Source organism: Actinacidiphila paucisporea (genome assembly GCF_900142575.1).
Classification (GTDB): domain Bacteria; phylum Actinomycetota; class Actinomycetes; order Streptomycetales; family Streptomycetaceae; genus Actinacidiphila; species Actinacidiphila paucisporea.
The window spans coordinates 155,899-196,776 of the sequence record NZ_FRBI01000011.1 but is presented as its reverse complement, the minus strand read 5'-3'; the positions used below and the strand labels follow the sequence as shown (position 1 = coordinate 196,776).

Sequence of the window (40,878 nt, the reverse complement as noted above, 5' to 3'; positions counted from 1 at the left end):
CGATTAGCTCAGCGGGAGAGCGCTTCCCTGACACGGAAGAGGTCACTGGTTCAATCCCAGTATCGTCCACCAGCACGTGACGGCCGGGGGCCGGAAGCTTCGCGCTTCCGGCCCCCGGCCGGTTTTCGTAGCCCGGCCGTTTCATGGTCCGGCCGCCCCCGGAGTCTCAACGTCGCCGGAATTCGGCGTCCCCCGGTTCCGGCCCCGGGTCAGGACGAGAAGAGCATGTGGGCGAAGCCGTGCCCGTGGTGCTTGTTGTGCCCGTGGCCGTGCCCGTGCCCGTACTGCGGGGCGCCCCAGGCCGGGGCGGGGGGCTGCGGGTAGCCGGGCTGGTGCTGCACGTGCGGCGCGGGGTAGGCCGGCGGCGGGGCCGGCTGGTTCCAGTTGCCTTCGAGCTGGGTCAGCGCCTCAAGCTCGCCGTAGTCCAGAAAGATGCCGCGGCAGTTGCCGCACTGCTCGATCTGGACACCACTGCGGTTGTACGTCTGCATGTGGCCGTGACACTTGGGGCAGACCATCTGTCGCCTCATCTCCTCGCGTTGGCAGTGGAGTTCACTTTAGGCCCTGCCAGGAGCGCTCCCGCCGGCCGGCGAGGTCCCGGCACCCGCTGCCCCCGTGCTTCCCGGGCCGGACGCCGCCGTCTCTCAGGAGGGGCCCAGTTGCGCGATGCGGGCGCAGGTGGCGACGAGTTCGGACTCCGCCTCGTCGAGTTCCCGGCCGTCCCTGGCCGCCTTCGCCACGCCGATCGCCGCGGTCTGTACGGCCAGCGCGCGGGCCGGGACGTCGAGTTGCCCCCACGGGTCGCCGCTCTCCGGTACGGCCGGCCCGCCGGCGGCGCGGTAGGCCGCCAGGAAGACGGCCCAGGCGTCCGGGGCGAGCAGGCCGGCCGCGAACCACATGGCGGGCCTGGCCAGGTCCCAGGCAGCCGGGCCGGTGCCCAGGTCGTCCACGTCGATGAGCAGCCAGTCGCCGTCCGGCGCGGGGTGGCGGACCAGCTGGCCCAGGTGCAGGTCGCCGTGGCAGAGCGCGGCGGGCCCCGGGTGCGGCGCCTCGTCCCTGGCCCACGCGGGCAGCCGCCGCCACGCCCGGCGCACGGTACGGCCCGCCGCCGAGTCGGCGACGCCGCGCAGCCGGGCGACGGCGAGCGCGGCCTTGGCCGGGCCGCGCATCGGCGGCAGCGGGCCCAGCGCGGCCGCGGGCACGGTGTGCAGCCGGGCGAGCAGCACGGCCGCCTCGGCCCAGGGCGCGGCGCCCGGGTCGTGCCGGTCGACGGGCACGCCGTACGGCCACGCGGTGACCTGCCGCCCGCGCACCGCTCCGCCGTCCGGGGCGGGCGGAACGAGCGGGGCCGTGGCGAGTACGCGGGGGTCGCCGTCCTGGACGAGCAGGCCGGGCGGGCCCTGCCGGCCGGGTGCGCCGGGCGCACCCGTTCCGCCGGCCGGGGGGTCCTGGGCCGCGCCCGGGAGCGGGGGGCCCGGGGCCGGGGGGCCCGGGGCCGGGGGGCCCGGGAGCGGGGGGAGCAGGATGCCGCGCAGGAGCGGGTGCGCGGCGACCGCGATGCGGATCGCGAGGGCCGCGGCGTCCGTGCCGGGGGCGTGCGCCTTGGCGACGACCGCGCCGACCCGGACGACCGTGCCGTCGGGGCGGTCCGCCAGCACGGTGGTGGCCGCGGGCACGGTGGGCGGCGCGGGGGCGGCGGCCGCGTCGGCGGTGCCCTCGGGCCGGTCACCGCGCAGGGCGCGGCGGGCTGCCGCGGCCGCGGTGGCGGCCAGCGCGGTGACCAGGGCGTCGTCGGCCGGCGGCCGGACCGTGCGGCGGACGGTCTGCGGGTCGATACGGACCGCGCCGCTCGTGTGAGTGCCGGACTGCTCCCCCGTGGTCGTCATCGGGCCAGTCAAGCATCCCGGCGGCGATGCGGCCCTCCGGGCGGCCGGACGGGGTCCGGACAGCGCAATGCCCGGGCGTCGGATGACACCCGGGCAAACGCAGTCGTCCGTCATACCCCCGTCCCCACGGGGTTCTACCGGTGAGTCCCTGGCCCGGACCGCTCTTCCGGGCCTGGAGCGCCTCTCAGCGCCCCATCAGGCCGGCCACGGACGACGCTTGTGTGACCACCGCGTCCACACCTCCGAAGAAGTAGGCGAGCAGTGCGGCCAGCGGCAGCACCATGGCCGCCGCCACCAGCGGATGCCTGGTCCCGCTCCGCCGCCCGCCGCGCATGGCCCGTGCGGTGCGGGTCACCGTGTCGGCCATGCTCGCCATGCCTCTCCCTGAGGTCGTGGGGTCTGCTGTGTGGTCGGTCGCAATGTGCAGTTCTGGCAGCGGCGGGCGCTTGACCTCGGGGGACGAGTGCTCCGCCCGCCGCTTGACTTCAACACTAGGTGCGCCGCCGCCCCCGGTCGTCAGGCCCTGGTACCCCTTTGCAGGCCTCCCGGAGGATGACTGCGGCGGCCCCGGATACTCCCGTGGGTGGACGCCGCCGCCCGGGGACCCCAGGGTCATCCCTGAGACGCCGGGAGCCGCCCGGCCTGCTCGTCGTCCCGCGGGACGGGCTGTTCGACCAGGGCGAGCACCCGGGTGGCCATGAACCGGGCCGTCCGCACGACGGTGCCGCTGCGGGTGACTTCACTCACTTCCACCACCCCGCGGCGGACGGCCGTCTCCACCCGGCGGCCGGCCCGGGTGGCGATCACCTCATAGGTGCGGGTGGTGTCCCCCGCGTCGACGACTATTTCCACTCGATCACCTTTCACGGCGTCATTCCCCTTTGGCAGACGGACCGTTGGCAGATCGGGGCGCGGTAGTGACGGCCCGTCGGACGGACCCCTCGCCACCACTCCAGGATCCCACCGGGCACTGACAATTCACGGCCCACCGCCTGCGGGCCTTCACCGCGCGACGGGACGGGAGTCCGTAAGCTGTGGGCGGCCGACCCGGCCGTCGGTGCAGGCACCGGAAGCAGCAGTGGGGTACTCGCCCACCGGAGGTAGGGGAACGGACATGGCGATGATGCGGCTCCGGCGCGAGGATCCGCGGGTCGTCGGCGCGTTCCGGCTGCACCGGCGGCTGGGCGCGGGCGGCATGGGCGTGGTGTACCTGGGCGCGGACAAGCGCGGCCAGCGGGTGGCGCTCAAGGTGATCAGACCCGAGCTGGCCGAGGACCAGGAGTTCAGGTCGCGGTTCGCCCGGGAGGTCTCCGCGGCCCGCCGGATCCGCGGCGGCTGCACCGCCCGGCTCGTCGCGGCCGACCTGGAGGCCGACCGCCCCTGGTTCGCCACGCAGTACGTACCCGGCCCCTCGCTGCACGACAAGGTCGCCGAGGGCGGCATCCTCGCCGCCGCGGAGGTCGCCTCCATCGGGGCGGCGCTCGCCGAGGGCCTGGTCGCGGTGCACGAGGCCGGGGTCGTCCACCGCGACCTCAAGCCGTCGAACATCCTGCTGTCGCCGAAGGGCCCGCGGATCATCGACTTCGGCATCGCCTGGGCCACCGGGGCCAGCACGCTCACGCACGTGGGCACGGCTGTCGGTTCGCCCGGCTTCCTCGCGCCCGAGCAGGTACGGGGCGCCGCCGTCACGCCCGCCACGGACGTCTTCGCCTTCGGCGCCACGCTGGCGTACGCGGCTACCGCGGACTCGCCCTTCGGACAGGGCAGCTCCGAGGTCATGCTCTACCGGGTGGTGCACGAGGAGCCCGACCTGGCCGGGGTGCCGGACGCGCTGGCACCCCTGGTCCACGCGTGCCTCGCCAAGGATCCGGAGGAGCGGCCGAGCACCGTGCAGCTGTCCGAGCGGCTCGCCGAGATCGCCGCGCGCGAGGCGCGCGGGATCGGCATGCCGCGGCGAGAGGCGCCGCTGCCCAAGGCGGCCGGGCCGCGGCCGGTGCGGCCCGTCGGGCGACGGGCCGAGGAGTATGCCCAGCAGCGGACCCGTCGGAGCCCGGGTCCCGACGGGTCAGGCGGCACGGGCGGGCGGGTCGGCCCCCGCACCCCCGCCGTACCGTCCCCGGCGCGGACACCGGTCCGCACGGGTGCCTCCGGGCGGCGGCCCTCCTCGGCTGCCCCGGGGAGGCGGTTGCTGCGGCAGCGGCTGGTCGTCTTCGTGATCGTCACGCTGCTGGCGGCGATCTGTATCGCCGCGGTCCAGGGCTGCCACCGCTTCTCCCATGGCGCCGACGCCCCGGCCGCCCCCTCGGTGGCCCCCCTCCTCCCGGGTCCCGCGGGCTCCTGAGGTCCTGCCCCCTGCGGCCGCCGTCGTGGCTGGTCGCACGGTTTGCCGTGCCCGCGATCGCCCTTACGAGGGACGTCGTCCCTGTCCCTTTCGCCGACGGGCGCGGGACAGCCCTGCGGGGGTAGCGCGACCGCACCTTGGGTCGGTAGGTTAACAAGCGCTTGCTTAGGTCTCGTCGGAGAGGTGTGCGGCTATGGGAAGCGTGAGCGCGGCGGATGTGCGGGGGCGGGTGAGGGCGCTCCTCGCGGCGTGGGATCAGAAGGCGGACCCGGCGGAATTCCTGCGGGCCCGGTTCGACGCGGGGCTCGCGTGGGTGCACTTCCCCGTGGGGCTCGGCGGGCTGGACGCACCGCGGGCGCTGCAGGCGGTGGTGAACGCGGAACTGGACGCGGCCGGGGCGCCGGACAACGACCCGCGGCGTATCGGCATCGGCCTCGGGATGGCCGCGCCGACCATCCTGGCCTACGGCACCGACGAGCAGAAGGCGCGCTTCCTGCGGCCGCTGTGGACCGGGGAGGAGGTCTGGTGCCAGCTGTTCAGCGAGCCGGGCGCCGGCTCGGACCTGGCGGGACTGGGCACCCGGGCGGTGCGCGACGGGGACGACTGGGTCGTGGACGGCCAGAAGGTGTGGACGTCGAGCGCCCACACCGCGCGCTGGGCGATCCTGATCGCCCGTACCGACCTGGACGTGCCCAAGCACCGGGGCATCACCTACTTCGTGTGCGACATGACCGACCCCGGCGTGGAGGTCAGGCCGCTGCGGCAGATCACCGGCGAGGCCGAGTTCAACGAGGTCTTCCTGACCGGGGTGCGGATCCCGGACGCGCACCGGCTCGGCGCGGTCGGTGACGGCTGGCGGGTGGCGCAGGCCACGCTGATGAACGAGCGGGTCGCGATCGGCGGCGGCGCGTCCGTGCCGCGCGAGAGCGGCATGATCGGCCCGGTGGCCGCGACCTGGCGGGAGCGGCCCGAGCTGCGCACCCCCGAACTGCACGACCGGCTGCTGCGGCTGTGGGTGGACTCCGAGGTGGCCCGGCTGACCGCCGAGCGGGTGCGGCAGCAGATGGCGGCGGGCACCCCCGGGCCGGAGGGCTCGGGGCTGAAGCTCTCGCTGGCCCGGCTGAACCAGCAGCTCAGCGGCCTGGAGGTGGAGCTGCTCGGCGAGCAGGGGCTGCGGTACGGCGACTGGGCGATGGTCCGCCCGCGGAGCGTGGACTTCTACGGGCGCGACGCGGGCTACCGCTATCTGCGGGCGAAGGGCAACTCGATCGAGGGCGGTACGTCCGAGATCCTGCGCAACATCGTGGCCGAGCGGGTGCTCGGGCTGCCCGCAGAACCGCGCAACGACAAGGACGCCGCCTGGAAGGACCTGCCCCGATGACCTCCCCCGCCATTCCCGACCTGCTCTACTCCGACGTCGAGGACGACCTGCGGGCCGCGGTCCGCGCGGTGCTCGCCGACCGCTGCGGCCACGCGGCCGTGCTGGGCCGGATCGAGACCGCGGAGCCGTACGACCCCGCGCTGTGGCGGGTGCTGGCCGCGGAGTTGGGCCTCGCCGGGCTGCTGGTGCCGGAAGAGCTGGGCGGCCAGGGCGCCTCGGCCCGGGAGGCGGCCGTGGTGTGCGAGGAGCTGGGCGGCGCGGTCGCGCCGGTCCCGTTCCTGGGCAGCGCGGTGCTCGCGACCACCGCGCTGCTGGGCTGCGACACCGCGGACCCGGCGACAGCCGCGCTGCTCGGCCGCCTCGCGGCGGGCGAGGCGACGGCCGCGCTCGCGGTGCCGCTGTCGGCCGCACCCGGTGACGGCTTCCCCGCGACCGTGCACGCGGACGGCGGCGGGCGGCTGACGGGCACGGTGACCAGCGTCGCCGACGCGCTCGCCGCCGAGGTGCTGGTCGTGCCCGCGCTCGGCCCCGAGGGTCCCGGGCTGTACGAAGTGGCCGCGGACCAGGTGGCGTCGGAGCGGCCGGTGTCGCTGGACCTGACGCGGCCGCTCGCCGACCTGCGCTTCGACGGTGCGGCGGGACGGCTGCTCGCCGGCGGGGACGCGGCGGTTGCGGCGCTGGAGCGGGCGCTGCTGACCGGCGCCGGGCTGCTGGCGTCCGAGCAACTGGGCCTGGCCCAGTGGTGCCTGGACGAGACGGTCCGCTATCTGGGGCAGCGGCGGCAGTTCGGCCGGGTCGTCGGGTCCTTCCAGGCGCTCAAGCACCGGCTGGCCGACCTGTGGCTCGACGTGGTCTCGGCGCGGGCCGCGGCGCGCAACGCGGCGGGCGTACTGGCGGATCGGCTCTCCGACCCGGCGGAGGCCTCCCTCGCGGTGGCCGTCGCGCAGGCATACGTCTCCCCCGTCGCGGTGCACGCGGCCGAGGAGGCGGTGCAGTTGCACGGGGGCATCGGCATGACGTGGGAGCACCCGGTGCACCTGTATCTCAAGCGCGCGAAGGCCGACGAGATCGCGCTGGGCACTCCGGGACGGCACCGGCGCGCGCTGGCGGTCCCGGTGGGACTGCCACCGGCCGCGTGAGCGACGCGCCCGCGGGTCGTCGCCCGCGGACCCCGGCCGTGTCCCGCGCCGCATCCGGCTGGTGAGCCGCGGTGCGGGGCGCTTTCGGGGGTGGGGCTAGGGCGCCGGCGGTCGGCCGGCCACCGCGTAGAAGGCGACCGCTGCCGCCGCGCCCACGTTCAGCGAGTCGATGTCGTGCGACATCGGGATGCGGACCAGGGTGTCGGCGGCGGCGAGCGCCTTCGGGCTCAGGCCCGGCCCTTCCGCACCCAGCAGCAGCGCCAGCCGCGGGAGTTCGTGCGTGGCGAGGTCGGGCAGCGCGGCCGCCTCCGCTGCCGGGGTGAGCGCGAGCAGCCGGAAGCCGGCCTCCTTCACCGTCCCGTAGAGGTCGCGCGGCCAGGCGTCGAGCCGGGCGTAGGGCACGGAGAAGACCGCGCCCATCGAGACCTTCACCGAGCGGCGGTAGAGCGGGTCGGCGCAGTCCGGCGACAGCAGCACGGCGTCCATGCCGAGCGCGGCGGCGCTGCGGAAGATCGCCCCGATGTTGGTGTGGTCGTTGACCGCCTCCATGATCACCACCCGGCGGGCGCCGGCCAGCACGCCGGCCGCGTCCGGCAGCGCCTTGCGCTGCATCGCGGCGAGCGCGCCCCGGTGCACGTGGTAACCGGTGACGCGCTCCGCCAGCTCGTCGCTGACGACGTAGACCGGTGCGGGCACCTCGTCGATCACGTCCCGCAGCGCGTCCACCCACTTGTCGGTGAGCAGCATCGAGCGCATCGCGTAACCGGCCCGCAGCGCGCGCCTGACGACCTTCTGGCCCTCGGCGATGAAGAGGCCTTCGGCCGGTTCGCGGCGGCGGCGCAATTCCACGTCGGTCAGCGCGGTGTAGTCGTACAGCCGCGGGTCGTCCGGGTCGCCGACCGCGACCGGCTCAGCCACGGCCGGCGCCCGACCGCCCGACGGTGACCACGTCGCCGATGACGATGACGGCCGGGGGGCGTACGCCCTCCTCGGCGACCGTGTGCGCCACCGACGACAGCGTGGCGTCCACCCTGCGCTGGGCGGCCGTGGTGCCCTCCTGGACCACCGCGACCGGGGTGCCGGCCGGGCGGCCGCCCGCGATCAGCGTGTCCGCGATGGCGCCGATCCGCTCCACGGCCATCAGCAGCACGAGGGTGCCGCGCATCCTGGCCAGCGCGGACCAGTCGACCAGCGAACGGGCGTCGTCGGGCGCGACATGCCCGCTGACCACGGTGAACTCATGGGCGACGCCCCGGTGCGTGACGGGGATGCCCGCGGCGCCCGGCACGCTGATGGCACTGGAGATGCCCGGCACCACGGTCACCGCGATGCCCGCGGCCGCCAGCGCCTCCGCCTCCTCCATACCGCGCCCGAAGACGTACGGGTCGCCGCCCTTGAGCCGGACGACGGCCTTGCCGGCCTTGGCGTGCTCGATCAGCGCGGCATTGATGGCCTCCTGCGCCATCGCCCGGCCGTACGGGATCTTCGCCGCGTCGATCACCTCGACGTGCGGCGGGAGTTCGCCCAGCAGGTCGCGCGGGCCGAGCCGGTCGGCGATCACCACGTCCGCCTCGGCCAGCAGGCGGCGCCCCCGCACGGTGATCAGGTCGGGGTCGCCGGGGCCGCCGCCCACGAGCGCGACGCCGGCCGTACGCGCCCGGTGCTGCGGCGCCACCAGGCTGCCGTCCCGCAGCCCCTCGACGACCGCGTCCCGCACCGCGGCGGAGCGGCGCGGGTCGCGCCCGGTCAGTACGGCCACGGTCACGCCCTCGGTACGCCCGGTGGCCGGCGTCCACGCGGTCGCCGCGTCGGCGTCGTCGCTGCGGACGCACCACACGCGGCGCTCCTCCGCCTCCGCGGAGGCGGCGGCGTTGGCCGCCGGGTCGGTGGACGCGACCAGGGCGTACCACGCCTCGGCCAGGTCGCCCGGGCGGTACGCCCGGCGCTCCCACCGCAGTTCGCCGGCGTCCGCCATCGCCTCGACCGACGCGGTCGCCCGCGGCGCCACCACGACGATGTCCGCGCCGGCCGCGACCAGCGCGGGGAGCCGGCGCTGGGCGACCTGGCCGCCGCCGATCACCACGACGCGGCGACCGCGCAGCCGCAACCCGACCGGGTACGCCGGGGCGTCGTCCATCCGATCCATGCGGCTCGGCTCCCTTCCGACATTCACGATTGCCTCGCGCCGATCTTATGTTCCGCGTTCCCCGCGAATTCCGCGCCTCGGGAGTGAGGATGCCCCTTGCGGTGCGGTGCGTGCGTACGCAGTTCTCCCCCAGAGCTTCGCCTGGGGGTACCCCCACGCGCCCCTTTGGGCCTGCGTCCTCCTACGCCCGGCGTTGGCTTCTGCCGGGAGGCTGGACCTTTGCGCAGGAGGGCACGCGTTTTTCAGGGGCGCGGGGACTGCGCGACCAGCCACCACGGGGCCTCGGGTGGGGACCCGTAGGGCTGGCGGGCGCCGCCGGGTTGTGGGCGGCGGCGCCCCGCAGGGGGTTGGCTAGGACTTTTCGGTGACGCCCGCCGCGTCGAAGGTGGCGACCTCGTGCATGACGCGGGCGGCGCTCTGGACCAGGGGGAGGGCGAGAAGCGCGCCCGTGCCTTCGCCGAGGCGGAGGTCGAGGTCGACCAGGGGGCGCAGGCCGAGGGTGGTGAGGGCCGCGACGTGGCCCGGTTCGGCACTGCGGTGCCCGGCGATGCAGGCGGCCAGCACCTCAGGGGCGATGGCCCGGGCGACGAGCGCGGCGGCACCGGCGCTGACGCCGTCGAGGATCACCGGCGTGCGGAGCGCGGCCGCGCCGAGCAGCAGGCCGACCATCGCGGCGTGTTCGAGGCCGCCGATCGCGGTGAGGACCGCGATCGGGTCGGCCGGGTCGGGCCGGTGCAGGTCCAGCGCGCGCCGGACCACGTCCACCTTGCGCGCGTGCATCTCGTCGTTGATGCCGGTGCCGCGGCCGGTGACCTCGGCGGGGTCGACCCCGGTGTAGACGGCGATCAGCGCGGCCGACGTCGTGGTGTTGGCGATGCCCATCTCACCGGTGAGCAGCGCCTTGTTGCCGGCGGCGACCAGGTCGCGGGCGGTCTCGATGCCGACCTCGATGGCGCGCAGCGCCTCCTCGCGGGTCATCGCGGGGCCCACGGTGAAGTCCGCGGTGCCGTGCCGCACCTTGCGCGGCAGCAGCCCCGGCGTGCCGGGCAGTTCGGAGGCGACGCCGACGTCGATGACGCAGACCTCCGCCCCGACCTGGTTGGCGAAGGCGTTGCACACCGCGCCGCCGCCGAGGAAGTTGGCGACCATCTGCGCGGTGACCTCCTGCGGCCACGCGGTGACGCCCTGGGCATGGACCCCGTGGTCGCCGGCGAAGATTGCCACAGCCGCGGGCTCGGGGATGGGCGGCGGGCACTGCCGTGACAGCCCGCTGAGCTGCGCGGAGATGATCTCCAGCATGCCCAGCGCCCCGGCCGGCTTGGTCATCCGCTTCTGCCGCTCCCACGCCTCGCCGAGCGCCTTGGCGTCCAGCGGGCGGATGCCGCGCAGCGTCTCCTCCAGCAGGTCGTGGGGCTCCTCGCCGGGCAGCGCGCGGTTGCCGTACTCCTCGTCGTGCACGACCCAGGACAGCGGGCGGCGCTGCGACCAGCCGGCCTGCATCAGCTCGGGCTCTTCGGGGAATTCGTCGACGTACCCGACGCACAGGTAGGCGACGACCTCCAGATGCTCGGGCAGGCCCAGCTCCGCGACCATCTGGCGCTCGTCGAAGAAGCTGACCCAGCCCACGCCGAGTCCTTCCGCGCGGGCGGCGAGCCACAGGTTCTCGACGGCCAGCGCCGACGAATACGGCGCCATCTGCGGCTGGGTGTGCCGGCCCAGGGTGTGCCGGCCGCCGCGGGTGGGGTCGGCGGTCACCACGATGTTCACGGGGGTGTCGAGGATCGCCTCGATCTTCAGCTCGCGGAACTGCCGGGCACGGCCCTTGGGCAGCGACTTCGCATACGCCTCGCGCTGGGCCATGGCCAGCTCGTGCATCTTCTCGCGGGTCTTCTCGGAGCGGATGACGACGAAGTCCCACGGCTGCGAGTGCCCGACGCTGGGCGCGGTGTGCGCCGCCTCCAGGACGCGCAGCAGCACGTCGTGCGGGATCGGGTCGGAGCGGAAGCCGTTGCGGATGTCGCGGCGCTCCCGGATGACCCGGTGGACCGCGTCCCGCACGGCGGGTTCGTACGCCTCCGCGGGCTCGGACGCCTCGGCCTCCGCGGCCCTGGCCTCGGCCCGCCGGGCGGCCCTGCGCCCCTTCGGGGCGGCGTCAGTTCCGGCCGCAGCCGCCTCCGGCTCCGCGTCTCCGGTCACCGGGGCGGCGCCGTCCTCGACCTGCGGCGGTGCCGCTGCGGCGTGCGCGCGCTTGACCGTACGGCCCTTGGGCACGGCGAGGGCGTTGTCGGCCGCGACCGGTTCGGCGGCGAGGGCGTCGGCCGTGGGCTGCACCGGGGCTTCCGCCGTGGCGGGGGCTTCGGGCGCGGCCGGTGAAACGGCTTCCTGGGCGGGGGTGTTGCTCGCGGCCGCCACGAGGGAGGCGAGGTCGGCGGTGCCGGTCGTGGACACGAAGGTGTCGCCACCGGTCGCGGGCGGGCCGCTGAAGGCCGGGTCCGGCGGCGGGGTGGCCAGGTCGAGGCCGATCGGCGGCGCCGGGGCGGCCGCCTGCGGGGTGCCGGACACCGCGGCCACGGGTCCGGAGAGCGCCGGGGCCTCCTCGGCGGGCCGGCCGGACTCCCCCGCGTCCACGACGGGAGCGGGCGCGGCCTCGGGTTCGGGCACGACGGGTGCGGCCACGGAAACGGGCTCGGATTCGGGCACGACGGGTGCGGCCACAGCGACGGGCTCGGGTTCGGGCACGACGGGTGCGGCCACGGAAACGGGCTCGGCCGCGTAGTCGACCGGCGCGGGCTCGGGCGCGACCGGCTCGACGGCGTCCGACGGCGCCGTTACAGCCACGGGCCCGGCAGGCTGCTCACCGGCGGCCGACGGCACAGTGGCCCCTGCGAGTTCGCCGCCCGGAACGGGCGTCGGCGCACCGCCGACCGCGGGCTCGGTCCCGGCCAGGGCCGACGCACCGCCGATCGTGGGTGCCGGAGCAGCCACCGCCGGGGCACCGTCGGCCGCAGCCGACGTACCGCCACTCGTGGCAGCGCCCTCGGCCACCGCCGGGGCACCCCCGACCGCCACCGCACCGTCAACCGCACCCGGCGCACCGCCGGCCGCGGGCACCGGCTCGGCAACGGGCCCGGCAACCGGCTCGGCCTCGACCGGCGCCGCCGCCACGGGAGCCGCGGGCTCCGCAGGCGTGAAGGCCAGGATCGGCTCGGCGGCCTGCTGGGACGGGATGACGCTGTCGGCGTGCGGGATCAGGGACTGCTGGGACGGCGTCTGGGCGGCGGGCCAGGCGATGCCGGCGGGCGGGGTCGACGGGTCGGCGGGCTCGCCGGTCTGCTGGGCCGGGATGCCGTGGGCGTCGTCCTGGGGGACGTCGAGGTATTCGGGGCCCGAGGTGGGCGGGCCGCCCTGGAGCCGGGTCGGGGGCGGGACGGGGCCGCCGCCCAGGGCGGGGCCGCGGTCGGCCAGGGAGCGTACGGACACACCGCCGCTGGGGGTGTCGTGGACGGGCGGGCCGAGGTGCAGCGGGCGGCGCGGGGCGGCGGGCGCGGGCGACGGGGTGTCAACTCCCTGCGGGATGCCGTAGTCCACCACGGGGGACGGCTGCGGCGGCACCGGCTGCGGGTCGCTCCAGGTGCCCTGCGGGCCCGGCATGAGCAGGACGTCGTCATCGTCGTCCAGCCCGGCGCCGGGGGCGGCGGGCTGGTCGAGGTAGGTGTAGGCGGGAGCGCCGTGCTCGGCAGGCGGTTCCGTACCCCAGCCGGGGGCGGCGGTCTGCGGTGCGCCGAGTGCGTCGGTGTGCGGCTGCGGAGCCGCGTCACCGAGCGCGTTCTCCGGCAGCCCCTCGCCGGGGATCTGACCGGTGTCCGTCATGCGTGCCCCTCGCCCATCGGTTTCGCTCCTTCCAGCCGCTGCACCGCGCGCATCCCACCCCCACCGACTCCAACGAGCGTGTGTGGGATGCGGCACGTCGGCCGCCGGTACGCCGGTGGTGTCGACGTCCCGTCAACGTGCGACGACGGCACAACGATCCGTCAGCCTACCCCCCGGGGCACCGCCGCCCGTGCCGAAGTCCGCACCTCGGGACGTATCTCACAGTGCCGGTGCCGGCAGCGCTCCGACCGGCGCAAACGCCACCGGGAGCGGCCCGTCGATCATGAACAGGTCAGGTCCGGCTGCCGCACAGCACGAAGTCCGTGGAGCGGTCCCGCTCGTCCCATCCGGCGTCGAGGCCGACGGACTGCAGCAACATCCGTTCGACGGAGTAACCGCCTTCGGACAGTGCCCTGTCGATCGCCTCGGCGGCGTCCCTGGTGACCGCCGACGCGACGATGCGCTCCGGGCGGCGGGCGGCGCAGGCGGCGACCACGGCGGCGTCGGCGCAGCCGATCCTGACCACGTCGGGCTCCGGCAGGTCTTCGAGCGCCTGGGGCGCGGTGCCGTGCACGACCTGGAGTTGGACGCCGCTGCGGCGGGCCGTGGCGCTGATCCAGTCGCAGGCGTCGGCGTCCCGGTCGACGGCGATGACGGCCGCGCCGAAGCGGGCGGCCTCCACCGCGACCGCGCCGTCGGCGGCGCCGATGTCCCAGACCAGGTCGCCGGTTCGGGGGCCCAGCCTGGCGAGTTGGACGGCACGGACGCCCGCGTGGACGTGGCCGCCGTATTCCGCGGCGGGAAGTGCCCAGCCCCGTACGGGTCCGGGGAAGCCGGGGTCGCGGCCGGCGATCCAGCCGCCGGCGCCCGGTTTGGCCGCGGGCGGGCCGACGGACGGCAGCGTGGCGGCGCCCAGGGAGGCTATCCGCGGGAGGGCGGTGGTGTTGCCGCCGACGACGAGGACGACGTTGGGGTCGCGCCAGATGTGGTCGGCGACCTTGTCGGAGGTCAGGACGGTGATCTGCTCCCGCTCGGTGCCGAGCGCCTCGCAGATGACGAACGTGCGGTGCACCCCGGTGAGCAGCAGCGCGACTTCCGCGGGGCCGGCGCCGGGTGCGGTGAGCACCGCGACCTTGGGGTAGGAGCGGCAGACGTTCACCGCGCGGCGCAGGGTGCGGCTGGTGGCGACGACGACCCGGGCGTCGTCCCAGGGCATGCCGGCGCGGGCGAAGGCCCGGGCGACGGCGGAGACGCCGGGGATGACCTCGACCTCCAGGCCGTGTTCGGGGTCGCGCAGGGCGCGGACCACTCCGAAGAAGCCGGGGTCGCCGTCGGCGAGCACGACGGCGGTGCCGCGGTGTCCGGCGATCCGGCGGGCGGCGATGTCGATGCTGCCGAGCACGATGTGCTCGGCCTGCGCGGGGACGTGGGGCAGCGCCAGGTGCTGGCGGGTGCCGGCCACGAGGGTGGCGGCGTCGAGCGCGGCACGGGCGGCTTCGGACGGGGGTGAGCCGTCCCATCCGATCACGGTGACCCGGTCGGCCATCGTCGTCTGCCTCCATGCCGTGGGGTCGCTGGGGTGCCGGTGGGGCCCTCTGCGGGGTCGGAGGGCGGGCCCGGGTGAGAACCCTAACCCGGCAGCGTGTGCGACGGTGCGCCGAGTGCGGTACGTGTGGACGCACGCGGCTGCCGGCGGCGGCGGACGGGGGTCAGCGGCGGTGGGCGGCGGCGCTGTAGTCGGCGTGGCCGCGGTAGGCGGCGTAGGCGGAGTCGTATCCGGGGTCGTATCCGTCACCGCCGGTGCGGCCCGCGAATTCGCCGGTGCCGTCGGCGTCGTCGAGGTCCTCGGGGAGCAGGCTCCACACCAGCAGGTCGGTGCGGGTCTCGGCCCAGCGGCCGTGCGGGTCGTCATCGGGGCGGCTGCGGATGACGCCGGCATTGCGCAGGACGCCCTCGCTGATGCAGCCGATCTTCTGCGCGACCTGCTGCGAGGCGGTGTTGTCGGCCGCGGTGCGCAGTTCGACGCGCTCGAAGCCCTGGCTCGCGAACAGCCAGCGGACGACCGCGAGCACCGACTCGCCGGCGTATCCCTCGCCGCGGGCCCAGGACGCGGTCAGGTAGCCGATCTCGGTGCCGCGGATGCGCCAGTCGGTGTTCTGCAGTTGGACGGTGCCGACCAGCCGCTGGGTGAGCATCTCGGTGACGGCGAGCACCAGGCCGCGGCCGCTGCGCCTTTCCGCGGGCCCAGCCGTGCTGACGAACGCGCGGGCGGCCGCCTCGGTGTACGGCCACGGCACGCCCGTCCACGCCGTCACCAGGTCGTCGTTCATCATCTCCACGAGCTCGGGGATGTCGGCCTCGTCATACGGGCGCAGCACCAGCCGCTCCGTACTGAGTGAGATGTCCGGAAAGGTGGAGGTCATTCACTGCTCCGTAACCAGGGCATGGGTGGATTGCACAGCATGCAGCATCGGGCGCGGCCCCCGCCGGGCAGGGTCGCCGCGAGGCGCCCGGCGGCGGACGGAGCGGCGAACGCCCTTCCAGAGTAGGGCGGATGCCGGTCAGGGCGGGTATCCGTGGCCGCCATCCGATCCTGCTACCGTCTGCCCGCGTGACGGTGCACCACGCAGCAGGAGTCGGTTACCAGCGGGCCGCGGGGGTCTACGAGCGCTCCCGGCCCTCCTATCCGCTCGCCGCGCTCGCCGCGCTCGCCGACGCGCTGCCGCTGGAGGCGGGCCGTACGGTGGTCGATCTCGGCGCGGGGACCGGCAAGTTCACCCGGCTGCTGGCGCTGACCGGCGCCGAGGTGCTGGCGGTGGAACCGGTCAGGGAGATGCGCGAGACGCTGGCCGAGCTGCTGCCCGGCGTGTCGGTGAGCGCGGGCACGGCGGAGGCGACCGGGTTGCCCGACGGGTGCGCGGACGCGGTGGTGGCCGCGCAGTCCTGGCACTGGTTCGAGGAGCGGGCGGCGCTGGCCGAGGTCGAGCGGCTGCTGCGGCCGGCCGGGGCGCTGGCGCTGGTGTGGAACACGTACGACACGTCGGTGCCGTGGGTGCGGGACTTCCAGGACATCTACTTCCGGCTGGCGCCGCGGGACCTGCCCAGTCCGCCGCTGACGCCGGCGCTGGGCGACGCGGGTCCGGGCGGCGGCTGGCGCAAGGCCTTCCAGGCGCCGGAGGCGGGCTGGGGCGAGATGTCGGAGCGGCACTGGCCGAACCCGTACGTCACGACGGTGGCCGACGTGGTGGAGCGGATGATGTCGTCCAGCCATATCGCGGTGCTGGACGCCGGCGCCCAGGCGCGGGTGCGCGCGGAGGTGGAGGCGGTGCTCGGGGCGCATGACGCGACCCGGGCCGGCGGCGAGATCGAGATGCCGTACACCACGGACGTCTACTGGGTGCGGCGCGGCTGAGCGGCGCGCGACGGCGGGGTCCGCGGCCATTGGTGGCCGCGGACCCGTGGCGTGTCAGGCGGCGGGGGTGCCGGAGGCGGGGATCACCGCGCCCTTGAAGGTGTCCTTGATGTACTGCCCGACCTGGGGCGAGTCGAGCAGCTTGACCAGCTTCTGGACGCGCGGGTCGTTCTCCTGGCCCTGCTTGACGACCAGGATGTTGGCGTAGGGGTTGCCCTGCGCCTTCTCGATGACAAGAGCGTCCTTGGCGGGGTTGAGGCCGCCTTCGATGGCGTAGTTGCCGTTGATCACAGCGGCGTCGACGTCGTCCAGCGAGCGGGGCAGCTGGGCGGCCTCCAGCTCCTTGAAGTGCAGGTGCCGGGAGTTGGACGTGATGTCGGCGGGCGTCGCGGTCTGCTCGGTGTGGGCCTTGAGCGTGATGAGCCCGTTGGCGGCGAGCAGGTCGAGGGCGCGGGCCTCGTTGGTGGTGTCGTTCGGCACGGCCACGTCGGCGCCGTCCTTGAGGCCGGACAGTGCGGTGATCTTGTGCGAGTACAGGCCGAGCGGTTCGAGTTCGACGTCGGCGACGGCCACCAGGTGGGTGCCGTTCTTCTTGTTGAAGTCGTCCAGGTAGGGCTTGTGCTGGAAGAAGTTGGCGCCGACCTGGCCCTGCTCGGTTGCGGTGTTGGGCAGGACGTAGTCGGAGAACTCCTTGACCTGGAGGTCCAGTCCCACGCTCTTGGCCAGGTGGTCGCGGACGTAGTCCAGGATCTGGGCGTGCGGGGTGGGGCTGGCGGCGACGACCAGCGGGCCGGACGCGTCCTGCGCGGCCTTGCCGTCGTTCTTGCTCGACGTGCCGGAGTGGGAGGAGCCGCAGGCGGACAGGCCGAGCGCGAGGGCTCCGGCGACGACGGTGGCGGCGGTGATCCTGGCGGTGCTACGCACGAAAAGTGCCTCTTTCCTTTGTTACGTGTTCCGGTGGTGCGGTGGTGCGGTGGTGCGGGTTCGGTCAGGTGGAGGAGGTGGGTGCGGCGGGCGCGGCCGGGCGCAGCAGCCGCAGCCGGGGGGCCGGTCCCGGGCGGCCGCGGCGGGCGGCGGTCCTGGCGGCGAGGTCGCCGGCGAGCTGGACGAGCGTGACGAGGGCCGCGAGCACGGCGACGATCACCCACATGAAGCCGGTCTCGAAGCGCTGGTAGCCGTAGCGCAGCGCCAGGTCGCCGAGTCCGCCGCCGCCGACCACGCCGGCCATCGCCGAGTAGCCGATCAGCGCGATGACGGTGGTGGTGGCGCCGGCGACCAGCGACGGCAGCGACTCGGGCAGCAGCACCTTGCGCACCACCGTCCACGTACTGCCGCCCATCGACTGGACGGCCTCGACCAGGCCGCCGTCGACCTCGCGCAGCGAGGTCTCCACGAGCCGGGCGAAGAACGGGATCGCGCCGACCGACAGCGGGACGACGGCGGCCTGCCAGCCGATCGTCGTGCCGACGACGGCACGGGTGAAGGACAGCAGCGCGATCATGAGGATCACGAACGGCAGCGACCTGCCGAGGTTCACCACCGCCCCGAGGACCCGGTTCACGGCGAGGTTGCGCAGCAGGCCGCCGCGGTCGGTGAGGACCAGCAGCACGCCGAGCGGCAGCCCGAGCACGACGGTCACCGCGGTGGACCAGCCGACCATCCGCAGCGTGTCCGTACACGCCTGGGTCAGCAGCGGGTGCATCTCGGACCAGGTCACCTGGCCACCGCCGCGGGCTGCTCGGCGGTCGCGGCGATGTCGACCTGGAGGCCCTGCTCGCGCAGGAAGCCGATCGGCACGACGTTGTCCTCGAAGCGGCCCGGCAGTTCGATCCGCATCCGGCCGATCTGCCGGCCTTCGAAGGTCTCCATGGCGGCGCCCAGGATGGACACGTCCACGTTGTAGGTGCGGGCCAGCTGGGAGATCACCGGCCGGGTCGCGCTGTCGCCGTGGAAGGTGAGGTCGACGACGGTGCTGTCCGGGCCGGAGGGCAGGCCGCCGACCGGGAAGAGCTCGTCGGCCAGTTCGGAGCCGGGGGTGGCGAGCAGTTCCGCCACGGTGCCGGATTCCACCACACGTCCGCCTTTCATGAGGGCCGCCGAGTCGCAGACCGCCTTGACGACGTCCATCTCGTGCGTGATGAGCAGTACGGTCAGGCCGAGCTGCCGGTTGAGGTCGCGCAGCAGTTCCAGGACCGAGCGGGTGGTCTCCGGGTCGAGCGCCGAGGTGGCCTCGTCGGAGAGCAGCACCTTGGGCTTGCCGGCCAGGGCGCGGGCGATGCCGACGCGCTGCTTCTGGCCGCCGGACAGCTGCGCCGGGTAGGCGCCGGCCTTGTCGGACAGGCCGACCAGGTCGAGGAGGTCGCGGGCCCTGCGGGAGCGTTCGCGGCCGGAGACGCCGAGGATCTCCAGCGGGAGTTCGACGTTGTCCTGGACGGTGCGCGAGGACAGCAGGTTGAAGTGCTGGAAGACCATGCCGATGCCGGCCCGGGCGGCGCGCAGCGCGGCGGGCGCCCGGTCGGAGCGGCCGGCCAGCGCGGTCAGGTCGCGGCCGGCCACCTCGACGGTGCCGGACGTGGGGCGCTCCAGCAGGTTGACGCAGCGGATCAGGGTGCTCTTGCCGGCCCCGCTGCGGCCGACGACGCCGTAGACCTCGCCTTCGCGAACGGTGAGGTCGACCCCGTCCAGTGCGGTGACCTCGCGGTCGCGTGAGCGGTAGACCTTGCGCAGGTCGGTGGTGGTGATCACAGGGGAGTCCATCGTGGTCGGGCGGGCGGTGGGCATACCGCCACGCCAGGTGTGTGCTGCGGGAGCGGGGCGCGAGGAGGCCCACGCGGCGCTTCGGGTGACCGGCGGCGCGACGCGGCGCTGCACCGGAGTGGTGACGCGGGGCGCGGCGGTCGGGGGCGACGCGCCGCTCAGGGCCTCAGGTCAGGCACACATTCGACACATGGGACGAACACCGGGCGGGGTCGCCTCGGTCGCGGAAATGCGCTGGTTCGTCGTGTTCATGGACCCCAGTAAACCAGACATCCCGGCCGGTCCCGAAATCCGGTCGGATTGTTCATTATGCGGACACAGTGTCGACATGGTGACGTGACAGTGCGCGGGAGGCTCGGGCGGGGGTGGGAGGAAGGCGGCCGGACGGTCCGTAATAAAGTCGGCGCATGCTCGACGCGGTCACCCTCACGGTCACGGTCACAGCGCTGCTGCTCGCGGCGTGGTGCGGCCTTGCCGCGTACCGTGACGAGCCGACCAACGACTGGCACTTCATCGGCATGGCGGTGGTGACCCTCGCCGCGCTGGTCCAGCTGGTGGTGGCACTGGTGCGGCTCGGACACGGCGACCGCCCCGACCACGGGGTGGCCGTCTTCGTCGGCTACCAGATCGGCGCCGCCTGCACCATCCCGGCGGCGGCCTTCATGTCGCTGGCCGAGCGCAGCCGCTGGGGCTCGGCGATCGTGGCGGCCGGCGGTGTCATCCTGGCCGTGCTCGAACTGCGGCTGCACGAGATCTGGGGAGCCGGACATGGCTGAGGACAGCACCGCGGACGGCACGGAGGACACGGCGATGGCACAGCGGCAGACACCGGACGCGGCGGCGGGCACGACCGCCGAGCCCGGCGGCACCCGGCTCGGGCAGGGGCCCGGGCGGCTGCTGCTGTGGTTCTACGGTGTCTTCACGGTGGCCGCGCTGTCCCGCTCGATCGTGCAGATCAGCACCAAGTTCTCCGACGCGCCGCTGGCGTACCTGCTCTCGCTCGCGGCCGGCGTGGTCTACGCGGTGATCACCGTCGCGCTGTGGCGGGGCGGCGAGCAGGCCCGCAAGGTGGCGCTGGTGTCCTGTTCCGCGGAACTGCTCGGGGTGATCGCGGTCGGCGTCCTGACCCTGGCGGACTCCTCGGCCTTCCCCGACCAGACCGTCTGGTCCGACTTCGGCGTCGGCTACGTCTTCCTGCCGCTGATCCTGCCGGTCATGGGCCTGTTGTGGCTGCGCAGGGCCGGACGGCCGGAGAGCGGCACCCCCGAAGGTGCCGCGCCCCGGCCGTGACGGTCAGGCGGTGCCGCCCGGGCCGGTGGCGCCCGGGCGGGTGGAACTCAGGCGGCTGACGCTCACGCGGTGGCGGCGTAATGCGTCGGTTCCGCGGCCTTCTCCATGGTGACCAGGCTCAGCCTGCGGCTGACCGGCTCGGCGACACCGACCTGCTGGTAGCCGAGCTTGCGGTACATCCGCAGGTTGACCTCGCTGCGGTGGCCGGTGAACAACCGGTACCGCTTGGCCTCCGCCTCGGCCGCGAGCCGGACCTCGACGGCGCGCAGCAGCCGCCCGCCGAGGCCGTGCCGCTGCAGGCGCGGATGCACGATCAGCTTGCCGATCCTGGCGGTGCCGTCGTCGTCGACGGCACCGCGTACGGAACCCACGACCTCCTCGCCGAGGCGTGCCACCAGCACGTACCCCTCGGACAGTTCGGCGCGCAGGTTCTCCAGGGTCTGGGTCAGCGGTTCGATGCTGTAGTCGCCGTACAGCTCGGCTTCGCTCTGGTAGCAGAGGTACTGGAGTTTCAGGATCTTCTCGGCGTCGCTCGACTCCGCCGTAGAGATGGTCACGCTCATGCCCATGCGCGCAGGCCTCCCCTTCGAATCCGTCCGGGCAGCTTGAGGGTGAGGTGTGTGCCCGGGACGTGTGCCTGACCGGAGTTGGTGCGGGTATGCGCCGCCTCCGTGGCGCCGATGATCGCACAAACATTCCGGTGCGGTCCCGCCTGGGCGGAACCCGTGTCAGACCCGTCCAGGCGTGCCGAAGGTGCCCACCGCCGCTGACTGTTTACCGTGCATTACCCCGTCCCACCGGGGCTCCAACCCTCGAATTCACCATGGATCGAAGACAGCCGAGACAGCGCGAGCGCAGCGGTCCCAGACTTCCCTGTGAGATTCCCAACTCCTGGGAGATTTCCCGGTATGTGCGGTCGGAACCGGACAACAGGGCGCGCACCAGCTCCGGGCAGCGCCCCGGCAGCGCGGGGACCGCCGCCAGGACCGCGTGCTGGGCGTCGGCCGCGATGACCCGGTCCTCGACGTCCCCGGCCCGGTGCGGCGACCGCGGCGGCGGTCCCGCGTCCTGGTCGGCGTAGGGCCGCTCGCAGCGCCGCCGCACGTCGGCGCCCAGCGCCTCGGCGCGCACCGCGGCCCGCGTCCAGCCGGCCGGGTCGGCGGGCGGCCCGTCGCGCTCCAGCAGCCGCAGCCACACGGCCTGTTCGAGGTCGGCGGCCTCCTCGCCGGTGCCGGGCAGCGCGTAGGCGGCGGCCTCGGCGGCCAGCAGGGCGGCGAAACCGGCGGGCAGGGCGGCGGCGTCCAGGGATACGGGCATGCCCCGTGCATATCCGCCCGCGCGTGCCGGCCGCGCCGGAAGGTCGCCCGGCGCGGCCGTATTCACCTCATGGAGTGCACGGCCGGCGCACGGTTCACGAGTCCCGGCGGCCCTCGCGATCCGGCACCGGTGCCGCCGGCTCCGGACCCGACGTGCGGGCCCCCCTTGGGGGTACCTCCCAGGCGAAGCTCCGGAGGAAGAAGTATCGTCCTCGTGTACATACGGACCGGTAGGTCCGGCCGCCCCACCGCGTGAACCGGAGGAATGCGTTGTCCCGCAGCGTGCTCAAGGCGATTCTCGGACTGCTGATGCGGGTCCTGTACCGCCCCCGGGTCGAGGGCGTGGCGAACATCCCGGGCGACGGCCCGGTGATCGTGGCGGGCAATCACGTCACCTTCGTCGACTCGCTGTTCCTGTCCCTGGTGGTGGAGCGGCAGGTCTACTTCATCGGCAAGGACGAGTACGTCACGGGCAAGGGCGTCAAGGGCCGACTGATGGCGTGGTTCTTCACCACCTGCGGCATGATCCCCGTGGACCGGGACGGCGGGCACGGCGGGGTGGCCGCGCTGATGACCGGCCGCCGGGTGCTGGAGGAGGGCCGGATCTTCGGCATCTACCCCGAGGGCACCCGCTCCCCCGACGGCCGCCTCTACCGCGGCCGTACCGGTGTCGCCCGGCTGGCCCTGATGACCGGCGCCCCCGTGGTGCCGTTCGCGATGATCGGCACCGACAAGGTGCAGCCCGGCGGCTCGGGCATGCTGCGGATCGCCCCGGTCACCATCCGCTTCGGCCGCCCGCTGGAATTCGCCCGCTACGAGGGCATGGACCGCGACCGCTACGTGCTGCGGGCGGTCACCGACGAGGTGATGAGCGAGGTCATGCGGCTCGGCGGCCAGGAGTACGTGGACATCTACGCCACCAAGGCCAAGGCCGCCTGACACCGGCAAGCGCGCCCGCACACCGCCGATACGGTTCGGCGTGCGGAACCGCGGGAAGATCCCCGGCGTCGTCCGTTGCACGGGACGAGACCTGGTGTCAGGGGGCCTGCGGTGCGCGATGGCTTACGGTACGGGACGGCCCTGGCGGCCCTGGCGGCCGTCGCCGCGCTGCTGCTGACGGGCTGTACCTCGGGCGGCGAAGCGGCGGCGGGCGGCCACCCGACCGCCGCCCCCACGGTCCCGCCGACCTCCGCGCGGCCGGCGGACGACCCGCCGTGCGGCGCCACCCCGGAGAGCTACCGGCCGGCCGGGGCGCTGCCGCAGCCGGGGCGGATGCCGGCGAAGTCGACGATGGCCGCGATCGTGGCCCGCGGCCGGCTGATCGCCGGGGTGGACCAGAACTCGTACCTGTTCGGCTACCGCGACCCGCTGACCGGGCAGCTCGACGGCTACGAGATCCAGCTGCTGAAGCGGATCTCGACCGCATTGTTCGGCAGCCCCGACCACATCGAGTTCCGCACCGTCACCTCCGCCCAGCGCATCCCGGTGCTGCTGCAGAAGGACCCGGTCGACATCGTCATCGACTCGATGACGGTGAACTGCCGGCGGTGGAAGAGCGTCGCCTTCTCCAGCGACTACATGGACGCGGGCCAGCGGGTGCTGGTGCCGAAAAGGTCGACCGCCAGGTCCGTCGCCGACCTGGCGGGCAGGAAGGTCTGCGCGGCGTCCGGCACGACCTCCATCGACACCCTCAAAGGGCTCAAGGACCACCCGGTGGTCCCGGTGGGCGTCAAGGACTGGACGGACTGCCTGATGCTGATGCAGCTGGGCCAGGTGGACGCGGTCTCCACCGACGACACCATCCTGATCGGGCTGCAGCGGCAGGACCCGAACACCCGGCTGATCGGCCCGCGCTTCACCGCCGAGCCGCACGGCATCGCCATGCAGCCCGGCCAGATCGACTTCGTGCGGTTCGTCAACGCCGTCCTGGAGCGGATGCGGCAGGACGGCTCGCTCCAACGGCTGGCGCAGACATGGCTGGGAGACGGCACCACCTTCGGGCCGCCTCCCGCCGTCTACCGGGACTGAGTCCCGGCCGTCACGCCCCCTGCTCCGCCCAGTCGTGCTGGACCGCCAGGTCCGCCTTGACCTCGGCGAGCTGTACGGCGACCGCGCTCGGCGCCGTACCGCCGCGGCCGCTGCGGGAGGCCAGCGCGCCCGGCACGTCGAGCACCCCGCGGACCTCGGGCGTCAGGTGCGGGGAGATCTTGCCGAACTGCTCGTCGGTCAGCTCGTGCAGCTCGATGCCCTCGGCCTCGCAGGCCTTGACGCACTCCCCCGCGACCTCGTGCGCGACCCGGAAGGGCACGCCCTGCCTGACCAGCCACTCCGCGATGTCGGTGGCGAGCGAGAACCCGGCGGGGGCCAGTTCGGCCATCCGCTCGGTGTGCACCGTCAGGGTCGCCATCATCCCGGTGAAGGCCGGCAGCAGCACCTCCAGCTGGTCGCAGGAGTCGAAGACCGGCTCCTTGTCCTCCTGGAGGTCACGGTTGTACGCCAGCGGCAGCGCCTTGAGCGTCGCCATCAGCCCGGTGAGGTTGCCGATCAGCCGCCCCGACTTGCCGCGGGCCAGCTCGGCGATGTCCGGGTTCTTCTTCTGCGGCATGATCGACGAGCCGGTGGAGAAGGCGTCGTGCAGGGTCACGAAGGAGAATTCCTTGGTGTTCCAGATGATCACCTCTTCGGCGATCCGCGACAGGTTGACGCCGATCATCGCGGTGACGAAGGCGAACTCGGCCACGAAGTCGCGCGAGGCGGTGCCGTCGATGGAATTGCCCACCGAACCGTGCTCGAAGCCCAGGTCGCGGGCGACGGCCTCGGGGTCGAGGCCGAGCGAGGACCCGGCGAGCGCGCCCGAGCCGTACGGCGAGACGGCGGTGCGCGCGTCCCACTGGCGCAGCCGCTCGGCGTCCCGGGACAGCGACTGGACGTGCGCCAGCATGTGGTGCGCGAAGAGCACCGGCTGGGCGTGCTGCAGGTGGGTGCGGCCGGGCATCGCGGCGTCCGGGTGCGACTCGGCCAGGCCGACCAGCGCGTCCTGGAGGTCGGCGATCAGGCCGCCGATGATCCGGGCGTGGTCGCGCAGGTACATCCGGAAGAGGGTGGCGATCTGGTCGTTGCGCGACCGGCCGGCCCGCAGCTTGCCGCCCAGTTCGGCGCCGAGGCGCTCGACCAGGCCGCGCTCCAGCGCGGTGTGCACGTCCTCGTCGGCGATGGTGCCGGTGAAGTCCCCGGCGGCCACGTCGGCCTCCAGCGAGTCGAGCCCGGCGATCATCCGGTCCAGCTCGTCCGCGGTCAGCAGCTCGGCCCGGTAGAGGGCGCGGGCGTGGGCCCGGGACCCGGCGATGTCGTAGGGCGCGAGCCGGAAGTCGAAGTGCACGGAGGCCGACAGCCGTTCCAGGGCGGCGGACGGTCCGTCGGCGAACCGTCCGCCCCAGAGCTTGGCGCCCTGCCGCTCGGCGCTCACTGGCCCAGGCCCAGGTCGTGTCCCGCACGCGAGTGGCGCTGGGCGGCGATCTTGCTGGACATGCCGAAGATCTCGATGAAGCCCTTGGACAGCGACTGGTCGAAGGTGTCGCCGGTGTCGTAGGTGGCGAGGTTGAAGTCGTACAGGGACTCGGTGGACTTCCGGCCGTTGACGACGGCCCGGCCGCCGTGCATGACCATCCGGATGTCGCCGGTGACGTGCTCGTTGGCCTCGGTGATGAAGCCGTCGAGCGCCCGCTTGAGCGGCGAGAACCACAGGCCGTCGTAGACCAGCTCGCCCCAGCGCTGCTCGACCTGCCGCTTGTAGCGGGCCAGTTCGCGCTCGACGGTGACGTTCTCCAGCTCCTGGTGGGCGGTGATCAGCGCGATCGCGCCGGGGGCCTCGTAGATCTCCCGGGACTTGATGCCGACCAGCCGGTCCTCGACCATGTCGATCCGGCCGATGCCCTGGGCGCCGGCCCGCACGTTGAGCAGCTGGATGGCCTCCAGGACGGTGACCTCCTGGCCGTCGACGGCGACCGGCACGCCCTTGTGGAAGCTGATGACGACCTCGTCGGGCTCCCGCGGGGTCGCCGGGTTCCGGGTGTACTCGTAGACGTCCTCGATCGGCGCGTTCCAGATGTCCTCGAGGAAGCCGGTCTCGACGGCCCGCCCGAAGACGTTCTGGTCGATCGAGTACGGCGACTTCTTGGTGGTGGCGATCGGCAGGCTGTTGGCCTCGCAGAAGGCGATGGCCTTGTCCCGGGTCATGGCGTAGTCGCGGACCGGGGCGATGCAGCGCAGCTCGGGGGCGAGCGAGGAGATGCCGGCCTCGAAGCGGACCTGGTCGTTGCCCTTGCCGGTGCAGCCGTGGGCGACGGTGTCGGCGCCGTGCTTGCGGGCGGCGGCGACCAGGTGCTTGACGATCGCCGGCCGGGACAGCGCGGAGACCAGCGGGTAGCGGTCCATGTAGAGCGCGTTGGCCCGGATCGCCGGCAGGCAGTACTCCTCGGCGAACTCGTCCTTGGCGTCCGCGACCTCGGCCTCGACGGCGCCGCACGCGATGGCGCGCTTGCGGATGACGTCCAGGTCCTCCCCGCCCTGGCCGACGTCCACGGCCACCGCGATGACGTCGGCGCCGGTCTCCTCGGCGATCCAGCCGATGGCGACGGAGGTGTCAAGGCCGCCTGAGTAGGCGAGTACGACGCGCTCGGTCACGGGTCTCTCCTTATGGTGCATACGCTGACTAGCATAATTATGCACTCCACCGTATGGTTCGTCAAAACGGCAGGTCGGCGTGTCGTGCAGGTCGGATGGAGAGCGAAGGGGTGGCTAGACCTCGCCCTGGGCGAGGCGCAGCAGGTGGTCGGCGAGCTTCTGGCCGCCGGCGGGGTCCCGGCTGATCAGGACGACCGTGTCGTCACCGGCGATCGTACCGAGGATGTCGTGCACCTCGGCGGTGTCGACGGCCGACGCGAGGAACTGCGCGGCGCCCGGCGGGGTGCGGACCACCACCAGGTTGGCCGACGCCTCGGCGGAGATCAGCAGCTCGGCGGCCAGCCGCCGCATCCGCTCCTCCTTGACGGACTCGCCGAGCGGCGCCTGCGGGGTGCGGTAGCCGCCCTCGGAGGGGACGGCGTAGATCAGCTCGCCGTCGTTGGTCCGGATCTTGACCGCGCCCAGCTCGTCCAGGTCGCGGCTGAGCGTCGCCTGGGTGACGCTCAGCCCGTCGTCGGCGAGCAGCTTGGCGAGCTGGCTCTGGGATCGCACCGGCTGCCGGCCGAGGATGTCCACGATCCTGCGGTGCCTGGCCGTACGGGTCTGCGGTACGGCCTGGCCGCCGCCGTGCTGCTGAGCCTCGCTCATCGTCGCGTCATTCTCCGTCTGTCCCCCGGACTCCGGCGGTGCCCCGGGCTGCCCGGTTCTGCTGGTTCGATTCCCACACCTGGTCGAGCACGCCGGGCAGCACCCGGAGGAACGCGTCCGTGTCGTCGTCACCGACGACGAGCGGCGGCGCGAGCCGCACCGTGTCGGGCACGGCGGCGTTCACCAGGAGTCCGGCGTCCTGAGCCGCCTGCTGGACCGGTGCGGACAGCGGCTCGGTGAGCACGATACCGATCAGCAGGCCCGCGCCGCGCACATGATCGACCAGCGGGTGGCCCAGTGCCTCGACTCCGGCCCGCAGCTTCTCGCCCTGCCGCTTGACGTGGTCCAGCAGCCCGTCGGCCGCGATGGTGTCCAGCACGGCCAGCGCGGCCGCGCACGCGACCGGGTTGCCCCCGAAGGTCGTGCCGTGCGCGCCCGGCGTGAACAGGTCGGCCGCGGCACCGAAGGCGACGGTGGCGCCGATCGGCAGGCCGCCGCCCAGGCCCTTGGCCAGCGTCACCACGTCGGGCTCGACGCCCTGCGCCAGGCACTCGAACCAGTGCCCGGTCCTGCCGATCCCGGTCTGCACCTCATCGAGCACCAGCAGGGTGCCGGTGGCGGCGGTGATCTCCCGCGCGGCCCGCAGGTAGCCGGCCGGCGGCACGACCACGCCGTTCTCGCCCTGGATCGGCTCGATGATCACCAGGGCGGTGTCGGTGTCGACGGCCGCCCGCAGCGCCGCCACGTCGCCGAACGGCACGTGGGTGACCTCACCGGGCAGCGGGACGAAGGCGTTCCTCTTCTGCGGCTGGCCGGTCAGTGCCAGCGAGCCCATGGTCCGGCCGTGGAAGGCGCCGTCGGTGGCGACCATCCGGGTGCGGCCGGTGAGCCGCCCGATCTTGAAGGCGGCCTCGTTGGCCTCGGCGCCGGAGTTGGCGAAGAAGACCCGGCCGGGCCGGCCGAACAGCTGCAGCAGCCGCTCGGCGAGGGCGATCGGCGGCTCGGCCACGAAGAGGTTCGAGACATGCCCGAGGGTGCCGATCTGCCGGGTCACCGCCTCGACGACCGCCGGGTGGGCGGTGCCGAGCGAGTTGACCGCGATGCCGCCGAGGAAGTCCAGGTAGACCTTGCCGTCGGCGTCCCAGAATCTCGCCCCCTCGCCGCGTACCAGCGGCACCCTGGGCAGCCCGTAGTTGTCCATGAGGACGCCCTGCCAGCGGCCGGCCAGCGCCTCGTTGCCGGTCGTGCCCGTGGTGGCGGTCGTGTCCGTGGTGGCGGTCGTGTCCGTGGTGGCGGTCACCGTGCTCCTCCTGCCTGCTCCGGTACGTGCTCTGCCGTGGTTGCCTGCGGGTCGTCGGGGACGACCATCGTGCCGATGCCCTCGTCGGTGAAGATCTCCAGCAGGATCGAGTGCTGGACCCGGCCGTCGATGACGCGGGCGGTGTGTACCCCGTTGCGCACGGCGTACAGGCAGCCGCGCATCTTGGGCACCATGCCGCTGGACAGGTCGGGCAGCAGCTTCTCCAGCTCGGTGGCGGTGAGCCTGCTGATCACGTCGTCGCTGTGCGGCCAGTCCTCGTACAGCCCCTCGACGTCGGTGAGCACCATCAGCGTCTCGGCGCCCAGCGCGGCGGCCAGTGCGGCGGCGGCGGTGTCGGCGTTGACGTTGTAGACGTGCCCGTCGTCGGCGGCGCGGGCGATCGAGGAGATCACCGGGATACGCCCGTCCGCGAGCAGCGCCTCGATCGCGCCGGTGTCGATGCCGGTGATCTCGCCGACCCGCCCGATGTCGACCAGCTCCCCGTCGATGGTCGGGAAGTGCTTGACCGCGGTGATGGTGTGGGCGTCCTCGCCGGTCAGGCCGACCGCCAGCGGGCCGTGCTGGTTGAGCAACCCGACCAGCTCGCGCTGCACCTGTCCGGCCAGCACCATGCGGACCACGTCCATCGCCTCGGGCGTGGTGACCCGCAGCCCGGCCTTGAACTCGCTGACCAGGCCGTGCCGGTCGAGGGCCGCGTTGATCTGCGGGCCGCCGCCGTGCACGACGACCGGCTTGAGGCCGGCCTGCCGCAGGAAGACCACGTCCTGCGCGAAGGCGGCCTTCAGCTCCTCGTCGACCATGGCGTTGCCGCCGAACTTGATCACCACGACGCGGCCGTTGTGCCGGGTCAGCCAGGGCAGCGCCTCGATGAGCACCTGGGCTTTCGGCAGGGCGGAGTGCTTGCGGGCGGTCATGAGCTGTACGCGCTGTTCTCGTGGACGTAGTCGGCGGTGAGGTCGTTGGTCCAGATGACCGCGGACGCGTCGCCGGCGGCCAGGTCGGCGGTGATCACGACCTCCCGGAAGCGCATGTCGACCAGGTCGCGGTCCTCGCCGACCGAACCGTTCCTGCACACCCACACACCGTTGATGGCGACGCCGAGCCGGTCCGGCTCGAAGGCGGCGGACGTGGTGCCGATCGCGGACAGCACCCGGCCCCAGTTGGGGTCCTCGCCGTGGATGGCGCACTTGAGCAGGTTGCTGCGGGAGATGGCGCGGCCGACGTCGACCGCCTCGTCCTCGGTGGCGGCGTTCACCACCTCGATCCTGATGTCCTTGCTCGCGCCCTCCGCGTCCCCGATCAGCTGCCTGGCCAGGTCGGCGCAGACGGTGCGGACCGCGTCGGCGAGGTCGTCGTAGGCGGGGGTGACGCCGGAGGCACCCGAGGCCAGCAGCAGCACGGTGTCGTTGGTCGACATGCAGCCGTCGGAGTCTGCCCGGTCGAAGGTCACCCGGGTGGCGTCCCGCAGCGCCTTGTCCAGCGTCGGGGCGTCCGCGTCGGCGTCGGTGGTGAGCACCACCAGCATGGTGGCCAGGCCCGGCGCGAGCATCCCCGCGCCCTTGGCCATGCCGCCGACCCGCCATCCGCCGTTCTCGACGACGGCCGTCTTGTGGACGGTGTCGGTGGTCTTGATGGCGATGGCGGCCTTCTCGCCGCCGTGCTCGGACAGCTCGGCCGCGGCCAGCCCGATGCCCGGCAGCAGCTTGTCCATCGGCAGCAGTACGCCGATCAGGCCGGTGGAGGCCACCGCGACCTCGCCCGCGCTGTGGCCGAGCACCTCGGCGACCCGCTCGGCGGTGGCGTGCGTGTCCTGGAAGCCCTGCGGTCCCGTGCAGGCGTTGGCGCCGCCGGAGTTGAGGACGACGGCGGTCACCGCCCCGCCCTTGAGCACCTGCTCCGACCACAGCACGGGCGCGGCCTTCACCCGGTTGGAGGTGAAGACGCCCGCGGCGGCGCGGCGCGGACCCGAGTTGACCACCAGGGCCAGGTCCGGGTTGCCGTTCGCCTTGATCCCGGCGGCGATGCCCGCCGCCTGGAATCCTTTCGCTGCGGTCACGCTCATGCTTGTCTCCTGTTCTCGCCCGTGGCTGCCGCGGGGGCGGTGGTCCCATGGCCGCCCGTCCGGCGGCGGGCCGCAGATCTCGCTGTCGTCCGCGGCCCTGACGCCGCGCACGCGTCGCTCACGGAGCGACTCCGATCGTGGTGAGCCCGGTCGTCTCGGGCAGCCCGAGGGCGATGTTCATGCTCTGCACCGCGCCGCCCGCGGTGCCCTTGGCCAGGTTGTCGATGGCGCTGATCGCGATGATCCGCCGTGCGTCCTCGTCGTACGCCACCTGGAGGTGGACGGCGTTGGAACCGTAGACCGACGCGGTGGCGGGCCACCGGCCCTCCGGCAGCAGGTGGACGAACGGCTCGTCGGCGTACGCCTTCTCGTACGCGGCCCGGACGTCGGCGGCGGTGACGCCGGGGCGGGCCTTGGCGGTGCAGGTGGCGAGGATGCCGCGGGGCATCGGCGCCAGGGTCGGCGTGAAGGAGACGCTCACCCGGGTGCCGGCCGCGGCGCTGAGGTTCTGGATCATCTCCGGGGTGTGCCGGTGGCCGCCGCCGACGCCGTACGGGCTCATCGAGCCCATGACCTCGGAGCCCAGCAGGTGCGGCTTGGCCGCCTTGCCGGCGCCCGAGGTACCGGACGCGGCGACGACGACGGCCTCGTCCTCGGCGAGCGCGGCGGCGTAGGCGGGTACGAGCGCGAGCGAGACGGCGGTCGGGTAGCAGCCGGGCACCGCGATCCGCCGGGTGCCGGCGAGCGCGGCGCGGGCGCCGGGCAGCTCGGGCAGCCCGTAGGGCCACGTGCCGGCGTGCGGGGAGCCGTAGAAGCGCTCCCAGTCGGCCGCCTTCTGCAGGCGGAAGTCGGCGCCCATGTCGACCACGAGCACCTCGTCGCCCAGCTGCTCGGCCACGGCCGCGGACTGCCCGTGCGGCAGCGCGAGGAAGACGACCTCGTGCCCGGCGAGCACCTCGGCCGAGGTCTCCTGGAGCACCCGGTCGGCCAGCGGCACCAGGTGCGGCTGGAGGCCGCCGAGGCGCTGCCCGGCGTTGGAATTCCCGGTCACCGCCCCGATCACCACCTCGGGGTGCCCGACCAGCAGCCGCAGCACCTCCCCGCCCGCGTATCCGCTCGCCCCGGCAACCGCCACCCGTACCGCCATCGAACCCTCCTCGTTAATGGCATGACTATACGACTGGCCGCACTTTTATGCAAAGTTCGTCCGGTGTGCGCCTAAGATCACCGGCATGGCGCTGCGACCCGTGCAAGTCAACATCAAGGCCCGTGACGACCTGGCGGTCGGCCGGTTCTGGGCGCAGGCGCTCGGCTGGACCGCCTCCACCGGCGGGCACGGCGCGACCAGCGCCACACCCGCCGGCTTCGACTGGCGTAACCCGGCCACCGTCTGCATCGACGTCATCGCCGTCCCGGAGGCCAAGACGCCGACGAAGAACCGCCTGCACATCGACCTCGCCACCACCTCCGCGGCCCACCAGGCCGCCCTGGTCGCCCGGCTGGAGTCGCTGGGCGCGACGCACGCCGACGTGGGCCAGGGCGACGTGCCCTGGACGGTGCTCGCCGACCCCGAGGGCAACGAATTCTGCGTCCTCGAGCCCCGCGAGACCTACCGGGACACCGGGCCCGTCGCCGCGGTCGTGGTCGACTGCGCGGACCCGCGGGCCATGGCCCGCTTCTGGGACGAGGCGACGGACTGGGCCCTGCAGACGGTGACCGACGACCAGGCCGCCCTGCGCTCCCCCACCGGCGCCGGCCCGTACCTCGAATTCCTCCGCTCCCCCGACCCGAAGACCGTCCCGGACCGCGTCCACCTCGACCTGGTGCCGAGCCCCGGCGACGACAAGGCGGCGGAGGTGGCCCGGCTGCGCGCACTCGGCGCCACCGACCTCGACGTCGGCCAGGGCGACGTCCCCTGGACCTGCCTGTCGGACCCGGAAGGACACGAATTCTGCGTCCTGGCCCGGACCTGACGCGGCGCGGCACCGGGTGGCGCCGGGGAGTCGCGGCGGGTCCTTCGCGGGCGGCGGCTTCCCGGCCTGCGGGGTGCGCGCGGGGATGTCGGCGAGAATCCCGTCATGGACGAGATGACCACCCCGACGGGGGCAGGCCACGGCAGGGCGGTCGCCGTACGGGTGCCGATGAGGGCGCGGAGCAGGACCGAGCCGCATCGGGCGTCGACACCGCTGGAGCTGCTGTTCGACCTGTGCTTCGTCGTGGCGGTCTCGCAGGCGGGCGGGAAGCTGGTGCACGCGCTCGCGCGGGGGGAGCCCGGACACGGGATCAGCGGATATCTGCTGGTCTTCTTCGCCATTTACTGGGCCTGGGTGAATTTCACCTGGTTCGCGTCCGCGTACGACACCGACGACGTCCCCTACCGGCTCGCGACGCTGGTGCAGATGTCGGGCGTCCTGGTGCTGGCGGCCGGGGTGCCGCGGGCCTTCGACCACGCCGACTACACGGTCGCCGTCGTCGGCTACCTCATCATGCGCCTGGCGCTGACGTGCCAGTGGCTGCGGGCGGCGCGCGGCGAGCGCGGTGCGGCACGCAGGACCGCCCTGCGGTACGCCGCCGGGCTCGTCGTCGTGCAACTCGCCTGGGTGGGGCTGCTTTTGCTGCCCGGGGCGCTGTGGACGGGCGGGTTCCTGCTGCTGGTGGTGGCGGAACTGGCCGTGCCGGCCTATGCGGAGCACGATCACCGGACGTCCTGGCACCCGCACCACATCGCCGAGCGCTACGGGCTGTTCACCCTCATCGTGCTCGGCGAGACCATCTCGGCGGCGACGGTCGCCGTGCAGTCCGCGCTGGACGAGTCGGCGGCGCTCGACCTGCTGCTGCCCATCGCGGTCGGCGGCCTGCTGATCGTCTTCGCCGCCTTCTGGAGCTATTTCGCGGTCCCCATCCACGAGCACCTGGTGTCCAGCAGGCGGGCCTTCCTGTGGGGTTACAGCCACTACGCGGTCCTGGCATCGGCCGCCGCGATCGGTGCGGGCATCGAGGTCGCGGTGGAGCAGGTCACCCACCACGCGGACATCTCGGCGCGGGCCGCGGCCGCTTGCGTCACCGTGCCCACCGCGATCTTCATGCTCATGGTGTGGGCGGTGCACACGCGCCACTTCAAGAACGGTCTCGCCGAGCACCTGGTCCTGCCGGCCGGTGCGGCCGCGGTCCTGCTCTGTACGCTCGCCGGGCACCTGGCGGTCCCGCTGGCGGGCCTCGCCGCCGGCTGCGCGGTCGCCGCCGGGGTGTGGCTCGCAGCCGGCGAGTCCCGGCGGGCGCGGTTCTGAGCCGGGTCCGGCCCGGCCGCCGGTGTGCCCGGGCGACCCTAGGCCGGGTCCTGTCCGGCAGATCCCGGGCCAGGCAGCGGTGCCCGGGGCGACCCTAGGCCGGGTCGAGGGTCGCCGCGACCACGATCGCCGCGTAGTCCACGGTGAAGGCGCCGCCCACCGCGTCGACGGCCTCGCCGATGCCTTCCAGCAGCGCCGCGAGCGTGGCCGGCGGGAAGAGGCTGTGGCCGCCGAAGGTGGGGACCTGGTCCAGCCACTCGTCGCAGGTGTACGTCCGCTGCCAGTCGTAGCGCCACTGCCGCGGTTCGGCGAAGGCGCCGGACTGGCGGATGCCGTCGGCGGCCGTGTCGAAGATCGGCGCGTAGCCGTCGAGGGCCGGCATCGCGCGGCGGTAGGCGGGCGAGTCCGGCAGCACCCGCGCGTAGACCGAGCGGACGGCCTCGGCGAGGTCGGGCGGCAGGCAGGCCACGTTCCAGAACAGGGCCAGCAGCCCGCCGGGCCGCAGTACGCGCGCCGCCCGCGCCGCGCCGGCGACCGGGTCCACCCAGTGCCAGGACTGGCCGGCGACGACCGCGTCGAAGCTGCGGCCGGCCGGGTCCCAGGTCTCGAAGGACGACACCTCGGCCTGGAGCCCGCCGCGCCCTGCTGCGGCCGCCATCCGCGGGTCGGCGTCCACGCCGAGCACCCGGCAGCCGGCGGCCTGGAACTGCCGGGCGGCGATGCCGGTGCCGCAGCCGACGTCGAGGAGGTCGGTGCCGGGGGCGGCGGCGGTGATCGCGGCGATCAGGGCGTCGGGGTAGCCGGGGCGAGTGCGCTCGTAGCGCTCCGCGTCCGCGCCGAAGGATCCGGCGGCGTCGCGCCGGCTGTGGCGCGGCTCCGCGCCGGATGACGGTAAGGTGGGCACACGCCCACTCTAGGTGGGCACTCGCCCACTCGTCAACGGGTGGGCGCCGACGGACGAGAGGCGGACCCGCGGTGCCGACAGGAGTGGCCCTGCGCGACGTACGGGAGCAGCTGTTCGACGCCGCCGAGCGCGTCCTGCTCAGGGAGGGGCAGAACGCGCTGACCAGCCGAGCGGTCACCGCGGAGGCCGGCGTCGCCAAGGGCGTGCTGCACCGGCACTTCGCCGACTTCGACACCTTCCTCGCCGACCTCGTACGTGACCGGATCCGCCGGGTCGAGCACCAGGCGACCGCCCTGCGCGAGTCCGCGGGGACCGGCACCGTCGAGCGGAATCTCGGCGACGCGCTCACCACGCTGTTCTGCTCGGTCGCCGTGGCGATCGTCGGCCTGGTCACCGCGCGCGACACCCTGCGCGCCATGCTCCGCGGCAGCGGCGTGAACGGCGTACCGGTGCTCGCCGAGGCCGCCGACATGGTCGCCGCGTACCTTGGCGCCGAGCGCGACCTCGGCCGCATCGCGCCGGACGCGGACGTCGACACCCTGGCGATGATGGTCATCGGGACCGGGCACCTGCTCTTCGCCGGCCGGCGGCCGGGCACCGCGCCGGAGGCCGAGGAGATCCGCACGGTGGTGCGCGCCCTGCTCATCGGCGTTGCGCGGTAGCGGTCCCGGCGGCCGGCCCGCCCGGGTGCGGCGCTTCTCGGTACTTCTCGGTACGACGCGCGCCGGTGCGGCGCTTCCTGGTGCGGCGCTCCCCGTCACGGCAGGGTCCCGCCTGCGCGAGCCTGCCGCCCACGTCCCGGTCGTTCTGCGACGATGCCCGCACGCCACAGCGGCGTACGCCCGCGCAGGAGGAGCCATGGCCGGCAGGTTCGAGGCAACAGTCGACATCGACCGCCCGATCGAGGAGGTCTTCGCCTTCCTCGCGGACGGCACCAATGACCCGAAGTTCAGCCCGCGGGTGCTGGAGATCGCCAAGACCACGGACGGCCCCACGACGGCCGGCACGGTCTACGCGAGCACCGTGAAGGACGCCGGCATGACGACGAAGCGCGAATTCCGGATCACCGACTTCCGGCCCCCGACCAGGATCCGCTGGACCGAGCTGTCCAGGAACACCGTGACCTCCCAGGAGGGCGGCTACGACCTGCTGCCGCTGCCCGGCGGCGGTACCCGGGTCGCGGTCTTCAACGTCCTGGAGGGCCACGGCGTCGGCAAGCTCCTGGTGGGCCTCGCCCTGCTGGCCGCCCGCAGGGACGCGGACGCCTTCGCCCGCCGGATCAAGGCGGCCGTCGAGGGCGCCTGACCCCGGCCCCGGGTCCCAGTCCCGATCAGCCTCGGGGCGGCCGCCTGACCGCGCGGAGCACCACGAACTTCGGGTCGGACGCCACCACCTCGCAGTTCCCGAACAGCCGCCGCAGCCGTACGTGGTAGCCCAGATGGCGGTTGCCGACCACCCACAGCTCGCCCCCGGGGCGCAGCGCGGCCCGCGCGGTGGCGAACATCCGGCGCGCGCTGCTGTCGCTGGTGGCGCGGTGGGAGTGGAAGGGCGGGTTGTTCAGTACGAGGTCGGCGCTGCCCGCGGGCACGCCGGTCGCCGCGTCCGCGACCAGGAACTCCGCCGCGGTGGCCGCATCCGCGTTGTCCCGGAAGGTCGCCTCGGCCGAGGCCACGGCCTGGTAGGACTCGTCGGTGAAGAGCACGTCGGAGTCCGGGTTGGCGACCGCCGCCGCCGTACCCACGACGCCGTTGCCGCAGCCCAGGTCGATCACCCGGTCGGGTCCCTCCCGCCGGGGCAGATGGGCGAGCAGCAGCCGGGTGCCGAGGTCGAGCCGGTCGGCGCAGAAGACGCCGGCGTGGTTGGTGACCGTACGCCCCGACATCGGGCCGATGCCGTCCGGCAGGGCGTAGCGCAGCGGCCAGGGTCCGGGGGTGCGCGGCAGGTCGGGATCCGGCGTGCAGTGGATCAGCCGGGCCTTGCGTACGGCCAGCGAGGTCACGGTCGGGCCGAGGATCCGCTCGAAAAGGGCGAGGGTCGAGGTGTGGATCTCGGTGACCATGCCGGTGCCGACCACGACGGTGTCCCGGTGGACGGCGGGGGACAGCGCGTGCAGCTGGTCCTCCAGCAGCGCCAGATTCCTCGGCACCCGGACCAGCAGCAGGTCGACGCGCTCCGGCGGTTCGGCCCGGGTGTCCTGGGGGGAGAGCAGCCGCACCCGGTCCTCGGCCCCGATCCTGCGCAGATTCGCCCGGGTCGCCTGCTGCCCGAGGAAGGAGTCGGAGACCTGCACCGGCCGCCGTTCGGCGAGCGCGGTGGCCAGGGCGCCCCAGCGGTCCCCCAGCACGACGGTCGTCCCGCCCGGCGCCGGCGGGTTCTCCGCCAGGTGCCGCAGCAGGTAGTCGTCCGCGGCGTCCCAGGCCCGCAGCTGCTCGCGGGGCTCCGCGGGATAACGGGTCAGGTCGAGGTCGCCCCACGGCGTACTGAAACGGTGCATGATCCCCTCAGCGTAGGCCCTGTCCTGCGGCGCCGCCGCCCGCGCCCTTCGCGGGCCGGGAGTCGGACCCGGGGGTTCTAGGGTTGCGCGCATGCCGACGACTCCCGCGCCACTGTCCGCGTATCCCCCGCTGAACGTCCAAGTGCACACGCCCCGGCTGTCCTTGCTGGGGGCGACGGACGCACTCCTGGAACGCCTGGTCCCGACGGTGCGCGACGGGGTGGTCACCGAGCCCCCCTGGCCCTTCGACGACCCGATCTCCCTCTACGAGGACAGCCCGGAACGCGAGTGGCGCTGGCTGCGGGCCGTATGGTCCGGCCGAGGCCGTGCCAGTGCCGAGTCCTGGCGCCTCTACTTCGTCGTGGTCGTCGACGGCGAGCCGGTGGGCATGCAGGATCTGATCGGCACCGGCTTCGCCACCTTCGGCACGGTCACCACCTTCTCCTGGCTCAGCCCCGCCGTCCGCGGCCGCGGCCTCGGCAAGGAGATGCGGCAGGCGGTGCTGCACCTGGCCTTCGAGGGCCTGATGGCGCGTGAGGCAACCAGCGACGCGTTCGTCGACAACCGCGCCTCGAACCGCATCTCCGAAGCCCTGGGATACGTGCCGAACGGCGTCTCCTGGGACACCCGGCGGGGCGAGCCGGCCCAGATCGCCTGCTGGCGACTGACCCGCGAGCAGTGGTCCGCCCAGCGGCGCGACGACATCGAACTCACCGCCGTCGCCCCCTGCTTGCCCGTCCTCGGGATCACCCCATGACCGAGGTGACTTCCCGTGCCGCGCCACCATGCGAACTCTGGTGGGGTACCGCTCCGCAACGGTAGGGTGACGCATGGCTACCGGACTGATCGTGGACGCCACCGGGTTCGAGCTGGTCGTTGACGACCAACGGGTCGGTCCGCGTCGGATGTTGCGGGGATCGGACGTCGGCCTGCTCACTTCCGTCGCCGGCCAGTATGTGGACGCCCTGCGTGGCGGCTCCAGGGATCAGGCGCTGCTCGCGGTGGGACGTGAGCTGTACCGGTGGCTGGACGGTGATCTCGGCCAGTTGACGCGCCTGCTCGATGAGGCGCCGGCGCCGCTGGTGTTCGAGGTCCGAGCGCCGGCGAGGCCGTCCGCGGCGGCGTGGGCGCTCCTGCGGGCCCCGTACGAGCTGCTGGCCGCCGCCGAGGGCGGGTTCCTCGCCGAGGAGCCGAAGCTGTTCGCCGTGGCGCGTCGGCTCGGTCACCCGAGCCCGGCGCAGGCCCTGGACGGATACCGGCTCGGGGTGGCGTTCATGGCTTCGGCGCCCCGGGGCCAGCACGAGCTGGATTTCGAGGCTGAGGAGATGGCCATCCTCCATGCCGTCGGGGAGACGAGCCTCGATCTCGTCGTCGAGGACTCCGGCAATCCCGAGCATCTCGGCCTGCGCCTGTCCGAGCTCGGCGGGATGCCGGTGGTCCATCTGTCGTGCCACGGGCTGCACAACTGGCGCCCGGGGCCCGGCGGGCCCGCCACGCCCGTCCTGCTGATGGAAGACGATCTCGGGGACTGGTGTCCGACGAGCGCGGACGCGCTGGTGGGACTGCTGACTCCTCGGCCGCGGCTGGCGTTCGTGTCGGCCTGCCTGACCGCCACGGGTGCCGACGTGGCCGGGCACATACCTGGCAGCGCCGGCCACCGCGGCGGTCCGGCAGCCGAGCCCGGCGCGTCGGTGGCGCACTCGATGGCCACCGGGCTGATAGCCGCCGGAATTCCCGCGGTCATCGGCTGGGACGGCTCGGTCAGCGACCGGGCCGCCACCCGTTTCGCGGAACACCTGTACCGGCAGCTCGGCCGGCGTGTCGGGGTGGCCGAGGCTGTCGCCGACGCCCGCCGCCACCTGCTGGGCTGCTCCGACGAACGCCAGCGCGCCGACTGGCACCTGGCGCGGCTGTGGTTGGGGCCGACCGGCGGCGGCCCGCTGGTCGGGGGAACCCTCAAACGCCGGATGGTGCCGCCGCACCATGTGACCAAGACGTTCCTGGACCGCAAGCACCAACTCCCGGTCGCGGCCGCGGAAATGTTCGTCGGCCGGCGCCCGGAACTGCAGCAGGCGCTCCGGGCCCTGCGCGGTGGGCAGAAGGCGGGGGTCCTGCTCCATGGGCAGGGCCGGCTGGGCAAGTCGAGCCTGGCCGCCCGGATCGCCGACCGTCACCCCAACCGCGCCGTCGCGGTCGTGTTCGGCGACTACAGCCCGGCGGCGATCCTCGACGCCGTCGCCTACGCCGTCGCCGCCAACCCCGCCGCCCGCGCCCTGGTCGAGGAGAGGCGCGCAGAGGTCCGCCAACAGCCCGACCGCCTCAAACCGCTCCTGATCGATCTGCTGGCCGGACCGTGCGCCCAGGAACTCGACGACGTTCGCAAACCCCTCCTGCTGATCATCGACGATCTCGAACAGATCCTGACCGCCGACCCTGACGGCCCGCACCGGCTCGACCCCGAACACGCCGCTGTCTTCGCCGACGTGCTCTCCGCGTTCGACCCGGCCACCACCGACAGCCGGCTGCTGGTCACCAGCCGCTACACGTTCAGCCTCCAGGGGCTGCAGACCCGGCTGGAGCCGGTCCAGCTGCGGCCACTGTCACCGGCGGCCCAGCTCAAGCTCCAGCGCCGTCAGCAGGACCTCGCCCCGACCGGGTACCCGACCCAGCGCGCCGACCTGGCCCAGCGGGCGATGGACGTCAGTTGCGGCAACCCCGGTCTGCAGGACCTCATCGGACTACGCCTGGTCTACAGCAGCCAGGTCGACCAGGCCCGCGCGGAGGCCGCCGTCGCCGACATGGAGACCTACCTTCAGCAGGGCGACCTCCCGGCCGGCAACCCCGACGTCGGCGAGTTCCTGGAGAACCTGGCCCTCGACACCCTCCTCGACCAGGCTGGGCCCGCCCACCGCGACCTGTTGCGCGCCTGCACCCTCTTCACCGTCCCGGTCCCGCGTCCCGTCGTCGACGCCCTGGCCGCCGCCGTCGGCGGATCGGCGTCACGTCTCCTCGGCCTCGGGCTCCTCGACACCTTCCCCGACCAGCACCGCCCCGCCGCCCCAGCCCTGGCCGTCAACGCCCTCGCGGCCGGCCGCCTGGCCCCCCTCACCCCCGACGAGCGGGCCGCCCTCGCCACCGTGGCCGCCCAACCGCTGTACGCCCAGTGGGGCGGCGCCACACCCCGACCCGCACGCGGCAGCGACCTGGACCTGCAACTGACCCGACTGGCCCTGGCCGCCGACCACCCGGCCATCACCGCCGACTGCGCCGCCGCGGCCGTGACCGCCCTGCGTCAAGGCCCGGCCTCCACCGCCGCCGAACTCGGCCACCAGGCGATCACCCTCCTCGACCGCCACCACCACGAGGTTCCCGTCACCCTGCTGCGGACCGTCGCCGACGCGGCGGTCACCGGCGGCGACGGCGACCACGCCGACACCCTCCTCCTGCGTGCCGTCCAGCAGACCGAGACCGGCGACCGGCAGACCAACCCCTCCGTCCACGCCGCAGTCCTCTACGACCACGCCAACCGCCTGATCACCCGCGGCGAGGTCGACCAGGCCGAGGCCCTGCTCCACCAGGCCCGCCAAATGTTCACCGACGCCGGTGACACTCTCTCGGTCGCGGTCACCTGGGGAAAGATCGCCGACATCCTCGAGCAGCGAGGCGAGGTCGACGAGGCACTGCGCATCCGCCGCGAAGTCACCCTGCCGGCGTTCGAGCGGATCGGTGACGCCCGCGAGGCCGCGATCGCGTGGGGAAAGATCGCCGACATCCTCGAGCAGCGGGGCGAGGTCGACGAGGTGTTGCGGATCCGTCGCGAAGTCGAACTGCCGGTATATGAGCGGATCGGGGACACCCGCTCGACCGCGGTCACCTGGGGCCAGATCGCCGACATCCTCCAACAGCGAGGCGAGGTCGACGAGGCACTGCGCATCCGCCGC

General features: G+C 73.8%; 37 protein-coding genes. 14 read left to right on the top strand and 23 right to left on the bottom strand.

All coding sequences use genetic code 11. From position 1 onward, the window contains the following. Positions 1-209: 209 nt before the first annotated feature. The 4 genes from BUE44_RS18550 to BUE44_RS18535 form a co-directional block, all read right to left on the bottom strand. Positions 210-518, bottom strand: coding sequence for a TFIIB-type zinc ribbon-containing protein (locus BUE44_RS18550; RefSeq protein ID WP_073499804.1), 309 nt, complete (start codon positions 516-518; stop codon positions 210-212). A gap of 126 nt (positions 519-644) precedes the next feature. Then, positions 645-1,676, bottom strand: coding sequence for a phosphotransferase family protein (locus BUE44_RS35865; RefSeq protein ID WP_235002241.1), 1,032 nt, complete (start codon positions 1,674-1,676; stop codon positions 645-647). A gap of 394 nt (positions 1,677-2,070) precedes the next feature. Then, a complete protein-coding gene (locus tag BUE44_RS18540; protein WP_073499928.1) occupies positions 2,071-2,253 on the bottom strand; it encodes a hypothetical protein in 183 nt (60 codons plus the stop codon). 245 nt (positions 2,254-2,498) lie between these two features. Beyond that, complete coding sequence (locus BUE44_RS18535) at positions 2,499-2,753, bottom strand: hypothetical protein (RefSeq protein WP_073499802.1); 255 nt, start codon at positions 2,751-2,753, stop codon at positions 2,499-2,501. Positions 2,754-3,000: 247 nt separating this feature from the next. Here BUE44_RS18535 and BUE44_RS18530 point away from each other — a divergent pair, with 247 nt between their 5' ends. The 3 genes from BUE44_RS18530 (at position 3,001) to BUE44_RS18520 (ending at position 6,747) form a co-directional block, all read left to right on the top strand. Then, on the top strand, positions 3,001-4,227 hold the full coding sequence (locus BUE44_RS18530) for a serine/threonine-protein kinase (protein ID WP_073499800.1): 1,227 nt from the start codon (positions 3,001-3,003) through the stop codon (positions 4,225-4,227). Between the two features lie 193 nt (positions 4,228-4,420). Beyond that, positions 4,421-5,608, top strand: a complete 1,188-nt coding sequence (locus BUE44_RS18525) for an acyl-CoA dehydrogenase family protein (RefSeq protein ID WP_073499797.1) — start codon at positions 4,421-4,423, stop codon at positions 5,606-5,608. Continuing rightward, entirely contained in the window at positions 5,605-6,747 is a 1,143-nt protein-coding gene (locus BUE44_RS18520; protein WP_073499795.1) for an acyl-CoA dehydrogenase family protein, read from the top strand. The genes BUE44_RS18525 and BUE44_RS18520 overlap by 4 nt, the downstream gene beginning before the upstream one ends. A gap of 96 nt (positions 6,748-6,843) precedes the next feature. On the opposite strand, the gene BUE44_RS18515 is transcribed toward BUE44_RS18520, so the two are convergent. The 5 genes from BUE44_RS18515 to BUE44_RS18495 all read right to left on the bottom strand — a co-directional run bounded on the left by BUE44_RS18515 (position 6,844) and on the right by BUE44_RS18495 (position 15,186). Further along, positions 6,844-7,665, bottom strand: coding sequence for a TrmH family RNA methyltransferase (locus BUE44_RS18515; RefSeq protein WP_073499793.1), 822 nt, complete (start codon positions 7,663-7,665; stop codon positions 6,844-6,846). Continuing rightward, on the bottom strand, positions 7,658-8,893 hold the full coding sequence (cobA, locus tag BUE44_RS18510) for a uroporphyrinogen-III C-methyltransferase (protein WP_073499791.1): 1,236 nt from the start codon (positions 8,891-8,893) through the stop codon (positions 7,658-7,660). The genes BUE44_RS18515 and cobA overlap by 8 nt, the downstream gene beginning before the upstream one ends. Before the next feature lie 351 nt (positions 8,894-9,244). Further along, entirely contained in the window at positions 9,245-12,763 is a 3,519-nt protein-coding gene (gene cobT / locus BUE44_RS18505; protein ID WP_073499789.1) for a nicotinate-nucleotide--dimethylbenzimidazole phosphoribosyltransferase, read from the bottom strand. A gap of 292 nt (positions 12,764-13,055) precedes the next feature. Next, entirely contained in the window at positions 13,056-14,309 is a 1,254-nt protein-coding gene (gene cbiE / locus BUE44_RS18500) for a precorrin-6y C5,15-methyltransferase (decarboxylating) subunit CbiE (protein WP_073499787.1), read from the bottom strand. A 163-nt stretch (positions 14,310-14,472) separates the two neighbouring features. After that, complete coding sequence (locus tag BUE44_RS18495) at positions 14,473-15,186, bottom strand: GNAT family N-acetyltransferase (protein ID WP_079189853.1); 714 nt, start codon at positions 15,184-15,186, stop codon at positions 14,473-14,475. A gap of 188 nt (positions 15,187-15,374) precedes the next feature. Here BUE44_RS18495 and BUE44_RS18490 point away from each other — a divergent pair, with 188 nt between their 5' ends. Then, positions 15,375-16,175, top strand: coding sequence for a class I SAM-dependent methyltransferase (locus BUE44_RS18490; RefSeq protein ID WP_073499927.1), 801 nt, complete (start codon positions 15,375-15,377; stop codon positions 16,173-16,175). Positions 16,176-16,229: 54 nt separating this feature from the next. On the opposite strand, the gene BUE44_RS18485 is transcribed toward BUE44_RS18490, so the two are convergent. From BUE44_RS18485 to BUE44_RS18475, 3 genes are all read right to left on the bottom strand, one after another. Further along, positions 16,230-17,099, bottom strand: coding sequence for a MetQ/NlpA family ABC transporter substrate-binding protein (locus BUE44_RS18485; RefSeq protein ID WP_073499785.1), 870 nt, complete (start codon positions 17,097-17,099; stop codon positions 16,230-16,232). A 64-nt stretch (positions 17,100-17,163) separates the two neighbouring features. Then, complete coding sequence (locus tag BUE44_RS18480) at positions 17,164-17,892, bottom strand: methionine ABC transporter permease (protein WP_073499783.1); 729 nt, start codon at positions 17,890-17,892, stop codon at positions 17,164-17,166. Continuing rightward, a complete protein-coding gene (locus tag BUE44_RS18475; RefSeq protein WP_073499780.1) occupies positions 17,889-18,920 on the bottom strand; it encodes a methionine ABC transporter ATP-binding protein in 1,032 nt (343 codons plus the stop codon). The genes BUE44_RS18480 and BUE44_RS18475 overlap by 4 nt, the downstream gene beginning before the upstream one ends. Positions 18,921-19,339: 419 nt before the next feature. Between BUE44_RS18475 and BUE44_RS18470 the strand changes: the two genes are divergently transcribed. Both BUE44_RS18470 and BUE44_RS18465 read left to right on the top strand, forming a co-directional pair. Beyond that, complete coding sequence (locus tag BUE44_RS18470; RefSeq protein WP_073499778.1) at positions 19,340-19,708, top strand: hypothetical protein; 369 nt, start codon at positions 19,340-19,342, stop codon at positions 19,706-19,708. A gap of 34 nt (positions 19,709-19,742) precedes the next feature. Further along, a complete protein-coding gene (locus tag BUE44_RS18465; protein WP_073499926.1) occupies positions 19,743-20,222 on the top strand; it encodes a hypothetical protein in 480 nt (159 codons plus the stop codon). 62 nt (positions 20,223-20,284) lie between these two features. On the opposite strand, the gene BUE44_RS18460 is transcribed toward BUE44_RS18465, so the two are convergent. Continuing rightward, complete coding sequence (locus BUE44_RS18460; RefSeq protein ID WP_073499776.1) at positions 20,285-20,791, bottom strand: GNAT family N-acetyltransferase; 507 nt, start codon at positions 20,789-20,791, stop codon at positions 20,285-20,287. Between the two features lie 205 nt (positions 20,792-20,996). Continuing rightward, entirely contained in the window at positions 20,997-21,539 is a 543-nt protein-coding gene (locus BUE44_RS18455) for a sigma-70 family RNA polymerase sigma factor (RefSeq protein ID WP_073499774.1), read from the bottom strand. Between the two features lie 269 nt (positions 21,540-21,808). On the opposite strand from BUE44_RS18455, the gene BUE44_RS18450 reads away from it, so the two are divergent. Then, positions 21,809-22,477, top strand: coding sequence for a lysophospholipid acyltransferase family protein (locus BUE44_RS18450; protein WP_073499772.1), 669 nt, complete (start codon positions 21,809-21,811; stop codon positions 22,475-22,477). A 111-nt stretch (positions 22,478-22,588) separates the two neighbouring features. Beyond that, positions 22,589-23,566 (top strand): glutamate ABC transporter substrate-binding protein, encoded by a 978-nt coding sequence (locus tag BUE44_RS18445; RefSeq protein ID WP_073499770.1) that lies wholly within the window; start codon positions 22,589-22,591, stop codon positions 23,564-23,566. 10 nt (positions 23,567-23,576) lie between these two features. Here the strand turns inward: BUE44_RS18445 and argH are convergent, their stop codons facing one another. The 7 genes from argH to argC all read right to left on the bottom strand — a co-directional run bounded on the left by argH (position 23,577) and on the right by argC (position 31,399). After that, the gene (gene argH / locus BUE44_RS18440) at positions 23,577-25,004 is read right to left on the bottom strand and encodes an argininosuccinate lyase (protein WP_073499768.1); all 1,428 of its coding nucleotides are present in this window, start codon (positions 25,002-25,004) and stop codon (positions 23,577-23,579) included. After that, the gene (locus tag BUE44_RS18435; RefSeq protein ID WP_073499766.1) at positions 25,001-26,221 is read right to left on the bottom strand and encodes an argininosuccinate synthase; all 1,221 of its coding nucleotides are present in this window, start codon (positions 26,219-26,221) and stop codon (positions 25,001-25,003) included. Before BUE44_RS18435 ends, argH begins: the two co-directional genes overlap by 4 nt. Positions 26,222-26,335: 114 nt before the next feature. Further along, positions 26,336-26,869, bottom strand: coding sequence for an arginine repressor (locus tag BUE44_RS18430; protein WP_073499764.1), 534 nt, complete (start codon positions 26,867-26,869; stop codon positions 26,336-26,338). 7 nt (positions 26,870-26,876) lie between these two features. Next, the gene (locus tag BUE44_RS18425; RefSeq protein ID WP_073499762.1) at positions 26,877-28,169 is read right to left on the bottom strand and encodes an acetylornithine transaminase; all 1,293 of its coding nucleotides are present in this window, start codon (positions 28,167-28,169) and stop codon (positions 26,877-26,879) included. After that, positions 28,166-29,104, bottom strand: coding sequence for an acetylglutamate kinase (gene argB, locus BUE44_RS18420; protein WP_073499760.1), 939 nt, complete (start codon positions 29,102-29,104; stop codon positions 28,166-28,168). Before argB ends, BUE44_RS18425 begins: the two co-directional genes overlap by 4 nt. Then, positions 29,101-30,252, bottom strand: coding sequence for a bifunctional glutamate N-acetyltransferase/amino-acid acetyltransferase ArgJ (gene argJ, locus BUE44_RS18415; RefSeq protein ID WP_073499758.1), 1,152 nt, complete (start codon positions 30,250-30,252; stop codon positions 29,101-29,103). The genes argB and argJ overlap by 4 nt, the downstream gene beginning before the upstream one ends. Before the next feature lie 118 nt (positions 30,253-30,370). Next, positions 30,371-31,399, bottom strand: a complete 1,029-nt coding sequence (argC, locus tag BUE44_RS18410) for an N-acetyl-gamma-glutamyl-phosphate reductase (protein WP_073499756.1) — start codon at positions 31,397-31,399, stop codon at positions 30,371-30,373. Positions 31,400-31,484: 85 nt separating this feature from the next. Between argC and BUE44_RS18405 the strand changes: the two genes are divergently transcribed. Both BUE44_RS18405 and BUE44_RS18400 read left to right on the top strand, forming a co-directional pair. Next, a complete protein-coding gene (locus BUE44_RS18405; RefSeq protein WP_073499754.1) occupies positions 31,485-32,225 on the top strand; it encodes a VOC family protein in 741 nt (246 codons plus the stop codon). 105 nt (positions 32,226-32,330) lie between these two features. Then, positions 32,331-33,539, top strand: coding sequence for a low temperature requirement protein A (locus tag BUE44_RS18400; RefSeq protein ID WP_073499752.1), 1,209 nt, complete (start codon positions 32,331-32,333; stop codon positions 33,537-33,539). 94 nt (positions 33,540-33,633) lie between these two features. On the opposite strand, the gene BUE44_RS18395 is transcribed toward BUE44_RS18400, so the two are convergent. After that, positions 33,634-34,443: a class I SAM-dependent methyltransferase gene (locus BUE44_RS18395; protein WP_073499750.1), complete on the bottom strand. Its 810-nt coding sequence runs from the start codon at positions 34,441-34,443 to the stop codon at positions 33,634-33,636. A 71-nt stretch (positions 34,444-34,514) separates the two neighbouring features. On the opposite strand from BUE44_RS18395, the gene BUE44_RS18390 reads away from it, so the two are divergent. Continuing rightward, on the top strand, positions 34,515-35,105 hold the full coding sequence (locus BUE44_RS18390) for a TetR/AcrR family transcriptional regulator (protein WP_073499748.1): 591 nt from the start codon (positions 34,515-34,517) through the stop codon (positions 35,103-35,105). A gap of 196 nt (positions 35,106-35,301) precedes the next feature. Further along, complete coding sequence (locus tag BUE44_RS18385) at positions 35,302-35,748, top strand: SRPBCC family protein (RefSeq protein WP_073499746.1); 447 nt, start codon at positions 35,302-35,304, stop codon at positions 35,746-35,748. Positions 35,749-35,773: 25 nt separating this feature from the next. On the opposite strand, the gene BUE44_RS18380 is transcribed toward BUE44_RS18385, so the two are convergent. Continuing rightward, positions 35,774-36,937 (bottom strand): methyltransferase, encoded by a 1,164-nt coding sequence (locus BUE44_RS18380; RefSeq protein ID WP_073499744.1) that lies wholly within the window; start codon positions 36,935-36,937, stop codon positions 35,774-35,776. Positions 36,938-37,028: 91 nt separating this feature from the next. Between BUE44_RS18380 and BUE44_RS18375 the strand changes: the two genes are divergently transcribed. Beyond that, positions 37,029-37,694, top strand: coding sequence for a GNAT family N-acetyltransferase (locus BUE44_RS18375; protein ID WP_073499742.1), 666 nt, complete (start codon positions 37,029-37,031; stop codon positions 37,692-37,694). Between the two features lie 73 nt (positions 37,695-37,767). Further along, positions 37,768-40,878: CHAT domain-containing protein (locus BUE44_RS39285; protein WP_073499739.1), on the top strand; the 3,111-nt coding region annotated here is incomplete at its 3' end.

What these genes read in the sequence shown, in the direction of transcription:
- BUE44_RS18550 (WP_073499804.1), bottom strand. Translation starts at nt 518, where the DNA reads ATGGTCTGCCCCAAGTGTCACGGCCACATGCAGACGTACAACCGCAGT.
- BUE44_RS18540 (WP_073499928.1), bottom strand. Translation starts at nt 2,253, where the DNA reads ATGGCCGACACGGTGACCCGCACCGCACGGGCCATGCGCGGCGGGCGG.
- BUE44_RS18530 (WP_073499800.1), top strand. Translation starts at nt 3,001, where the DNA reads ATGGCGATGATGCGGCTCCGGCGCGAGGATCCGCGGGTCGTCGGCGCG.
- BUE44_RS18525 (WP_073499797.1), top strand. Translation starts at nt 4,421, where the DNA reads ATGGGAAGCGTGAGCGCGGCGGATGTGCGGGGGCGGGTGAGGGCGCTC.
- BUE44_RS18520 (WP_073499795.1), top strand. Translation starts at nt 5,605, where the DNA reads ATGACCTCCCCCGCCATTCCCGACCTGCTCTACTCCGACGTCGAGGAC.
- cobA (WP_073499791.1), bottom strand. Translation starts at nt 8,893, where the DNA reads ATGGATCGGATGGACGACGCCCCGGCGTACCCGGTCGGGTTGCGGCTG.
- cobT (WP_073499789.1), bottom strand. Translation starts at nt 12,763, where the DNA reads ATGACGGACACCGGTCAGATCCCCGGCGAGGGGCTGCCGGAGAACGCG.
- cbiE (WP_073499787.1), bottom strand. Translation starts at nt 14,309, where the DNA reads ATGGCCGACCGGGTCACCGTGATCGGATGGGACGGCTCACCCCCGTCC.
- BUE44_RS18495 (WP_079189853.1), bottom strand. Translation starts at nt 15,186, where the DNA reads ATGACCTCCACCTTTCCGGACATCTCACTCAGTACGGAGCGGCTGGTG.
- BUE44_RS18470 (WP_073499778.1), top strand. Translation starts at nt 19,340, where the DNA reads ATGCTCGACGCGGTCACCCTCACGGTCACGGTCACAGCGCTGCTGCTC.
- BUE44_RS18465 (WP_073499926.1), top strand. Translation starts at nt 19,743, where the DNA reads ATGGCACAGCGGCAGACACCGGACGCGGCGGCGGGCACGACCGCCGAG.
- BUE44_RS18460 (WP_073499776.1), bottom strand. Translation starts at nt 20,791, where the DNA reads ATGGGCATGAGCGTGACCATCTCTACGGCGGAGTCGAGCGACGCCGAG.
- BUE44_RS18455 (WP_073499774.1), bottom strand. Translation starts at nt 21,539, where the DNA reads ATGCCCGTATCCCTGGACGCCGCCGCCCTGCCCGCCGGTTTCGCCGCC.
- BUE44_RS18430 (WP_073499764.1), bottom strand. Translation starts at nt 26,869, where the DNA reads ATGAGCGAGGCTCAGCAGCACGGCGGCGGCCAGGCCGTACCGCAGACC.
- argB (WP_073499760.1), bottom strand. Translation starts at nt 29,104, where the DNA reads ATGACCGCCCGCAAGCACTCCGCCCTGCCGAAAGCCCAGGTGCTCATC.
- argJ (WP_073499758.1), bottom strand. Translation starts at nt 30,252, where the DNA reads ATGAGCGTGACCGCAGCGAAAGGATTCCAGGCGGCGGGCATCGCCGCC.
- argC (WP_073499756.1), bottom strand. Translation starts at nt 31,399, where the DNA reads ATGGCGGTACGGGTGGCGGTTGCCGGGGCGAGCGGATACGCGGGCGGG.
- BUE44_RS18405 (WP_073499754.1), top strand. Translation starts at nt 31,485, where the DNA reads ATGGCGCTGCGACCCGTGCAAGTCAACATCAAGGCCCGTGACGACCTG.
- BUE44_RS18400 (WP_073499752.1), top strand. Translation starts at nt 32,331, where the DNA reads ATGGACGAGATGACCACCCCGACGGGGGCAGGCCACGGCAGGGCGGTC.
- BUE44_RS18385 (WP_073499746.1), top strand. Translation starts at nt 35,302, where the DNA reads ATGGCCGGCAGGTTCGAGGCAACAGTCGACATCGACCGCCCGATCGAG.
- BUE44_RS18380 (WP_073499744.1), bottom strand. Translation starts at nt 36,937, where the DNA reads ATGCACCGTTTCAGTACGCCGTGGGGCGACCTCGACCTGACCCGTTAT.
- BUE44_RS18375 (WP_073499742.1), top strand. Translation starts at nt 37,029, where the DNA reads ATGCCGACGACTCCCGCGCCACTGTCCGCGTATCCCCCGCTGAACGTC.